General features: G+C 64.2%; 52 protein-coding genes (1 of these 52 running past the window's edge). 20 read left to right on the forward strand and 32 right to left on the reverse strand.

The window, feature by feature from the left end; translation table 11 throughout:
• Nucleotides 1–1024 precede the first annotated feature (1024 nt).
• On the forward strand, nt 1025–2698 hold the full coding sequence (locus IVB28_RS22520) for a thiamine pyrophosphate-requiring protein (protein WP_346730767.1): 1674 nt from the start codon (nt 1025–1027) through the stop codon (nt 2696–2698).
• A 341-nt stretch (nt 2699–3039) separates the two neighbouring features.
• Nucleotides 3040–5547, forward strand: a complete 2508-nt coding sequence (locus tag IVB28_RS22525; RefSeq protein WP_247529132.1) for a GAF domain-containing protein — start codon at nt 3040–3042, stop codon at nt 5545–5547.
• A 2-nt stretch (nt 5548–5549) separates the two neighbouring features.
• On the opposite strand, the gene IVB28_RS22530 is transcribed toward IVB28_RS22525, so the two are convergent.
• Both IVB28_RS22530 and IVB28_RS22535 read right to left on the reverse strand, forming a co-directional pair.
• The gene (locus tag IVB28_RS22530; protein ID WP_247529134.1) at nt 5550–7133 is read right to left on the reverse strand and encodes an MDR family MFS transporter; all 1584 of its coding nucleotides are present in this window, start codon (nt 7131–7133) and stop codon (nt 5550–5552) included.
• Nucleotides 7134–7288: 155 nt separating this feature from the next.
• Nucleotides 7289–7804, reverse strand: coding sequence for a YcgN family cysteine cluster protein (locus IVB28_RS22535; RefSeq protein WP_247529135.1), 516 nt, complete (start codon nt 7802–7804; stop codon nt 7289–7291).
• A 280-nt stretch (nt 7805–8084) separates the two neighbouring features.
• Between IVB28_RS22535 and IVB28_RS22540 the strand changes: the two genes are divergently transcribed.
• From IVB28_RS22540 to IVB28_RS22550, 3 genes are read left to right on the forward strand one after another with little or no spacing between them, the layout of a single operon-like run.
• Nucleotides 8085–10373, forward strand: a complete 2289-nt coding sequence (locus IVB28_RS22540; RefSeq protein ID WP_247529136.1) for a PBP1A family penicillin-binding protein — start codon at nt 8085–8087, stop codon at nt 10371–10373.
• A 9-nt stretch (nt 10374–10382) separates the two neighbouring features.
• A complete protein-coding gene (locus tag IVB28_RS22545) occupies nt 10383–10961 on the forward strand; it encodes a DUF1214 domain-containing protein (protein ID WP_247529137.1) in 579 nt (192 codons plus the stop codon).
• The gene (locus IVB28_RS22550) at nt 10958–11542 is read left to right on the forward strand and encodes a DUF1254 domain-containing protein (protein WP_247529138.1); all 585 of its coding nucleotides are present in this window, start codon (nt 10958–10960) and stop codon (nt 11540–11542) included. The genes IVB28_RS22545 and IVB28_RS22550 overlap by 4 nt, the downstream gene beginning before the upstream one ends.
• 499 nt (nt 11543–12041) lie before the next feature.
• On the opposite strand, the gene IVB28_RS22555 is transcribed toward IVB28_RS22550, so the two are convergent.
• Nucleotides 12042–12812, reverse strand: coding sequence for an outer membrane beta-barrel protein (locus IVB28_RS22555; RefSeq protein WP_247529139.1), 771 nt, complete (start codon nt 12810–12812; stop codon nt 12042–12044).
• A 751-nt stretch (nt 12813–13563) separates the two neighbouring features.
• Between IVB28_RS22555 and IVB28_RS22560 the strand changes: the two genes are divergently transcribed.
• The gene (locus tag IVB28_RS22560; protein ID WP_247529140.1) at nt 13564–13749 is read left to right on the forward strand and encodes a hypothetical protein; all 186 of its coding nucleotides are present in this window, start codon (nt 13564–13566) and stop codon (nt 13747–13749) included.
• 614 nt (nt 13750–14363) lie between these two features.
• Here the strand turns inward: IVB28_RS22560 and IVB28_RS22565 are convergent.
• From IVB28_RS22565 to IVB28_RS22575, 3 genes are all read right to left on the reverse strand, one after another.
• Nucleotides 14364–14603 (reverse strand): hypothetical protein, encoded by a 240-nt coding sequence (locus IVB28_RS22565; protein WP_247529141.1) that lies wholly within the window; start codon nt 14601–14603, stop codon nt 14364–14366.
• A gap of 472 nt (nt 14604–15075) precedes the next feature.
• A complete protein-coding gene (locus IVB28_RS22570) occupies nt 15076–15285 on the reverse strand; it encodes a cold-shock protein (protein ID WP_247529142.1) in 210 nt (69 codons plus the stop codon).
• Nucleotides 15286–15952: 667 nt separating this feature from the next.
• Entirely contained in the window at nt 15953–16909 is a 957-nt protein-coding gene (locus IVB28_RS22575; RefSeq protein WP_247529143.1) for a LysR family transcriptional regulator, read from the reverse strand.
• A gap of 88 nt (nt 16910–16997) precedes the next feature.
• Here IVB28_RS22575 and IVB28_RS22580 point away from each other — a divergent pair, with 88 nt between their 5' ends.
• The gene (locus tag IVB28_RS22580) at nt 16998–17561 is read left to right on the forward strand and encodes a nuclear transport factor 2 family protein (protein WP_247529144.1); all 564 of its coding nucleotides are present in this window, start codon (nt 16998–17000) and stop codon (nt 17559–17561) included.
• A gap of 318 nt (nt 17562–17879) precedes the next feature.
• Here the strand turns inward: IVB28_RS22580 and IVB28_RS22585 are convergent, their stop codons facing one another.
• Nucleotides 17880–18380 carry a heme-binding protein gene (locus tag IVB28_RS22585; protein ID WP_247529145.1) on the reverse strand — a complete coding sequence of 167 codons (501 nt, stop codon included), beginning with the start codon at nt 18378–18380 and terminating at the stop codon, nt 17880–17882.
• Nucleotides 18381–18767: 387 nt separating this feature from the next.
• Between IVB28_RS22585 and IVB28_RS22590 the strand changes: the two genes are divergently transcribed.
• Nucleotides 18768–19832: a Cj0069 family protein gene (locus tag IVB28_RS22590; RefSeq protein ID WP_247529146.1), complete on the forward strand. Its 1065-nt coding sequence runs from the start codon at nt 18768–18770 to the stop codon at nt 19830–19832.
• 54 nt (nt 19833–19886) lie between these two features.
• Here the strand turns inward: IVB28_RS22590 and IVB28_RS22595 are convergent, their stop codons facing one another.
• Entirely contained in the window at nt 19887–20312 is a 426-nt protein-coding gene (locus IVB28_RS22595; RefSeq protein WP_247529148.1) for a hypothetical protein, read from the reverse strand.
• A 309-nt stretch (nt 20313–20621) separates the two neighbouring features.
• Here IVB28_RS22595 and IVB28_RS22600 point away from each other — a divergent pair, with 309 nt between their 5' ends.
• Complete coding sequence (locus IVB28_RS22600) at nt 20622–21026, forward strand: GFA family protein (RefSeq protein WP_247529150.1); 405 nt, start codon at nt 20622–20624, stop codon at nt 21024–21026.
• A gap of 66 nt (nt 21027–21092) precedes the next feature.
• Here the strand turns inward: IVB28_RS22600 and IVB28_RS22605 are convergent, their stop codons facing one another.
• Together IVB28_RS22605 and IVB28_RS22610 are read right to left on the reverse strand one after the other, a co-directional pair.
• A complete protein-coding gene (locus IVB28_RS22605) occupies nt 21093–22457 on the reverse strand; it encodes an NAD(P)-binding domain-containing protein (protein WP_247529153.1) in 1365 nt (454 codons plus the stop codon).
• Between the two features lie 48 nt (nt 22458–22505).
• Nucleotides 22506–22823: a metalloregulator ArsR/SmtB family transcription factor gene (locus IVB28_RS22610; protein WP_212081320.1), complete on the reverse strand. Its 318-nt coding sequence runs from the start codon at nt 22821–22823 to the stop codon at nt 22506–22508.
• Between the two features lie 210 nt (nt 22824–23033).
• Here IVB28_RS22610 and arsC point away from each other — a divergent pair, with 210 nt between their 5' ends.
• Both arsC and IVB28_RS22620 read left to right on the forward strand, forming a co-directional pair.
• On the forward strand, nt 23034–23435 hold the full coding sequence (arsC, locus tag IVB28_RS22615; RefSeq protein WP_247529155.1) for an arsenate reductase (glutaredoxin): 402 nt from the start codon (nt 23034–23036) through the stop codon (nt 23433–23435).
• A gap of 129 nt (nt 23436–23564) precedes the next feature.
• On the forward strand, nt 23565–24524 hold the full coding sequence (locus IVB28_RS22620; RefSeq protein WP_247529157.1) for an ABC transporter substrate-binding protein: 960 nt from the start codon (nt 23565–23567) through the stop codon (nt 24522–24524).
• A 28-nt stretch (nt 24525–24552) separates the two neighbouring features.
• Here the strand turns inward: IVB28_RS22620 and IVB28_RS22625 are convergent, their stop codons facing one another.
• The 3 genes from IVB28_RS22625 to IVB28_RS22635 all read right to left on the reverse strand — a co-directional run bounded on the left by IVB28_RS22625 (nt 24553) and on the right by IVB28_RS22635 (nt 27515).
• Nucleotides 24553–25527 carry a tripartite tricarboxylate transporter substrate binding protein gene (locus IVB28_RS22625; protein WP_247529158.1) on the reverse strand — a complete coding sequence of 325 codons (975 nt, stop codon included), beginning with the start codon at nt 25525–25527 and terminating at the stop codon, nt 24553–24555.
• 73 nt (nt 25528–25600) lie between these two features.
• A complete protein-coding gene (locus tag IVB28_RS22630; protein WP_247529159.1) occupies nt 25601–26506 on the reverse strand; it encodes a VOC family protein in 906 nt (301 codons plus the stop codon).
• A 16-nt stretch (nt 26507–26522) separates the two neighbouring features.
• Nucleotides 26523–27515 carry a zinc-dependent alcohol dehydrogenase family protein gene (locus IVB28_RS22635; RefSeq protein WP_247529160.1) on the reverse strand — a complete coding sequence of 331 codons (993 nt, stop codon included), beginning with the start codon at nt 27513–27515 and terminating at the stop codon, nt 26523–26525.
• A 110-nt stretch (nt 27516–27625) separates the two neighbouring features.
• Here IVB28_RS22635 and IVB28_RS22640 point away from each other — a divergent pair, with 110 nt between their 5' ends.
• The 3 genes from IVB28_RS22640 (at nt 27626) to IVB28_RS22650 (ending at nt 29875) form a co-directional block, all read left to right on the forward strand.
• Nucleotides 27626–28327: an FCD domain-containing protein gene (locus IVB28_RS22640; RefSeq protein ID WP_247529161.1), complete on the forward strand. Its 702-nt coding sequence runs from the start codon at nt 27626–27628 to the stop codon at nt 28325–28327.
• A gap of 95 nt (nt 28328–28422) precedes the next feature.
• Nucleotides 28423–29286, forward strand: coding sequence for a fumarylacetoacetate hydrolase family protein (locus tag IVB28_RS22645; RefSeq protein ID WP_247529162.1), 864 nt, complete (start codon nt 28423–28425; stop codon nt 29284–29286).
• Between the two features lie 7 nt (nt 29287–29293).
• The gene (locus tag IVB28_RS22650) at nt 29294–29875 is read left to right on the forward strand and encodes an amino acid synthesis family protein (protein WP_247529163.1); all 582 of its coding nucleotides are present in this window, start codon (nt 29294–29296) and stop codon (nt 29873–29875) included.
• Between the two features lie 11 nt (nt 29876–29886).
• Here the strand turns inward: IVB28_RS22650 and IVB28_RS22655 are convergent, their stop codons facing one another.
• On the reverse strand, nt 29887–30714 hold the full coding sequence (locus tag IVB28_RS22655; protein ID WP_247529164.1) for an MBL fold metallo-hydrolase: 828 nt from the start codon (nt 30712–30714) through the stop codon (nt 29887–29889).
• 93 nt (nt 30715–30807) lie between these two features.
• Here IVB28_RS22655 and IVB28_RS22660 point away from each other — a divergent pair, with 93 nt between their 5' ends.
• On the forward strand, nt 30808–31647 hold the full coding sequence (locus tag IVB28_RS22660) for a LysR family transcriptional regulator (protein ID WP_247529165.1): 840 nt from the start codon (nt 30808–30810) through the stop codon (nt 31645–31647).
• Nucleotides 31648–31653: 6 nt separating this feature from the next.
• Here IVB28_RS22660 and IVB28_RS22665 read toward each other — a convergent pair whose 3' ends face one another.
• The 10 genes from IVB28_RS22665 to IVB28_RS22710 all read right to left on the reverse strand — a co-directional run bounded on the left by IVB28_RS22665 (nt 31654) and on the right by IVB28_RS22710 (nt 43317).
• Nucleotides 31654–32418, reverse strand: coding sequence for a hypothetical protein (locus IVB28_RS22665; protein WP_247529166.1), 765 nt, complete (start codon nt 32416–32418; stop codon nt 31654–31656).
• Nucleotides 32419–32420: 2 nt separating this feature from the next.
• Nucleotides 32421–32618 carry a hypothetical protein gene (locus IVB28_RS22670; RefSeq protein WP_247529167.1) on the reverse strand — a complete coding sequence of 66 codons (198 nt, stop codon included), beginning with the start codon at nt 32616–32618 and terminating at the stop codon, nt 32421–32423.
• A complete protein-coding gene (locus tag IVB28_RS22675) occupies nt 32615–33058 on the reverse strand; it encodes an Ig domain-containing protein (RefSeq protein ID WP_247529168.1) in 444 nt (147 codons plus the stop codon). The genes IVB28_RS22670 and IVB28_RS22675 overlap by 4 nt, the downstream gene beginning before the upstream one ends.
• 26 nt (nt 33059–33084) lie before the next feature.
• Nucleotides 33085–36501, reverse strand: coding sequence for a CHAT domain-containing protein (locus tag IVB28_RS22680; RefSeq protein ID WP_247529169.1), 3417 nt, complete (start codon nt 36499–36501; stop codon nt 33085–33087).
• Between the two features lie 184 nt (nt 36502–36685).
• The gene (locus IVB28_RS22685; RefSeq protein WP_247529170.1) at nt 36686–39874 is read right to left on the reverse strand and encodes an efflux RND transporter permease subunit; all 3189 of its coding nucleotides are present in this window, start codon (nt 39872–39874) and stop codon (nt 36686–36688) included.
• Nucleotides 39871–41292 carry an efflux RND transporter periplasmic adaptor subunit gene (locus IVB28_RS22690; protein WP_247529171.1) on the reverse strand — a complete coding sequence of 474 codons (1422 nt, stop codon included), beginning with the start codon at nt 41290–41292 and terminating at the stop codon, nt 39871–39873. The genes IVB28_RS22685 and IVB28_RS22690 overlap by 4 nt, the downstream gene beginning before the upstream one ends.
• A gap of 79 nt (nt 41293–41371) precedes the next feature.
• Entirely contained in the window at nt 41372–41761 is a 390-nt protein-coding gene (locus tag IVB28_RS22695; RefSeq protein WP_247529172.1) for a FixH family protein, read from the reverse strand.
• A 101-nt stretch (nt 41762–41862) separates the two neighbouring features.
• Nucleotides 41863–42225: a hypothetical protein gene (locus tag IVB28_RS22700; protein ID WP_247530138.1), complete on the reverse strand. Its 363-nt coding sequence runs from the start codon at nt 42223–42225 to the stop codon at nt 41863–41865.
• 134 nt (nt 42226–42359) lie between these two features.
• Nucleotides 42360–43112 carry a hypothetical protein gene (locus IVB28_RS22705; protein WP_247529173.1) on the reverse strand — a complete coding sequence of 251 codons (753 nt, stop codon included), beginning with the start codon at nt 43110–43112 and terminating at the stop codon, nt 42360–42362.
• 16 nt (nt 43113–43128) lie between these two features.
• Nucleotides 43129–43317: a hypothetical protein gene (locus IVB28_RS22710; protein WP_247529174.1), complete on the reverse strand. Its 189-nt coding sequence runs from the start codon at nt 43315–43317 to the stop codon at nt 43129–43131.
• 255 nt (nt 43318–43572) lie between these two features.
• Here IVB28_RS22710 and IVB28_RS22715 point away from each other — a divergent pair, with 255 nt between their 5' ends.
• Complete coding sequence (locus IVB28_RS22715) at nt 43573–44550, forward strand: DUF2336 domain-containing protein (RefSeq protein ID WP_247529176.1); 978 nt, start codon at nt 43573–43575, stop codon at nt 44548–44550.
• Nucleotides 44551–44699: 149 nt separating this feature from the next.
• Here the strand turns inward: IVB28_RS22715 and IVB28_RS22720 are convergent, their stop codons facing one another.
• Genes IVB28_RS22720 through IVB28_RS22730 form a run of 3 tightly spaced genes read right to left on the reverse strand, consistent with a single transcriptional unit; the run spans nt 44700 to nt 47652 of the window.
• On the reverse strand, nt 44700–45044 hold the full coding sequence (locus IVB28_RS22720; RefSeq protein ID WP_247529178.1) for a DUF1491 family protein: 345 nt from the start codon (nt 45042–45044) through the stop codon (nt 44700–44702).
• A gap of 57 nt (nt 45045–45101) precedes the next feature.
• Nucleotides 45102–45806 (reverse strand): peptidoglycan-binding domain-containing protein, encoded by a 705-nt coding sequence (locus tag IVB28_RS22725; protein WP_247529179.1) that lies wholly within the window; start codon nt 45804–45806, stop codon nt 45102–45104.
• Nucleotides 45799–47652 carry an ATP-binding protein gene (locus tag IVB28_RS22730; protein WP_247529180.1) on the reverse strand — a complete coding sequence of 618 codons (1854 nt, stop codon included), beginning with the start codon at nt 47650–47652 and terminating at the stop codon, nt 45799–45801. Before IVB28_RS22730 ends, IVB28_RS22725 begins: the two co-directional genes overlap by 8 nt.
• A gap of 411 nt (nt 47653–48063) precedes the next feature.
• Here IVB28_RS22730 and IVB28_RS22735 point away from each other — a divergent pair, with 411 nt between their 5' ends.
• Nucleotides 48064–48498, forward strand: a complete 435-nt coding sequence (locus IVB28_RS22735; protein ID WP_247529181.1) for a DUF5330 domain-containing protein — start codon at nt 48064–48066, stop codon at nt 48496–48498.
• A 67-nt stretch (nt 48499–48565) separates the two neighbouring features.
• Entirely contained in the window at nt 48566–48994 is a 429-nt protein-coding gene (locus tag IVB28_RS22740) for a SufE family protein (protein WP_247529182.1), read from the forward strand.
• Nucleotides 48995–49113: 119 nt separating this feature from the next.
• Here IVB28_RS22740 and IVB28_RS22745 read toward each other — a convergent pair whose 3' ends face one another.
• Both IVB28_RS22745 and IVB28_RS22750 read right to left on the reverse strand, forming a co-directional pair.
• Entirely contained in the window at nt 49114–49533 is a 420-nt protein-coding gene (locus tag IVB28_RS22745; RefSeq protein WP_247529183.1) for a MucR family transcriptional regulator, read from the reverse strand.
• Between the two features lie 137 nt (nt 49534–49670).
• Entirely contained in the window at nt 49671–50546 is an 876-nt protein-coding gene (locus tag IVB28_RS22750; protein WP_247529184.1) for a DUF308 domain-containing protein, read from the reverse strand.
• A gap of 309 nt (nt 50547–50855) precedes the next feature.
• Here IVB28_RS22750 and IVB28_RS22755 point away from each other — a divergent pair, with 309 nt between their 5' ends.
• The gene (locus IVB28_RS22755; RefSeq protein WP_247529185.1) at nt 50856–52505 is read left to right on the forward strand and encodes a glycosyltransferase family 39 protein; all 1650 of its coding nucleotides are present in this window, start codon (nt 50856–50858) and stop codon (nt 52503–52505) included.
• A gap of 178 nt (nt 52506–52683) precedes the next feature.
• Complete coding sequence (locus IVB28_RS22760; protein WP_247529186.1) at nt 52684–53463, forward strand: class II aldolase/adducin family protein; 780 nt, start codon at nt 52684–52686, stop codon at nt 53461–53463.
• A 203-nt stretch (nt 53464–53666) separates the two neighbouring features.
• Here the strand turns inward: IVB28_RS22760 and IVB28_RS22765 are convergent, their stop codons facing one another.
• The 3 genes from IVB28_RS22765 to IVB28_RS22775 form a co-directional block, all read right to left on the reverse strand.
• Nucleotides 53667–55061, reverse strand: coding sequence for a M20/M25/M40 family metallo-hydrolase (locus tag IVB28_RS22765; protein ID WP_247529188.1), 1395 nt, complete (start codon nt 55059–55061; stop codon nt 53667–53669).
• Between the two features lie 69 nt (nt 55062–55130).
• Entirely contained in the window at nt 55131–56426 is a 1296-nt protein-coding gene (locus IVB28_RS22770; RefSeq protein ID WP_247529189.1) for a glycosyltransferase family 87 protein, read from the reverse strand.
• Between the two features lie 184 nt (nt 56427–56610).
• A protein-coding gene (locus IVB28_RS22775) for a helicase HerA-like domain-containing protein (protein ID WP_247529190.1) crosses the window boundary here: on the reverse strand, nt 56611–56702 show its final stretch. 1531 nt of this gene lie beyond the right edge of the window; 92 of the gene's 1623 nt are visible here — the last part of the coding sequence; its start codon lies beyond the right edge, outside the window — the gene reads right to left on this strand; it ends in the stop codon at nt 56611–56613.

A 56702-nucleotide genomic window follows, 5' to 3' on the forward strand; every position in this document is an offset into this window, starting at 1 on the left:
CGCGCGCCGACGCCGTCGCGGCCACCGCATCCCGGCCCGCGTCCCGTGACGATCGCGAAACGCCCCTTGCGGCGGGCGGGATGTCAGGCTTGTACGGCACAACCGAACTTCTGTAAAATCGAATATTTTTGTGCGCGGCGATCGACCCAGCACTGGCGTGTTTTGCCCGTCGGGCACCACAACAGATTGTGGCTGGGATGGGTCGAACTGCTGCGAACCCCAGCTCCGCCGAATGGCCGTTTCGCCGCCGGCGTGACTCGTGATCCAGTCGTTGCTGGCCCATGCGAACCTTCACGCAGGCACGCTGGTCTGAGCCGGCTTTCCGCAACTGCCTGAAGCGCGACGAGATTGCGTCGCGCTACGGCGCTCCCCATTTGTCGCCCACTTTGACGTCGATGCGAGTCCTGATATCCTTTGGCACAGCGCCGCTCGACGAGCGATGCCGTCAATCGATGGACAAGAGCGGCTAAGGATGCGGATGAGAAGCGTGACGCTGTTGGCTCTCGGCCTCCTGTTGATCGGCGTCTGGTCGCAGGATAACGCCAGCGGACAGACTTCGGTCACACCGCCCGTTTCGCTGGTTCCACCAACTGCCACGCCGCCGCGCGCGAACACCAGGAATTCCAGGATTCCGCCGCCGGCCTCGGGCAGAGAGGCTTCACCATCCGTCGTCGGTGGGCCTGCGCCGAATTCGGCGGCCGATTACGATGGCTTCAGCGCCGCTGACGACACTGACGCCCCAAGTCAGGTGACACCGCCCGTGAGGTCCCGCGCCACAAGGGGCCCCAGCTCCGATCCAGATGCAAGCAGCATCGACGGGGAAGACGAGGCGTTGAAACGCAAACTGACGATCTGCAAAAATTGCAAATAGCAGGCGCATAACCCGGAGAATAGCGAGCAAATCCGCGGATGCAGGTATCCCGGATTACGCCGCGCTCCATCCGAGCTATGGCAGTTCGCCGCATAGCTGACTGTCGCCTGCTCACGCTTTACCGCCTCCTCATTTCCTGATCCTCTCTCCCCAATTGCCGGATCAACCGGCCTTGCCAGGGAGAGAGACGCCATGAAGCTCGGCACCGCCATTGCGGAAATCATGCGGCGCGAGGGAATCGAGATCCTCTGCGGCTATCCGGTCAACCATCTGATCGAGCATGCGGCCAAAGCCGAAATCCGCCCCGTGATGGTGCGGCAGGAGCGCGTCGGCATCCACATGGCGGATGCGATCTCGCGGGTGACGTCCGGCCGCAGCATCGGCGCGTTCTGCATGCAGCATGGACCCGGCGCCGAGAACGCGATGGGCGGCGTCGCGCAGTGCTTTGGCGAATCCGTGCCGGTGCTGGTGCTGCCGATGGGCTACCAGCGCAGGCTTGCGCATATCGAGCCGAACTTCAATTCCAGCGAGGCGATGAAGCCGTTCGCGAAATCGTCGGAGCCGATCATTCTCGCTGCTGAAGTCGCCAATATCTTCCGCCGCGCCTTCACCAAGCTGAAGAACGGCCGCGGCGGGCCCGTGATCGTCGAAATTCCCTCCGACATGTGGAACGAAGAGGTGCCGGAGCCGCTCGATTACACGCCGGTGCTGCGCACCCGTTACGGCGCCGACCCTGTTCACGTGAAGGAAGCAGCCGGCCTGCTCGTGAATGCAAAACGAGCTGTGATCTATGCCGGCCAGGGCGTGCACTACGCGCAAGCCTGGCCGCAGCTAAAGCAGCTCGCGGAGCGGCTGGCGATCCCCGTCACCACCAGCTTAGGTGGCAAATCATCGTTCCCCGAAACGCATCCGCTCTCGCTCGGCTCCGGCGGTCTTGCGGTGCCGCGCGCGGTGCCGAAGTTTCTGAGCGAGGCCGACGTCATCTTCGGCATCGGCTGCTCGTTCACCGAAACGAATTTCGGCATCGCGATGCCGAAAGGGAAGACCATCATCCATTCCACGCTCGATCCCAATCATCTCAACAAGGATGTGGAAGCCAGGATCGGTCTCGTCGGTGACGCCGGCCTCGTGCTCGATGCGCTGCTGGAGGAGATCGGCAAGACCGTCACCAGGAATCGCGATGCCTCCGCGGTCGCGGCCGAGATAGCGGCCTCGCACAAGGAGTGGCTGGCGAAATGGATGCCGAAGCTCACCAGCAACGATGCACCGCTCAGCCCCTATCGCGTGCTGTGGGATTTGCAGCACACCGTCGACATCGAGAACACCATCATCACGCATGATGCCGGCAGTCCGCGCGACCAGCTCTCGCCGTTCTGGAAAGCGGTCAAACCCCTCACCTATCTCGGCTGGGGCAAGACGACGCAGCTCGGCTACGGCCTTGGCCTTGCCATGGGCGCCAAGCTCGCAAAGCCCGACAAGCTCTGCATCAATGTCTGGGGCGATGCTGCCATTGGTTTTACGGGCATGGATTTCGAGACCGCGGTGCGCGAGCGCATCCCGATCATGTCGATCCTGCTCAACAACTTCTCGATGGCGATCGAACTGAAGGTGATGCCGGTCTCGACCGAAAAATATCGCTCGACCGACATTTCCGGCGACTATGCCGCAATGGCGCGCGCCTTCGGCGGCTACGGCGAGCGGGTGTTGAGGCCGGAGGACATCGTGCCCGCAATCAAGCGCGGCATCCAGAAGACGCAGGAAGGTGTGCCGGTGCTGCTGGAGTTCATCACAGCCAAGGAGACCGAGGTGTCGCGGCCGGGCACGTGAGACGGGCGCGCTTGACGACGCCCAACGGCTTGCGCCGCGCGCCACCTCTCCCCGGCGGGGAGAGGTCGGATTGCGTCCGGCGATGCGAAGCATCGTCCGGTGTAATCCGGGTGAGGGGCCGCAGCATCCAGTGAGACCGTAACCCCTCACCCGGATTGCATCTTGCGATGCCATCCGACCTCTCCCTAAGGGAGAGGTAGGCGCCCGCCGCTATCTTTCGTGGATTCGACCCGAGCCTGCTTCAGATGGGTGCCGCAGTTGCGGACGGCTGGCTCCCGCCGCAGAAGATGTGATAATCCGGCCCGGTGCCGCGCCTGTCGCGGCATCAAGCCGGATCAGGAATGACGACCCCTTTCAACAAAATCGAGGAACTCGAGCGCCGATTGCAGTCGGCTGCAGCCGAGACTGCGGAGCTGCGCGGCGAGCTTGCGATTGCGCGGGATCGCCAGAGCGCCAGCGCCGAGATCCTGCGCAACATCGCGGCCTCGCCTTCCGATGCCCGGCCCGTCTTCGAGGCGATCGCGTCGAGCTCCAAGCGCTTGCTCGACGGCTTCTCCGCAACCGTGCTTCAATTCAGCGGCGACGAGCTGCATCTCGTGGCGTTCACGCCGATCGACCCGGAGACGGATGAAGGGCTCAAGGCCTCGTTCCCACGCAAGATCGCGGACTTCCCGACCTTTGCCCTGGTGCGCGGCGGCGAGACCATCCAGTTTCCGGACAGCGAAGCCGATGACGTCCCACAGCTGAACCGCGAGCTGGCGCGGCTGCGCGGCTTCCGCAGCGTCCTGTTCATGCCGCTGATGAATCGGGGCGCGCCGGTTGGCATGATCAGCGTTACGCGGGCTGAGCCAGGCGCATTCGCGCCCGACCTCGTGCAGCTGCTCCAGACCTTTGCCGACCAGGCCTTGATCGCGATCGAGAATGCGCGGCTGTTCAACGAGACCCGCGGAGCGCTCGAGCGCCAGACCGCGACCGCCGATATCCTGAAGGTGATGGCGGCCTCGCCCTCGGACGTGCAGCCGGTGTTCGAGGCCATCGCCGCCAATGCCAACCGGCTGATCGGCGGCTTTTCCACGGCGGTGCTGCGCTATGTCGACGGCGCCGCGCACCTTGCCGCGTTCACGCCGACCGATCCGGCTGGCGATCGCGTGCTCCAGGCCTCGTTCCCGGTGCTCTTCGCCCAGTTCCCGCCCTACCAGCTGGTGGCCCATGGTGCCGCCGCGCAGCTGCCCGACACCGAGCTCGAGCCGGCCGCGCGCGACATCGCGCGCGCCCGCGGTTATCGCAGCATGTTGTTTGCGCCCTTGATGAGTGAAGGCGAGGCCATCGGCATCATCATCACGACGCGCCGCGCGACCGGCAACTTCGCCGAGCATCATGTGCGGCTGCTGCAGACTTTCGCGGATCAGGCCGTGATCGCAATCAAGAATGTCAGCCTGTTCAATGAAGCCCGAGCGAGAACCCGCGATCTCGAAGAATCGCTCCAGCAGCAGACCGCGACCGCAGACGTACTCAAGGTCATCAGCCGCTCGACCTTCGATCTGCAGACGGTTCTCGAGACACTGATAAAATCCGCCGTCCAATTGAGCGGCACCAATCGGGGGTCGATTTTCCTTCGTGAAGGAGACGTGTTTCCGCTCAAGGCTGCCTCCAGCACCACCCCCGAGTTCTTGCAATATTGGGCGGCCAATCCGGCCAAGGCCGGCCGCGGATCGGCGACCTCGCGCGTCATCTCATCGGGAAAGATCGAACTCATTCCAGATGTTCTCGATGATCCGGAAATGCAAATGACCGCGAGCTCACTGGTCAGCATCCGCGCGGCACTGGGCGTGCCGCTGCTCCGCGACGACAAGGTCGAAGGGGTGCTGGTGCTGACGAGACCGGAGCCTGGTCCGTTCACCAAAAGCCAGATCGATCTGGTGCAAACCTTCGCGGACCAGGCCGTCATTGCAGTCGAGAACGTCCGTTTGTTCGAGGAAGCCCAGGACCGCACGCGCGAGCTTGCCCGATCTCTCGACGATCTGCGCGCCGCTCAAGACCGGCTGGTCCAGACCGAGAAGCTCGCATCGCTCGGCCAGCTCACCGCCGGCATCGCGCATGAGATCAAGAACCCGCTCAACTTCGTCAACAATTTTGCATCGCTCTCCGCCGAATTGACCGAGGAGCTGAACGAGGTGCTCGCACCGGCGGCCCTCGCGGGCGAAATCCGCAGCCAAGTCGATGAGCTCACGGGACTCCTGAAGGACAATCTCGAAAAGATCGTGCAGCACGGACGGCGCGCCGATTCTATCGTCAAGAACATGCTGCTGCATTCGCGCGAGGGCGGCGGCGAGCATCGCCTGAGCGACATCAACGCGGTGGTCGAAGAAAGCCTCAACCTCGCCTATCACGGCGCGCGGGCCGAGAAGCCGCAGTTCAACGTGACGCTCGAGCGCGAGCTCGATCCGGTGGCAGGCTCAGCCGATGTGTTCCCGCAGGAGATCACCCGGGTGCTGCTGAACCTGATCTCGAACGGATTCCATGCCGTCGCCAAGCGCAAGGCGGAGAACGCTGAGGCCGGTTACGCGCCGGTCGTGACCGCCGCGACCCGCGACCGCGGCGATCACATCGAGATCCGCATTCGCGACAACGGCACGGGCATCCCGGACGAGGTGAAGGAGAAGATGTTCAATCCGTTCTTCACCACCAAGCCGGCCGGCGAAGGCACTGGGCTCGGGTTGTCGATGAGCCACGACATCGTGGTGAAGCAACATGGCGGCACGATCGACGTCGCGACCGAGCCGGGCAAGTTCACCGAATTCACGATCGTGCTGCCGCGCAAGAGTGGCTTCCCGGATCGAGGCGGATAAGCCTACTCCGCCATCTCGACGTGCTTGGTGACGGTGGGACCGGCGAGGGGCCGCTCCTCCATCATGATCAGGCAGAGCGCAGCACCGGTCATCAGCGCGGTGGCGGCGCCGAACACGTAACGGAACGCGTGCCGCATGTCGTCGGCGGGAATTGCGACGGCGCCCGCGGCGTGATGCTCGCCGGCGAGCGGAACGTCGATGCCGAGCGCGATGAGCAGGATGGCTGCGAAAGCGGCGACCGTGAAGGACGACATCAGCGAACGGAAGAAGTTCAAGGCGCCGGTGATGGTGCCGACCTGCGGCCGCGCCACCGAATTCTGTACCGAGACCACGCAGACCGGAAAGGTGGTGCCGAGGCCGAGCGCAAACGCCGCCATCAGCGTCAGCAGGCCCCATAGCGGGAGCGTTGCCAGCGTGAGGCCAAGGCCACACAGCGCGGCCCAGGACGTGCCGATGATGGCGACGCGCTTGTAGTGCTTGGCCCGCGCCATGGTGCGGCCGGCGATGGCCGCACCGCAGGTCGAGACCGCGGCGAGCGGAATGAGCGCAAGACCCGCCTCGCTGGCACTGAGGTGATAGACGGATTCGTAATAAAGCGGGAGCTGGACCGTGAGGCCCGTGATGGCGCCGAGAGCGCAACCGCCGGCCGTCAGCCCGAACGGCACGACACGACCGCCGAGCAGCGGCAGCGGCAGGAACGGCTCGTCGGCGCGACGCGCGTGCCAGACGAAGGTGACGACTAGCGCGACCGCGCCGCCAACCATCGCGAGCACCGTCGGCGAGAGCCAGGGAAAGCGCGTACCACCCCAGGTCAGCACCAGCATGAAGACGACGGCAGAGGCCATCAGCAGAACGCCGCCGAGCCAGTCGACCTTGCGCTTGCGGTGGAATACCGGGATCTTCTTCATCTTCGGCAGCAGCAGCGCCAGCGCCGCGGCCGTCAGCGGCAGATTGATCCAGAAGATCATCGACCAGTGCAGATGCTCGGCGAACACGCCGCCGATGACCGGGCCGAGGATGCCGCCGACCATCCACACGCTGGAGAAATAGGCCTGATATTGACCGCGCTCGCGCGGTGAGACGACGTCGGAGATCACCGTCTGCACCACGGGCATGATGCCGCCGCCGCCGAGCCCCTGAAGGCCGCGCGCCAGGATCAGCATCGGCATGTTCGGCGCGATCGCGCAAAGCACCGAGCCCGCCACGAACAGGCTGAGCGAAATGATGATCATGGCGCGCCGGCCGTAAATGTCGCTCAAGGTGCCGAACACCGGCGCGACCGCGGTCGAGGCGAGCAGATAGGCGGTGATGACCCAGGAGAGATTGGAGACGTCCTGGAACTGGCGTCCGATGGTCGGCAGCGCGGTCGCCACGATGGTCTGGTCGAGGGCGGCCAGGAACATCGTCAGCATCAGGCTGACGACGATGGTGCGGACCTCGTCCCGCGACAGCGGCGCCGGCGGCGCGATGGACGGGGCATCATCGACGCTGATGACCTCGCTCGGAAGCCGGGACAGCTCTTCGGCGATTTCGTCGGGCAAAGTCTGGATATCGGCAGAACTGCTCTGCCGTTCGAACTTGTTCATCTCGCTCGGACGTGGTGGGGCGGCGCAACGCCGCGAAGGATTCGTTCTATGCAGCCAATGTAGACAGCAAAGTTCTTCCCAGGCAGGCACCGCCGCGCATGGGAGCATCCCACCCGCGCGTCATCCCGAACAATTGAACGGCGGCGTGCGTCGGATCAGTCCTTCGGGCGTCGTTTCAAGCGGGCCCGTTTCGGCAGCAAGGCCGGCCATTGCACGATGTGGTCCTCGAGCTCCTCGTCCGGGATCTCCTCCTCGCTGCCCTCGACCCGGCCGCGCACGGAGACGCCGGCGTCATGCACGGAGTTGGGATCGCCTGACACCAGAGGATGCCACCAATAGAGATCGCGGCCCTCGGCGACGAGCTTGTAGCCGCAGCTCGGCGGCAGCCAGTTCAGGGTGCGGACATTGGCCGGCGTCAGGCGGACGCAATCCGGAACCTTGTCGGACCGATTCGGATAGTCCTTGCAGCCGCAGCTGGCACCATCGAGCAGCTTGCAGCCGATATGGGTGAAATAGATCTCGCCGGTGTCCTCGTCCTCGAGCTTGTTCAGGCAGCAGCGCCCGCAGCCGTCGCACAGGCTTTCCCATTCGGGCCCCGACATCTCTTCCAACGTCTTGGTTTTCCAGAAGAATCCTTCCTGGCCTGAAGGTCGTTTGGGAACTGCGGTCATGCGCCTCAATAAAACTTCAAAAGGGCTACGGCAACGCCATCTAGGGCGTGCGGCCGGGGTGGTGCAAGCAACGCGCCTTTGGGCCCGGGGTCAATTAGGCCTGTTGTTCAAAACCGCGAGCGTGACCATTGGTTTATGGGCTCCGCTCGGCTAGAAGGAACACCAAGTCCCTCGGATGCTGGCCGGGCGCCTTGGGTTTGCCGCAACGTTCCCCCAAGACGTCTCGATGCCGCCCGGCCGGGTGCTTGGACGCTTTTGAAGCGAGCCTCAAGGGTTCTAGGTGCGCCAGATCATACCACCGCATTGGAAGCAGAAGGTCCGGAACTTCTTCCTGGACCTCGATGCGCGCATTGACTCCTCGCTGTTCTCCTCGGCCAAGGGCATCCGCGAACTCTACGAGCGCTACTCGACCTTCATGGACCGCTTCTATGTCGGGCGGTGGAAGCGCTGGGTGTTCATCGAGCCGCTGTCGGAGGCCGCGACCCTCGGCCTCGGCGGCCTGGTCGTGATGCTCACCCTCGCCATCCCCGCCTTCCGCGAGACCGCGGACGAGGACTGGCTGAAGAAGTCCGACCTCGCGGTGACCTTCCTCGATCGCTACGGCAACCCGATCGGCAGCCGCGGCATCAAGCACAACGATTCGATCCCGCTGGAAGATTTTCCGGACGTGCTGATCAAGGCGACGCTGGCGACCGAAGACCGCCGCTTCTACGAGCATTTCGGCATCGACATCGCCGGCACCGCGCGGGCGCTCGTCACCAACGCCCAGGCCGGCGGCGTCCGCCAGGGCGGCTCGTCAATCACGCAGCAGCTCGCCAAGAATCTGTTCCTGAGCAACGAGCGCACCATCGAGCGCAAGGTCAACGAGGCCTTCCTCGCGGTCTGGCTGGAATGGCGCCTGACCAAAAATGAGATCCTCAAGCTGTATCTGGACCGCGCCTATATGGGCGGCGGCACCTTCGGCGTCGACGGCGCGGCGCATTTCTACTTCAACAAATCCGCCCGCGACGTGACGCTGGCGGAAGCTGCGATGCTTGCCGGCCTGTTCAAGGCGCCGACCAAATACGCTCCCCACATCAACCTGCCCGCCGCCCGCGCCCGCGCCAACGTCGTGCTCGACAACCTCGTCGATGCCGGCTTCATGACCGAGGGCCAGGTGTTCGGCGCCCGCCGCAACCCGGCCTTCGCGGTCGACCGCCGTGATGAGGCCTCGCCGAACTATTATCTCGACTACGCCTTCGACGAGATGCGCAAGCTGGTCGACACCTTCCCGAAGTCGTACACTGAACGCGTCTTCGTGGTCCGCCTCGCCCTGGACGCCAACGTGCAGAAGGCCGCCGAAGACGCGGTCGAGAACCAGCTGCGCCAGTTCGGCCGCGACTATCACGCGACGCAAGCCGCGACCGTGGTGTCCGATCTCGACGGCGGCATCCGCGCCATGGTCGGCGGCCGCGACTACGGCGCCAGCCAGTTCAACCGCGCTACCGACGCCTATCGCCAGCCCGGCTCCTCCTTCAAGCCTTATGTCTACACCACCGCGTTGCTGAACGGCTTCACGCCGAACTCGATCGTGGTCGACGGCCCGGTCTGCATCGGCAATTGGTGTCCGCAGAACTATGGCCATTCCTATTCCGGCTCGGTGACGCTGACGCAGGCGATCACCCGCTCGATCAACGTCGTGCCGGTGAAGCTGTCGATCGCCATCGGCCAGAAGAATGAGCCCAAAGCGCAGAACCCGGCCAAGGTTGGCCGCGCCAAGATCGTCGAGGTCGCGCGCCGCTTCGGCCTCAAGGCGCCGCTGCCCGACACGCCCTCGCTGCCGATCGGTTCGGACGAAGTCACCGTGCTCGAGCACGCGGTCGCCTACGCGACCTTCCCCAACCGCGGCAAGGCGGTGACACCGCATTCCGTGCTGGAGGTGCGCACCGGCGCGGGCGATCCGGTCTGGCGCTGGGACCGCGACGGCCCCAAGCCGCGGCAGGCGATCCCCGCCTCCGTTGCCGCCGACATGGCGGGCATGATGAGCCACGTCGTCAGCGAAGGCACCGCGCGCCGCGCAGCCCTCGACGGCATTCCAACGGCGGGCAAGACCGGCACGACCAACGCGTACCGCGATGCCTGGTTCGTCGGCTACACCGGCAATTTCACCTGCGCGGTGTGGTACGGCAATGACGACTATTCACCGACCAATCGCATGACCGGCGGCTCGCTGCCGGCGCAGACCTGGCACGACATCATGCTCGCGGCGCATCAGGGCGTCGAGGTCCGGGAGATCCCCGGCATCGGCATGGGCCAGAAGCTGCCGCCACAGCATGTCAGCAACGCGCAGGCCAATGCGGCGCCGAAGATCCTGGAGACCAAGCCCGGTCCGCCGCCGGTGCTGACCAAGCGCGGCGCCGACATCCTGGTACGTGTCGAGAAGCTGCTGGACGACGCGGCCAAGACGGCAAAGAAATCGGCCGATGCCGGCACCAAGCCGGCCGGGCCCTCCGCGGCGACGAGCGCGCTCGCCTTCCCGCAGAACTATGCGGAAGAGAATGCCAACGCCTCCGTCCCGCGCAAGAACTGATCGAAACAAGTGCGGCTGATCCTGATCACATTGACGGCGCTCCTTCTCGCAGGCGTGGTCGGCGTCGGCGCGACCTGGATGACGACGACGCGCGGCACCGAGATCGGCGCGCTGACCATCGGCGCCTGGACCGCGCGGCCGCGCACCGGCACCGCCGACGTCGATCCCTATTCGCGCGCCACGATCGTCCGTAACGGCGAGCTGCCGATCGGCACCGGGGACGGCGTCGCCTTCACCGCCACCACTGACGACAAGAAAAAAGCGCTCGACGGCCGCTGCGAGGTCGTCGTCTCCGGCGTGACGCCGCCGGCGCGGTTCTGGACGCTGACGCTCTATGACCGCAAGGGCCACCTCGTCGCCAATTCACTCCAGCGCTACGGCTTTACCAGCCAGGAGATCGTGCGGTCGTCCGACGGCTCCTTCGAGATCCGCATCGCCTCGCGCTCGCGCGCCGGCAACTGGCTGCCGACTGGCGGCATCGAGCGCTACGCCTTGATGCTGCGGCTCTACGACACGCCGGTTGGCGTGGCCACCCGCACCCAGCGCGATGCACCGATGCCTTCCATCTCGACGGTGGGCTGCTCATGATCCGGCTGCTGTTCACCATCGTCGCCGGCGTGGTGCTGGGCCTCGTGGTCCATCTCGTCAGCGTGCTGGCGCTGCCGCGGATCGCAACGCAGGATGCCTATTCGCGGCTGACGCCGATGACGAAGCTCAACGGCGTCAGCCAGCTTCCCCTCGCCGATCCGCAGACCTCACCAATGCCGTTCATGGACCCGGCCTTTGCGCTGGCGATCTGCCGCTACGACCTCACAAGCGGGCCGATCAAGCTCACGGTGCCGGTGAGCCAGGCCTACACCTCGGTGTCGTTCTACACCCGCAACGAGATCGCCTATTACGCCATCAACGACCGCTCTGCGGGCCGCAAGGTAATCGAGCTCGATTTGATGACGGAAGCGCAGCACAACGAGCTGCCCGAGGACGAAGAGGTCACCGCCGCCGACCGCCTGATCATCGATTCCCCCAGCGCCACCGGCCTGATCGTGATGAAGGCACTCGCTCCCGAGCCCGGCCTGATGCCGCAGGCGCAGGCAACGCTTGCAGCCGCAAGCTGCGGACCGCAGACCGATCAGCCCGCCAAGGCCGAGGCGCCGCGCGGCCGGCGCTGACGCGGGGGTTTCGGCAACCTCAAGACAAAACGTGAAAAACAACCCCATGCACAGTAGCGGGGGCATTGAACTATTGGCTCCTTTGGTCGGCGTGAACAGGGGCTCGGCGGTTTGAGCCTCCATGCCCGTCTTACTGTTCAGCTTTGCCTCGTCGGGCAAAACACCGGCAGAATGGTAGCATCGAAAATTTCGTAACGCCCGCGCGGAGCAGTCCGTCGCGGCTTTCTCGTGTTGGAGAAGGATCGCCGCGATCGAAGGAACCCTATCGTTCCCCACAGCAAGCGCGGACACGGATCCCAGCAAGACCGCACTGGAACGGGCCGGTGGCCTGGATTCGCGATGTGTCTGTTCAGACAATCAGAGAGGGCGAGTGCGCCTGCGCCTGCTCTCACGATCCGGGAATAAAACGGTCGTCAGTGAACAGTGCGGACACGCAAAAAGGCAAGAAGCCGGCGCAAGGCCGGCTTCTGCGAGTTTTGAATGCTGAAGACAGCGAAGCTCAATACCGCGCGACGACAGGACCGCCGAACCGATAGTTGATGCGCGCCGTGACCACATCGACGTCCTGGCCGATACGATCGACCCGGATGATGCCCCCCACCGGAGCGATCGCACCAGTCGACGACATCGCTACGTCACGGTGACCCATGAACATGTGGTTGTACTCGACGCCAACCGACCAGTTGGGTGTGAAGCCGTATTCCAAGCCGACGCCCACCGTGCCGCCCCACCGGGTTTCGGTGCCCGAATCGAACACCACGTCGCCGGGAATGGTCCGGCCGGCGTACTTGTCGTGGGTGACGGCTGCGCCGCCTTTCACGTACAGGAGGACATTGTTCCAGGTGTAGCCGATCTGTCCCGTGAAAAGACCGAAAGCGTCGACCTTGGATTGATTTCGGGCGATGATGAAGGTGCTGGAGTTGGATCCGTTGAAATCCGCCCAGTTGCCCTGTGCTTCGAGTCCGAACACATAGGCTCCCGTCTGCCAGCGGTAGCCGATTTGGCCACCGACCGTACCGCCCGATGCATCGTGGCAGCCTTCAGCACCAGCAGGAACCACCGGAAAACCGACGAACTGGGTCATATCCCAGCACTTGCGGCTCGTACCCCAGCCGCCGTTAGCGCCGATGTAGAAGCCGCTCCAGTCGTACATCGCAACGGCCATCGGCGGCGCCTTGGTGTACGGACGGGCCGCCAGATCAGCTGCGCTGGCCGGAGCCGCCAAACCCAGAGCCAGTGTTCCGGCCGCAGCCATCAAAAGCTTCTTCATACGAGTGCCTCCCCGGGAGAAACGAGATCAATGAATTAGTGCGTTCGCCCACTTGCCGATCCAACCTACGGTATCAACCTGCCGATTGCTGTAGTTGGCCTGCAACACCACGGCGCAAAAAGAACCAGAAAGTCTCATGCATTTAAGCATTTGGCGGCCCCAAACGCGCTTGGCCGCATCCGGCTATGCCGATGCGGCGCTTGCGGCCCCCGCCTCGCCACAGGTCACCGGCGGAACTAGGGGCGCCATCGAGGGAAACGAGCTGGCGACGCTTAGCTTCTTTCACCCCGCGCTGAACCTGGCCATCAATCTAGACGGCTCCTCGTAGGCAAACGAAAGGATAACCGCCGGCCTCTGGCCAGGCGGCAAGTTACCAAAAATGTTCCCGGGAGGTTTCCTTTTTGCCCACCTTCCTCCATAGTTCGGCTATGGCAAAAGTAAAAGTGAGCTTCAAACCGGTTCGTAAGTCCGAGGGCGAATGGATCATCATCGCCGAGTACCCGGGCGCAGAACCCCGAGAGATAACGGGCTTCACGAGCAAGGCCGATATTGACGATTGGATGAATGGAGAGCGTCGGATCTCTTGGCTCCGGTCACAGGGTTACGCGAAGTGACGCGGTAACTTCTTCCTCCGCCTATCGCGTGCGTTTGGCGCGACGCGCGGCGAGGTCTGGCAAATTTGCGGCCAGCTGTTATGGCCACCAGCGCAAAAGGACGATGCGGCCATGATCAATGGTGCAAGGATCCCGTAATGAGCAAACCGAAACGCTCCGCCGAGCAGCAGATCGCCGATGAGGCGGACCGAAGGGCGCAAAACCCGAACGGAGCGCGGCAGACCATCGCAGATAGCCAAGCCGACCCAGAGTTTCACGAAAACCACAAGCGTCTCAGGGCGGAGCGGTTGGCGCGAGATGCGGCGCACAAGTCATCCAAATGAGTCACCTGGCCGGGTGCGCAACGTTTTGTTCCGCTTTCCCGGGACATTGGATCCTCCGCAAACCGGCTCGCGTCCGACGAACCCACGCGTCGCCTTTTGGGCTGCGATTGAGCTCCCGCGGCCTGACCTTTTTCGCCTAGCTACCTTCCGGCTCCGTGCAGGGCAATCGGATGGCATTTTTCACGAGCTGGGCGCATTGGGGCTCGTTAAAATTGTTGCCCCGCGCTCAGCCCTCGTCCTGAGGGCCCGCCAGCGGCGGGCGTCTCGAAGGATGGCCAGAAGGCGTTCCCAAATGCAATTGCCTCCGACGCTGTGGGAGGCCAATGGAGGCTTCGGGAACGATCCGGGATTCACTGAAAATACGAAAGCTGATCTTCCGTAACGACGCGCTCGATCTTCTCGGACTTGCACTTGATGCGGTACCTAACTCGTCCATCGGACTCGATGGGCATGTGCTGGACGATCGTGTAAATCATCGGCGGCTCAGTTGCGGCGCGCCCTTGTGGGCCTTGAGCCTGGTGGCGAACGTCTTCATTCAGCTTATAGGCATATGGCATGTTTTTACCTCAACGTTTGCGGGTTCTAACCAGCCCCATGTGTCCCAGGCGGATCCTCTAATCCTCGAGAATGGATTTCGTTGCCTCGAATATTTGTTCCGCCGTACCCTTGATCGTACCCTTCGCCCAAGCCTGAAACACGGTGACGTATGCGCTCTTGTAAGCCGCGTCGTCTGCAGAAAAGTAGACTTCATCTGTGGCGATATCCAAGACAAGCGCTCCCTTATCGATGCAAATTTCCTCGACGAGGGCCAGGCGCTCTTCGTGCTCGGCCAGATGACGTTTTACAATGCTCATTGAATCTCCTGCTTGGTACAGACCATATCACGTTCCGGATCTACCCACGCCAGGTGAATATGCCGACGTGGTCGGCAGAAGGTTGAACCATCTTACCGGAGCAGCCTGTGAACATCGACGAGGGGCCATTGCCTCGGTTCGGCCATGGGCCGCGCCGCACCGACAGGAGCGGCAATGAGAGCGCGCATGCCGGTTTATGCGCCTGAAAGACAAGACAAGCCACTGCGGAATTCGATCTGCGCGATGAACTCCGCGACAGCGGCCCGCTCGTTTCAGCAGTTCAGTCTGAGCCGTTATCGTAGCTCAGCAAGTGCAGGCGCCAATTGTTGAAGCGAAGCACGGACCAGCCTGCTTTTGGATCTCGTTTGCCGGACTGAATCAAAACCCCGCTCCCGATGGCTCGGGGCGGGGCAGGACCACAAGCTCTGCCAGTACATCCGTGGCTAGAGCGACAGGTCTGTCGTGCTCTTAACTAAGCAGCACGAAGATTTTCGGCAGCAGACTTGCCGGTACGACGGTCTGCGACGACCTCGTAAGACAACGTCTGACCTTCGTTCAGAGTTCCCATACCGGCGCGTTCGACCGCACTGATGTGAACAAAAACGTCGTTGCTGCCGTTTGATGGCTGGATGAAGCCGAAGCCCTTTTGGCTGTTAAACCACTTCACTGTACCTGTGTTCATCAGGTTTCCTTTCGTACGCGCAGGACCCGGCGCGCAGAGTTGCGGCCAGTGGTCCGGTTAGTCGATGTGGAGAATGTCTGAAACGTGCGCGCCGTCAGGATATGAGGCGAAAGCGGAACAGTTGTTCGGCCAGTATCGATGGAACAGACAATACACCAGCAATTGAGAGACTTCAAGGAGGAAGCCAACGGTGCATCACGCGGGCGCTCATTGCTGCTCGAACACATTGCAACGATGCTGATGAGGTAGGCCTTCCGAGAACCGGCCCATCGCCTAACGCGCGTCGGACGATGGGCCGTTCCGGGTGGATGACGCAGACCTGGAGGGGTCCAGGGATCGCGCCACAGACCGGTATCTCAATCGACCGACGAGCGAGTCGTTCCTGTCAGAAGCCCAAACAGAAGCCACTCCACCGCCGGCCCCGTCGAGCGCTCTCAGCCTTGTTGGCCGCGAGAGCTTGTCTTGGATGTAGCTGCGACCTTCCCCGATCTCGAGCGGGCGGTTCACGCAAGGGGTGGGGGTGGGATGCAACGATCTCGCGGAAAGATTCTGGATTGCGTCGCTGCGCTTCAATGACGAGGAGAGTTGCCGTAGCCGAACTGCTATTCTCTCCGCCGTACCAGGTCCCCATCGATGTCGGATCCGGATTGCCACCTTCGCTCACAAATCAAGAATTCCGCTCCGAACCGCTCTCCTCGACGACCAGTTCCGTCAGCCATGCGACGCCCGCATCCATCACGGCCGCCTTAGTTGCGACGGCCTGGATCACATCCGATTTGCGCTCGATCGGAAGTTCGACGGCGGCGAGCCCGAAGCGGGCTGCATAGCTGTCGAGCAGACGGCGCGGCAATGCCGCAATCATATCGGAATTCGAAAGCTGGCTGAGGGCCATCATGAAGGTCGGCACGGTCATGGCAACGCGGCGCTGCAGGCCGCGCTTTCCCAACAAGTCATCGACAAAACTGCGGGGGTCGCCGTCGAGGGACACGAGGAGGTGCTGAGCCTTGCAAAACGCGGAGAGAGTCCGAGTGCGCGCGAACGAGTGCCCTTTGCGCATCGCGACGACGAAGTCTTCATTGTAAAGCCGTCGCGCTTCGAAGCGCTTCGGCAGCGTACGCAGGGGCAGGATGGCCAGATCGATGTCGCGCTTTTCCAGCTTCTGCAGGCTGTCCTGCCAAGGGTGCTCCCGCGCGCCTGTGTGCCGTCCGGGCATAAGATGAATTAGGGCCAGATCGACCCGGGGCGCCTTCTTCCTGAGCCGCTCTGCAAGCGGGATCATCAGCGAGGCCATGATCCCATCGGGCGCGCCGATCACGAAACGGCGGCTGCTGGTCGACGCATCGAAGGGGGCTGCCGAGGCCATCACACGTCCCACGCGGGCCAGAATGTCCGCCACGGGATCGCCAAGCTCCAGTGCCCGCACCGTTGGCACGACACCCTTCGGAGTGCGCAGGAAAAGAGGGTCATTGAATAAATGCCGCAGTCGCCCGAGCGAGTGGCTTACGGCGGATGGCGTAATGTTCAGACGGCTGGCTGCACGCGCCACATGGCCCTCCTCCAATACGGTGTGGAAGAGGACGAGCAAGTTGAGATCTACTTTCGATAGATGAATCTGGTTCAGCATAATGCTGAAGACATATCACTGGATTCACGTATCACAAAGCCCTACCGGTTTCCTCGCACCAAGTAGCGCCCAGCCCGAAAGAGGTCATATGCCCCAGCAGAACCAGGACAAGTGCGCACCAGCCAAGGTATCGCGAAGGGGGGCGTTGACGGCCGTCGCGGCCTCCTTCCTATCCGTCCAACTTCCGGCCGGCCTGGCTGCCGCTGACGATGAGGTCGCTCGCCTTGCAAAGCGCGCCGCCGAAAAGAACGCCGCTTTCATGCGCGGCGACATCCATCACTGGCTCGGTCTCGCCCATATTGCATCGGACTTCACGCTAATGCAGCCGTTCGGCGGACCCGCCAGTCACGGATTCAATGGCAGCCCAGAGCGGCTCGCGGAGTTGGCCCGGATGTTCAGGAACGGTGAAACCAGCCTTGAGGTCGCGCAGACCTATGCGTCGGATACCCTCATCGTTCTCGTCATGATCGAGCGGCAGACAGCCGAGATCGGCGGCTTGCCCGGGCAAGACTGGTCGCTCCGCGTGACCGAAGTCTACCGCAAGGACCTGGACGAATGGCGGCTGGTGCATCGCCATGCTGACCCGCTCGTTCATCGTATTACGCTGCAGCAGGCGGCGATACTTGCTCGCGGCGGACGTGAGGGCGAATGATCATGACGGAGCCGAAGCCAATTGTCCCGCACGAGCATGCCACTTGTTCGCAGATCCGACCGCTCCTCGGTCCAAGCACCCATTTGCAGGTGTGATGCTTCACGCCTCTGCCATCTTGATCATCTGGACAGGCGGCGGGGCCGTCCCTTTTGGCATGACCTGAGGCTCGAAAGTCTTCACCGCCCGGCGTGACACCGGCTTCATTTCCGTCGCCGAAGGCGCACTAGCGCCTCGCCGAGGGGAGCGAGGTGCGTCTGCTTTCTGTACGGATCAGGCGGCCGGCCTTTGAGGATTCCAGCAGCGGTCTGATGTCTGGCCTCAAAACTCCAGCTTGTCGCGTATGGCCTCGACCCCGGCTTTGGCGCAAGCTTCGTCCGCGTCACCGCCCGGAGCGCCGGATACGCCGACCGCTCCGACCAGAGAACCGCCTGCCTCCACGATCAGCCCTCCTCCGATGATGACCGTTCCGGGAAGATGACGAATGCCTGCCTGCATCATGCCGGGCTGACTGATCGCAATCAGCTCAGTCGTGCTGGTTTTGAATGACGCAGCTGTCCACGCTTTGCCGGATGCGGTCGATGGCGTGTGGGGGCCCGCAAAGCGATCGCGCAGCATCACTTGCGTGACGCCGAAGCGATCGACGACAGCGACGGCAACCTGATATCCCCGGGTGCGGCAGTTATCCAGCGCGGCGCGCGCAAGATCGAACGCCAGTTCCGGGCTAAGCGACTTGTAAGCAACGAGGGCTTCTTCCGCCCGCATCGGGCTGACAGACGCAATCAGCAGGGCGGTCGCAACCGACAGACATCGAACGTTCACGGCTAGTTTCGGCAAAGGTCGATAGCTCCCTATTTGATCTCACCATACGCCAAATCATCGAACAGGTCACGCTATCCGCGTCGGCCCACAGGCCAATCACGCCGGCGTCCGCAATCGTGACCGCTACGACCTTTCAGCCTTTCACACTGGCGGTCTTGCGCCGCCTGCGGGCTCAGCAAGCTTGATGGCATCGCCGTTGGCCCAGAATGTGCGGCCGCCGCGCACGATGAACCGACAATTCTTCGGATGAGACATCCGGGAATTGCTCCGACTGGCTCTTGAAACGTGGCAGCGATGTCACGTAGATTGCCGGCGTGGGGACGAAGCAGACTCCCCGTGAGACCCCGGTCCAAGCTCTGCGCAGCACGCTATTCGTGGAGCTTGCGCATGGACACCGAGCGACATCCCTCACCGCGCAATACCGTAGCTATCCTCTCCCGTGGTGACGCTGTCGCGCGACAGGGCGCGACAGCACAGAACAGCCGTTTCGTCAGGGTCTTCGAAGCTCTCGCCGCGGCCGGCATCGATGCCCGACCGGTCATCTACGACGAAACGTTCGCCGATGCGGTCCGCGATCAATTGCTCGCGGCCGACGGCGTGCTTGTCTGGGTCGATCCGATCCATCAGGGCAAGACACGCGCCGACCTCGATGCGCTGCTTCGCGAGGTTGCGGCACAAGGTCCGTGGGTGAGCGCACATCCTGACGTCATCCTGAAGATGGGCGTCAAGGAGGTGCTCTATCGAACGAGTCACCTGGGCTGGGGAGCGGACACGCATCGCTATGACAGCGCTGCGGCCTTCCGTGCCGAATTTCCATCGCGCCTTCGGACCAATGGTCCGCGCGTGCTCAAGCAAAATCGCGGCAATGGCGGTCAGGGGGTCTGGAAGGTCGAGGCCCTGCCCAACACAGAGTCGGCAGTCCGCGTACTCCATGCTCAACGCGGCAGCCTGCCGCAGGAGATGCCGCTCGGTGACTTCATCGCACGATGCGAATCCTATTTCGGTTGGGGCGGCTGCATCATCGATCAGGGATTTCAGGCTCGCCTGCCCGATGGGATGATCCGCTGCTACATGAGCGGGTCCAAGGTCGCCGGCTTCGGCCATCAGCTGATCAAGGCCTTGATCCCGCCGCCTCCGGAAGGCCCAGATGCACTGGAGGCGCAACCGGGGCCGCGGATAATGCATGGCCCCGATGCCCCGCCGTTCCAGGCGCTGCGCAGGTCGATGGAGGTCGAATGGACGCCGCAGATGATGGAGACGCTCAAGATCGACGAAGCCTCGCTCCCCGTCATCTGGGACGCAGATTTCCTGTACGGCCCACGAGATGCGTCGGGTGCCGACACTTATGTTCTGTGCGAGATCAACGCGAGCTCCTGTTTCGCTATCCCCGAGGAGGCCCCGGCGGCGATCGCGCGAACGGTGCAGCGACGCCTGCGAATGATGGCGACGTAGCTGATCGTCGATTGCCCCGGACATGCCTGCACTTCCGGATTCTGTTCCTCGATCCTACCGCTCCTCGGTCGGGTGCACCCATTTGTAGGGCGTGATGCTTTGCGCCTCCGTCAGCTTGATCATGTGGACAGGCGGTGCGGACCGTCCCTTTCGGCATGATCGGCACTTGAGGGACGCTTCCAATTTCCAGATCGGCGTATCGCGCGGGCGGCGGATCGCATCGAGGGGCAGGCTCGCACGCGTCTTGCACCTGTTGCACTCGACCTCGAGCCAGCCCATGCCGCCGTTGAGGCATTGCGCGATCGTCGGCGACGGCTGCGAGGGACCGCCGTAACCTTCCATTCGGACCGACCAGGCTTCGGCTTCCGCCCGATCAGCCTCGCGGATCGCCCCCCTCGCCTGTTCGCGGGCGTGCCTGGCGGAAATCTCCGCGCCCATGATCCGGCCGCCCCAGATGACCTCTCGTGATTTGATGCCCATGCCGCCATCAAGGCGAGGCCGACGGCATTGGCAAATTATCGATAGCTAGTAGGTCGGACGTGCCGCTCGATACTGCGTGTCGTGGGTGTGGACAACTGACGTTGCAGACTCCAGGCCAGGGCGCGCTGCCCGAGCTAGCGCGCCACGCGCGAGCTTGCGGCCGACCGCTCGGCTGAGCGATGGGGCGGCGAACGATGGCGGCAGCTGTCAGGCGACAGTAGGCCGCAATCGCAAGTCGATTGCGCTGTTGAAGCAACAATTTTCGAGAGCTATCGATCTGCGAAACTTGCTCTCAAACGGGAGGAACGCATGAGCACCATCACCGGCGGCTGTCACTGCGGGGCAATCCGTTATCAAATCGAAGGCGAGCTGATCGTGCACGCGCTGTGCCACTGCAGGGATTGCCGGCTGAACGCCGGCGCCCCGGTGGTCGGCTGGACGATGTACGCGGAGGATGCCGTCAGGGTGACCAAGGGCGAGCCCAAGATGTACCGGTCTTCGGAACGGGTGCGGCGGCACTTCTGCGCCGACTGCGGAACCGGCCTGTTCTATGCCAACGCCAGCATGCCTGGGATCATCGACGTGCAGAGCGCCACCAATGACGATCCCGATGCGATCCCGGCGACGATGCACATCCAGGTCGCCGAGCGCTTGCGCTGGATGGCGCACGCGCACGAACTGCCGACGTTCGATCGTTTTCCTCCGCAGCCGTAGCGGCGATATCCGTCGGCGGAACGATCACAACCCAAATTGCCGCTCGGACTACGCATCGCAACTGCGTCATGAGCAGCCGCAGCCGGACGCGCCCGCCTTCTTCGCCGTCTCGTCGGCGGCGCAGCACGCCGAGGCATCTTCCTTGGCCGGACCGCCGCAACAGCCGGAAGCAGCGCCTTGTTCCACGCCACCGCGCGTGCACACACCGGTCTCCGGCAACACCAGCTCGACCCGCGCTGCGGCCTTCTTGTCCCCGGCGATGTCGGCCGCGATCGAGCGGACCTGCTCGTAGCCGGTCACCATCAGGAAGGTCGGCGCCCGGCCGTAGGATTTCATGCCGGCGATGTAGAAGTCCGGCTCGTCATGCGCGAGCTCGCGCGCGCCATGGGGGCGAACGGTGCCGCAGCTATGCTCGTTGGGATCAATCAGCGGCGCCAACGCGACCGGTGCCTCGATGGCCGGGTCGAGCCGAAGCCGCAGCTCGGACAGAAATGAAAGGTCCGGACGAAAGCCCGTCGCGACGATCAGCTCATCTGCAATCACGCTGCGCGCGCCGCAGCAGGCGCCGGCCGAAATCCTGAGGCGACCTTCGGCGTCGGACAAATGCGTGACGCCGAATCCGGTCTCGACCCCGATCTTGCCGGCGGCGACGAGCGCGGCGAAGGTCGAGCCAAGCTCGCCGCGTGCGGCAAGCTGGTCGTTGCTGCCACCACCGAAGGCCTTTGCGGGCTCGGTGCCGCGCAAGAGCCAGACCGGCTTGGTACCGGGCGCTTCTTCGGCGAGTTGCACGAGATCGATCAGCGTGCCCACGGCGGAGTGACCCGCACCGAGCACGGCGACGGTCTTCCCGGCATATCTGGCGCGATGTGTGCCCCGCAGGTCCGGCATGCCGTGGGCGATGCGGTCCGCGCGCTTGCGTTCGCCGATCGCCGGCAAGCCGTTGCTTCCGGCAGGATTGGGCGAGAACCACGTGCCCGACACGTCGATGACGGCGTCGGCGCGCAGCACCTCCGGGCCTTTGCCGTTCTGATAGCGGATTTCGAATGGCGCCTGCTCCCTGCCCTTCGTCTTCGTCTTGTCGAAGCCGGCGCGGCTGATCGCCGTGACACGGCTCGAGGTCCGGATCGCCTCACGCAGCGGCGTTCGCGTTGCGAGCGGCTCGAGGTAGCGCTCGATCAGCTCGCCGCCGGTTGGATAGGATTGCGGGTCTGGCGAATTCCACCCCGTGGGCGCGAGCAGGCGCGCCGCCGCCTTGTCGATGTTGTATTCCCAGGGCGAGAACAGCTGCACGTGCTGCCACTGACGGATCGCGTGGGCGGCCTCACCTCCGGCCTCGAGCAAGATGGGAGACATGCCGCGTTCGAGCACGTGCGCTGCCGCCGCCAGACCAACCGGCCCTGCCCCGATGATCGCAACCGTCTTCCCGTTCATTTTACTTCTCCCATTTTTCTAGAATCATGGAATAAATCGGCAAAAAAATCAGGCCGCCGTTTGCGTGCCCTTGCATTCGGCCTCGTCGGCGCAACACTCTGCCGCCATGAAATCAAGCAGGCCCCGCATCGTGTCATAGTTCGCATGACAGACCAGGCTGGTGGACTCACGCACTTGGCTGACGAGCCCGACCGAAACCAGGCTCTTGATGTGGTGGGACAGCGTCGAGGCTGGGATCTTCAGTTTGTCCTGCAAGCGGCCGACCGGCATGCCTGCGTGCCCGGCCCGAACGAGGGCCCGATAGATCTGAAGCCGGGTCCGGTTACCCAGAGCTTCCAGCCGTGCTGCTGCGTCGTCGATCTTCATGCCGGGGATGATGCTCCACATCGTGCCGACCGTCAACTATTTTTCTAGAATATTCGAAATAAGACGTCCACGTTGCCGGCGTTCACCCCTTGACCTGCGCAGGTTCATCCTTGCAGAGCTCTGCGGTGCGTTCATCGGCATGCTGCTGATGAATTGGCTGCTCGGCGCCTCGCAAGCACGCGGCCCTGTTCCAGTTGGGGAGACATCTCGTTGACCATCACGATCTATCACAATCCCGCCTGTGGCACCTCGCGCAACACGCTCGCGATGATCCGGCAGAGCGGCACCGAACCCGTCGTGGTCGAATATCTGAAGACGCCGCCATCCCGGGAGACTCTCAAGGAGCTGAGCGCGGAAATGGGCGTTCCGATCCGCGCACTGCTGCGTGAAAAGGGAACACCGTATAAGGAGCTCGGCCTGGACGATCCCAAATGGACCGATGACGAGTTGATCGATCAGATGCTCGCTCATCCGATTCTGATCAACCGTCCTATCGTCGTCACGCCAAAGGGTACTCGGTTGTGCCGGCCCTCGGAAGCGGTCATCGATCTCCTGGAGCATCCGGTCGGCCGGTTCGTCAAGGAAGATGGCGAGGTGGTCGAAGCGCGATAGACCGGGAGGAAGACGGCTGCGGGCGCCGTTGGCTTATCGGACGCGGACTTCGTGGAGGCTCTAAAAGCCGCTGGCGGGATTCCAGCGGCATGTTAGCATCACGTTCCTGCAGGTTCGTGAGCAAACGTCATGCATCGCACAATCTCTCGTCGCGTGGTGCTTACCGGCTGCTTGGGTTTGGCAACGCAGAAGGCGGTTGCGCAACGATCCAGGATTTGGCGCGTGGCCTACCTGGTGTCCGGGAGAAGCTCGGCCACGGCTCCCGTCATAAGGGATACACTCCGATCGCTCGGGTACGAGGAGGGCAGGAATCTCGTTTTCGATGTTCGCGACGCGAATGGCCGTTATTCCGAGCTTCCGGAACTGATGCAGCAGCTTCTCCAGTTGAAGCCCGACGTCATCGTCGCCGAGGCCACTCCGGCGGTCGCGGTCGCGCAGAAGGCCACATCGACCATCCCAATCGTCATGTCGCCATCGACCGATCCGATCGGCTCCGGCTTCATAAGGAGCTTCGCCAAACCCGGCGGCAACATCACGGGCGTCGCCAACATGTTCGGCGACCTCACCGCCAAGACGCTCGACATCGTTCGGCTCGTCTTCCCACGCGTGGGCAAACTTGGAGTCCTGACGTCCAATAACCCGACCCACCCCGCGCTCTTCGAGGTTGCCCGCAATGCTGCGGCGAAAATCGGGATCTCGGCGGATCGTTATATCGCACCAGACCCGGAGGACGTGAAGAAGGCCTATCAGGACATGAAGGCCGCCGGCTGCGACGTGGTCTATGTGCTTGCCGATCCGATCAGACCTTTGCTTCCTTCGATCGCACTGGAGCACCACCTGCCTTCAGTTTTTCAGGTCAACAGCTACACGGAATTGGGCGGGCTCATGAGCTACGGTCCTGACATCCTGCCGTTGTTCGTCAAGGCCGCGCACTATGTCGATCGCATATTGAAGGGTGGAAATCCTGCTGAGATCCCCGTCGAACAGCCAACCCAATTCGTGTTCACGATCAATCTGCGAACCGCAAAGGCGCTCGGCCTTTCAATTCCGGAAAACGTCTTGATCATGGCCGACAAGGTCATCGAGTAGCTGGCGCCGCCGACATTGCGAGCCCGGTTCAGATCCTCGGGATCTTCGCCTGCTCGACCACGCCGATCCATTTCGCGATCTCGGTCTCGATCAGCTTCTTCATTTCCGCCGGCGAGCTGCCGCGGACCTCGCCGCCGACGGCCGTCTCCAGGCGCTGCTTGATGTCAGGGTTTCCGAGTGCGTCCAGCGTCGCTGCATTGAGCGCGGCGATGATGGCGGGAGACGTTCCCTTCGGGGCCAACAGGCCTGCCCAGGTGCGCACGTCGTATCCCTTCAGGCCGGCTTCCTGAACCGTCGGGACATCCGGGAGCAACGCGGTGCGCGTCGGCGACGTTACGGCCAGACCACGGACCGCGCCGCTCTGGATCTGTGGGGCCAGCAAAACGGGCGTGCCGACGATGACGGGCACGTCTCCACCGAGCAGCGCGGTGACGGATTGAGAATCGCCGCGATACGGCACATGCACGATCTCGACGCCGGCGGTTGCGTTGAGCAATTCTCCCGCGAGATGATGGGTGCTGCCGAAACCGACCGATCCGAAACTGAGCGAGCCGGGCTTTGCCTTGGCGATGGTGATGAGTTCGCCCAGTGATTTTGCCGGATAGTCGTTACGCACCGCAATGACCAGCGCGTAGTACACCAGCGTCGAGATCATCTCGAAGCTGTCTGCCGGCTGGTAGGCGAGGCTCTTGTAGGTCGCCGCGGAAATCGCATGCGCGCCGGTGACGAGGCCGAGCGTGTAACCGTCGGGCGCTGCCTTGGCGACCGCGTCCGCGGCGATGTTGCCGCCGGCGCCCGGCTTGGCCTCGACGATGACCGGCTGCCCGAGCTTCTTCGAGAGCCCGTCGGCGATGATGCGCGACAGCGCGTCGGCCGCACCGCCGGCGGCAAAGCCGTGCAGCAGGCGGATCGGGTGCGACGGATAATTGTCCGCCGACGCCCGCCCGGTCGCGAGAACTCCGCCAAGCAAAAAAATGGCCGCAGCAAGCCGCTTCATCCGCATGGATGCATCCTCCCTTTGATTGTTATGTCTTTGGCCGCAACGCGCACGGCGCTATTCAGATCGAATTAATTCGCTAACGAGCGAACTCCGTGCATTCAGGCGATGGTGCCATGCCCCAGACGTCGCGCGGCAGCCCGACCCAGACCTTCGGTCGTTGCGGACGATCGCGATGCCATGGACGCGGCTCGAAGTAGCCGAGCTCCTCGTCCGCCATCCGGTCAAGGTCATGGAATAGCTCGACCAGGTGTCCATCGGGATTGCGGTGGTAGATCGCAGTGTTGTGGCCCGGGCCGTGACGCACCGGGCCCCAGAGTACCGGGAGCTTGTGCCGCGCGAGATGATCGCAGGCCTCATGCATATGGGTGGGGCCGCGCAGCTCGAAAGCAAAATGATGCAGGCCGCGACCGGATGCCTGCGCGAAATTCAGCGTGTGGTGCTCGAAGCCGCTGCGCATGAAGACGAAGCGGTCCTCGATCCAGTCGGAGACCCGCAGGCCCATGAATTTGGCATAGAACTCCGAGGCGGCGCGCGGATCGGGCGTACGAAGGGCGACATGGCCAAGCTTGCCGATGGCGAGCGCACCGATCCGCTCCTGCGCGGGCGTCGGCGTCCAGCCCTGGATCAGCTCGAAGCGTGTCCCATCGGGATCGACAAACGACAGCAGCCTGGAGACACCCGGCAGACAATCGCTCCGAAGCTCGGGCCGCAGATCGGCCTGCTTCAGTGCGGCGCCCAGTGCTTCGAACTGGACGTCGGGCGATATCTCGAAGGCGATGCTCTTCAGCGCGGCGTCACCGGGCTCGATCACGAGGGAGAGCTGCTCGGAATCGCTGGCGAGGAAAATGCGGCTCCCGTCGCGGCCGACCAGGCCGAGTCCAATCACGCCGCGATAATAGTCGAGCAGCCGCTCCGGATCGGGCGAGGCGAAGGTGGCGTGCCGCAGTCGGGTGAAGCGTGCAATGGGTGCTTGTGTGCTCATCGTGCGGTCCATCCCCTCATGGAATCATGATGATCTTGCCGAGCGCGGAGCCCTGCTCCAGCAGCGTGTGAGCCTTCCTGACCTCGTCGAGCCTCAGCACCGCCGAGATCGCCGGCTTGATCGCGTTGCGGCTCAGCGCCTCGATCACGTTGCGCATCAGGGCGCGGCGGCCGTCGCGGTCGTGGTCGTAGATGTGGAAGGAAAAGCAGCGTATCGCCGGGCAGATGTCGAGATGGTTGCGCATCGCAGCCATTAAATTCTCTTCCGGCAATCCGGCGAATGCGTTGTAGGACAGCAACGTGCCCCATTTGCCGAGCGCCCCGAGATAGGAGGTGAATTCGGGGCCGCAGACGTGATCGAGCACGACGCCGACGCCCTCGCCCCTGGTCAGCTCGCTGGTTCGCGCCACCACATCCTCGCGCCGGTAGAAGATGATGTGATCGGCGCCGTTGCTTCGCGCGAACGCGGCCTTCTCCTCCGTCGAGACCGTGCCGATGACGGTCATCTCAGCCAGTTTTGCCAGTTGCACCAGCGCGGTGCCGACGCCGCCGGCTGCGCCGATCACCAGCACGCTTCCCGGCGCGCGCGGATGGCCGCACTCATGCAGCAGTGCGTAGGCGACCTGATAGTTCGACAGGCACACGGCGGCTTGCAGGTCGACATTATCCGGCAGCGCGTGAACCGCGTCGGCCGGCGCCACCACGTAGTCGGCATAGCAGCCGCCGCGCTGGGACAGATCGCGGGCGCTGAGCAGCACCTTCTGGCCGATGGCAAAACCCTCGACTCCAGGCCCCAGCAAAGAAATACGCCCTGCGACGTCATTGCCGGGATTGGCCGGCAGCGGCGGCATCCACTTGTAGACGCCGCGCCGGATCAGGGCGTCGGGCTGACCGACCCCGAACGCCTCGGCCCGGATTTGCACTTGGCCGGGTCCGGGCACAGGCACCGGAAGCTCGACCAGTTCGAGTGCATCCGGCCCACCCGGCTGACGCACCAGCACCGCCCTCATGATCTCCGACCTCCCAAACGCGCATTTTCGAAAATCATACCGTTTACGAAAATTATTGCAAGATGGTCGTTGGCGCGGCATGTTGAGGCATCGATTCAGCGACAGGCCCCATGCCCGAAAGCGCCATCCGCCCCCGCAAGGAATTCGGCAAGACCATCGCCGCCGACATCACGCACCGGCTGCGGGAGGAGATCATCGCCTGCGGCCTGCCGCCCGGCGAGCCGTTGCGCTTCGACGTGCTGCGCGAGCGGTTCGGCGCGAGTTTCACGACGCTGCGCGAGGCGCTGACCGCACTCGCCGCCGAAGGCCTGGTCGACGCGCAGGAGCAGCGCGGATTTCGCGTGGCGTCGGTCAGCCGCCAGGATCTGGTGGAAGTTACGGACGCGCGGGTGCTGATCGAGGTGGAGTTGATCCGCCGCTCGATCGCGCGGGGCGACGACGATTGGGAAATTGCCGTGATCTCGACACTGCATAGATTGAAGCGGATCGAGCAGCGTGACCCCGAACATCCCTTGCGCGATCCCGAATGGAAGATCGCGCATCGCCAGTTCCACCAGGCATTGGTGTCCGCCTGTGGCTCGGCGACGCTGCTCGCCATTCGCGCCGAGTTGTTCGATCGCGCCGAGCGCTACCGGCACCTATCGGCCAACTTCCGGCCGCGCCCGCGCGACAAGGCCGGCGAGCACCAGGCAATCATGCAGGCCGCCATCTCGCGCAATGCCGATCTCGCCGTGCAACTGATCGAGACCCATATCCGCTCGACCGCCGACAACGTCGCGACGTACGCCGCCCACCTGCTGGATACCGAATAGGCCTCACCAGCATTTTCGCGCGGCGGGCTTGCGTTGTGCCTGATTTTCGAAAATAATGCAGAAGATCGAAAATCGAGAAACCTTGGGGCGAAACCATGAAGCTGCTGTCGTTCTTGGATGGAAATCGGGAAAGCTGGGGGGCCGTCGTCAAAAGCGCGGTCGTCGATCTCGGCCGCGCCCTGCCCCAGTACCCGACGCTCGCCGACTTTCTCGGCAGCGATGACTACGCAAAGCGCGACGCGATCGTCGCCGGGCACAAGCCCACGATCGCGCTGAGCGACGTCAAATATCTGCCGGTGATCCCGCGCCCCGAGAAGATCGTCTGCGCCGTGCGCAACTATCTCGACCACCACAACGAAGCCGTCGCGTTCGGCATGAAGCGCGAGATCACCGAGTTTCCGCCAATCTTCCTGCGGGTCTGGCGCTCGCAGGTTGCGCACAACGCGCCGGTGATCCGGCCAAAAGTCTCCGACAATTTCGACTGGGAGGGCGAGCTCGCCGTCGTCATCGGCAAGGGAGGCCGTCACATCAGCCAGGCCGACGCCTGGAGCCACGTTGCGGGCTACTCGATCTATAACGACGTCAGCGTGCGCGACTGGCAGCGCCATGCCCAGCAGATCGCCTCCGGCAAGAACTTCGTCGGCACCGGCCCGTTCGGTCCGTGGCTGGTCACGCCGGACGAGATCGGCGATCCGACCAAGCTCAAGTTGGAAACGCGCGTGAACGGCAAGGTGGAGCAGTCCTCCGACACCTCGATGCTGATCTTCTCGATCCCGCGGCTGATCGAATATTGCTCGACCATTTTCGACCTCGTCCCCGGCGACGTCATCGCCACCGGCACGCCGGCCGGCGTCGGCTTCACCCGCAAGCCGCCGGTCTTCCTCAAGCCCGGCGATTTGGTTGAAGTCGAGATCGAGAATATCGGCGTGCTCAGCAATCCCGTTGTGGACGAGGCCTAGCTTTCGCATGCCGTCCTATGACATTCGCAAGACCGCGCTCGGTGTCGAGACCATCTGGCACGAGCGCGGCCCGCGGCTGGAGAAGCCGCTGCTGGTCGGAACGGCCGTTGCGGTGATCCGCAATCCCTTCGCCGGCCGGTTTGAGCCTGACCTGATGCCGTTTCAGGCATCCTTGCGTGAGCTCGGGCGCGAGCTCGCAACACAGCTGATCGCGCAGCTCGGCGGTGCACCGCGCATCGAAGCCTATGGCAAGGGCATCATCGTCGGCGAGGACGGCGAGCTCGAGCATGGCGCCGTCTGGCACGAAGCCGGCGGCCAGGGCATGCGCGAGGTCCTTGGCCAACCCAACGCCATCGTCCCGGCCGCGAAGACTATCGGCGGCCCCGGCACGCGCCTGATGGTGCCGCTCGGCCACATCCACGCCGCCTATGTCCGCAGCCATTTCGGCACGGCGGAGATGACGCTGTGGGATACGCCACGGCGTGACGAGATCGCCCTCGGACTCGTGATGGCGACCGGCGGCCGGCCTCACGCGCGCATCGGCGGCCTTAAGGCATCCGAGATCTCCGTGCATGACGGACAGCGTTGACGGGCGCGCGATCAGTGCGTGCCGCAGCGGCAGCGTTCGTAATCGACCGGATCGTGGCTGTTGACGATTGTGACGCGATCGCCGTGCTCGCGCTTCAACGCGCGCAGCCGCGCCTGATTGGCGATCCGCATGCTCCGGTCCATGTCGCCCCGGCGCTGGAAATAGCCTAGCATCAACGGCACGCGGGGCGACGGGTCGAGCTGGCCGTGGTGGAAATAGCTGTCGCCGGCGTGCAGCAGCCATTTATCACCCGATCGCACCGCGATGCCGCAATGGCCGAGGGTGTGGCCGGCGAGCGGGATCATCAGGATGCCGGCCTCCTTGTCGCCCAGTGCGCGCACGCCCTTGAAGCCGAACCAGTCCTCGCCGGCGTCCTCGTAGAAGGTCCAGCTTGGTCCGTGGCTCCACTGCCCGGTGACATAGCGCGCCTCCGGCGGCGCCGGCTTGTGCAGCACCGCCATGTCGTATTCGGCGCGATGGACGTGGATCGCGGCATGGGGAAAGTCCGGCACCCCGCCGGCGTGATCGCGGTCGAGATGCGTCAGCAGCACGTGGCGCACGTCTTTGGGTGAATGGCCGAGCGCCTTCACCTGCTGCACCGCCGTCTCCGCCGGATCGAGCCTCGGCGCGGTCTGCCGCAGCCATCGCCGTCCCAGCCGCTCGGGTGTTGCGATATCGCCAAGGCCGATGCCGGTATCGACGAGAGCGAGCCCGTCATTGGTCTCCACCAGAAGACAATGGCAGACCAGGCGGGCGCGCTGGAACAGGCTGCCGCCGCCGTTGATGAGGCGCCGCCCCATCGGACACATCGTACCGGTATTGAGATGGTGAATTTTCATCGCGCGTCCCCGCCTGTCTGAGCAGGGCATTCTTGTCATTCTCTGGTCTATAGGTAAAATATCGAATATCGATATTATCTCTAGGCATAACCTATGGACATCCGTGAGCTTCGCTACTTCGCCGCCGTCTACCGCGAACGCAATCTGACTGCCGCGGCACGCGCCTGCTTCGTGTCGCAACCGTCGATCTCCACCGCAATCACCAGTCTTGAGGCCGAGCTCGGCACCACGCTGTTCATCCGGCACAAAAAGGGCGTCGCGCCGACGGCGTCGGCGGAGCAGTTTCACGCGCTCGCCCGCCGCATCATCGACGAAGCCGACGCCGCGCGAAACCTGTTCAGGAAGCCGGCGACCAGAACTACTGTCACGCTCGGCCTGATGCGCACGCTCGACGTACCCAGAACGATCGCACTGCTCAAGCCACTCACCGCGCGCGCCGACATCGCGCTCCGCCTCGTCGCCAGCGACGAGCGCGCCGATGCGCGGATCATCTCGAAGACCATGCTGCGCAGCGATGAGCATTTCGTCGCGCTGTGGAGCGAGCGCTATGTCGCGGCCCTGCCGCCGTCGCATCCGCTGACGCTGAAGGAGAAGCTGCGCACCGCCGATCTCGCTGACGCTGCGCTGATCGACCGCTGCCATTGCGAGCAAAGCGAATTCTTCGGCCGCAGGTCGCACCGAAGGCAGACCGCGGCGATCGCGCAATCGGAAGACTGGGCAATGGCGCTGGTCGCCGCGGGCGTCGGCATCGCCATCGTCCCGGAAGGCGTGGCGCGCGGCAATCCCGACGTCGCCGTGCGTGAGATCGAGGTCAAGGTCGAGCGCGAGGTCGGGCTCGCCTACCTCGAATCAGCGCCGCTGGCGGATGCACTGAAGGAGTTTGTCCGGAAGCTGCAGAAGCAGCGGTTGGCCCGGACTGCGCTCCGGGGTTAGGCCAAGCTACCCCAGCAGACCCTTCAATCCCGCGTAGATCGAGCCGACGGCGGTCGCGGCAACGCCGGCCAGCGGCCCAATGGTCTGCATGAGATCCTGGATCAAGCGGGCGCGGCGGCGCAGTTGTTCTTCGCCGACATGTTGTCCCAGCAGGTGCGCCACGCGGAAGGCGAACGCATTCGGCTTGCCGCCCTGTGTCAGCACGCGCGGCAGGACCTGGAAGATCACGACGCTCAAAATGTTTCCGGAGACGAAGGCGAGCAGGATGCTGGCGCCGTATTCGAACACTTCTCGCCATTCGATCCAGGCTTGTGGCAGGATCGGAACACGATCGTGAATCCCCGTGACCACCAACATCGACAGGACACTGACGGAAGCGGTCAAAAACGCCAGCACCAGGGCCGCCAAGGCCGAAACCCGGTGCAGCGGGTAGGCCACGAATCCGAACAGCAGCGGTATGGCGATGGACGCAATCCGAAGCGGGATCGGAGACATGTTGAAGGTGATGGTCACGAGCACGTGCGCGACCACCAGAAGAAGGGATGGTATCGCGACGTAGAGCACCGCATGCGTCGTGAAATAGCGCAGCGGATTCTTGTATCGTTCGAGCCGGACATTGACCCGGTCGAGATCACGCCTGAGCCTGTCCAGATCGGCGACGATCTCTTCGATCTCGAGCAAGGCCGGCCGCACCGCGCGCAGGTCGCGCGAGCAGTGCTTGCACGCAATGGCTTCGTCCTTGATCGTCTCGGCGCAGAACGGACACTCCATCGCTAGCGCGAACGCCCCCGCCTCATGATGGCCTCGGCCTCGTCCCTGGCCCGTTTCAGCTCGTCGCGCAGCTCCTGGCGCTTGCGCAGGAGGTCGTCACGCTCTGCGATCAGCGTCGCGGGAGCGGCGATGTCGCGCCCGCAGGACGCGCAGACGAGCGCGCCCTCCCCGGTCCCTGCCCGGCAGAAGGGGCACGTCACTTGGGTGCGACCTTGAGCGTGAAGATGGTCGTGCCGGAACGGCCATCACTGTCCTTGACGTCGACACGCACCGCGTATTCGCCGGGTGGCAGCTCCGCATCCTGCATGTTGATGCCGTCGGCCTTCACGAACGGCTTGACCCGCGGGGTCAAGTCGACGTTCGGCGTCCGGAGGAAGATCATCTTGACCGACTCCGGATCGATCTTTGCCCCGCCATAGGACTGAAACTTCAATATCAGCGGTAGCGGTGAGCTCGCCGAGTCGCCCGGCGAGACGAACTCGACCTTGGGGCCGCGCATAATGCCGCGCTGATCGACGGCAACCGCGCCTTTCGGCGGCGGCAGCTTGGCTTCCTCCTCCGTGATCAATGGCGTGGCAAGCGATGGTCCCGAGAACAACAAACCTGCAGCCACGAGGCCGAGCAAGACATTCCGCTTCATTTTCCGTGCACCCCTTCCCCGGTTCGTCAACGCAAGCCGCCATCGCCGATAATGGTGTAAGGCGCCCAGAACAGCGGATGCGCGTAGGCAAACTCGGACTTGCCCTCGCTGTTGAGATAGCCGGGACCATCGACGAGGGCCATCGTCGCCTGCCGCAGCGCCTCGCTGCGCGACAGCCTGGGATCATCGGCCTGCCGTTTGAACAGGTCTGTCACCAATTGCCGCGCCGACTGTGAATGCACCGACCAGTTCGTCACCAGTAGCGCACGCGTGCCGGCGTAGAAGAACGCACGGCCGAGCCCGGATGCCGCCTCGGCGCCTGCGCCTGCGCCGGCACCGGTGTTACAGGCCGACAGGACGACCCAGTCCGCGTCAAGCTTGAGACCGAGGATCTCCTCCATGGTCAGCAGCCCGTCGCCGCCCTCGCCCGTCACCACCGGCGACGACAAAGCGAGTGCCGGTTGCGTCAGCCCGTTCAGCTCACCCGGGACCAGACCGTGGGTGGCAAAAGCGAGGATCTTGAAGCCGGAGAGGTTCATGGTCTTCACCGCGCTCTCGGTCGCGCTCTTGCCGAGGAACAACACCTTCGAGGGATCTGCCTGCAGCGCCAGCGCGATCGATTTCAACTCGTCGGCCGTGTCGGGCAGCCGAGGCAAGAGACCGAGCTCGGCGCTGTCGACGCCGTCGAGCTTCGGACTATTGCGCCGCTTCAGCGGCCCGCCGCGCGTGACGTTGCCGCTGGCGTCGGCGACTTGCACCTTCTGCCCGCCGCCTTCCGCCTCGGCCTGCTGATCGCTGTTGAAATAGGGATCGCCGAAGGCGACGAGCTCGCCGCGGCCGGGCTTGCCGGGCGGCAATTGCCGCAGTGTCCGCAAAGCCGCCCCCGACGGCACTGTCGACACCGCATGGGTTCGTGCCAGCCACGGCACGCTCCGATAACCGATGAAGAGCGGATCCTCGTCCGCGGCCACCTCCGCCGGTGCCGTCGGCAACAGGGACAGCGGCAGCAGTCCCAGCGCGCCGTTGGTTACGACGATCAGGTTCTTGGCCGGCTTCCAGCCGCTCTCGACCGGCTTGAGCAACAGCTCGTAGAGCTCATGGCCGAGCTTGAGGTCGAAGGGCGGAATGTCCGAGATCATCGCAGCCTGCGGCTCGAGCGCTTCGCGCAGCTTTCGGATCTTGCCTTCGATGTCGCCGATCTTGGCCTGGATGGCGGCGAACGCCACCGGCCCCGACTTCGGCACGGCCCAGACGAAGCTGCCGTTCTGGCCGAAATAGAACGACAGCATGGCCTCGTCGTCGGCAAGCGTCGCGCGGATCTCGGCGACGCTCGGCGGCTTGGGCGAGACGAGATCGGCGTAGATCGGAAACCTCTGCTTGATCTCCTGACGCGCCTTGTCGCGCTGGCCGCGCAAGGCCCCGATCGAGGCCTGAATTTGTGCAACGCCCTTCTCGTCGCGCTCCGCCGCGGGAAGCGCGAGCACGTTGTTGAGGGTGCCGAGCTGTGCGTTGACCTGCTTGGTGAGGTCCTGCTCCTTGCGCACGAGCTCGGCGAGCGCAGGATCCTTTGCCGCCGCACGCGCGCTCGAGGCAGCGAGCGCCTGCTGCACCGAGCGGCCGCGGACGGCATCGGCGAGGCTGAACGTCTCGTCGCCGACGTCCTTGCCGGCTCCTTCCGCCCTGCCGAGCAACAGCAGATAGCTCTCGACGATGGTCTGCAGCCGCTGGCTACGCGCGGCCACCACGGTCGTGTTCTCGTCATCGGCGTTTTCGTTGGCGCTCGCCACCATGACCGGAATGGCGGCCTTGAATTCCCTGATGGCATCGGCATCGCGCCGGGCGCGCATCAACCCGACCGCCAGCGTGCCCCGCGCCGAAGCGGCATCGAAATGTTTCTCTCCGACCCGGGCGACCTGCTTCTTCACGAGCTGCTCGGCCGCGGCAATGCCTGCATCCAACTGACCGGAATTATAGAGCGACAGGATCCGGGACGGATTGAGCTCGAACACCTGGCGACGCTGCGGCTCCCAGCCGGAAACTGCATGGTCGATCCGCGCAAACATCGCGCTCGCTTCGGCGTTCTGACGCCGCAGCGACAGGATGCCGGCGAGCTGCGACAGCAGCTGCACCGTCGCCTGTGAATCCTCCGGCACACCTACGGTCTTGTTGATCTCGAGGGCGACGCGGCCGAGCTTCTCGGCCTCTTCGTAACGGCCCTGATCGACCAGAATGCCCGCCAGCCCCATCACGAATCGCGGCGTGACGGAGTTGTACTTGCCGGTATCCTTCAGGCGCGAGAGCAGCGCGCGGCGCGCGTCGATCTCGGCCTCGGCGAGCCTGCCCTGCCTCGCCTTCATGCGCGCCTGGTTCAAAACGGTGCCGTCGATCGCCTGCAGCAGAATGGTCTCGGCCGGCGGATTGTCCGATTCCATGATGGCCTTCGTGCTTGAGCGCTTGCGCAGCTCGGCGTTGCGATAGGCAGCCTCGGCGTCGGCGAACTGTCCGCGTGCCTCGAAGATCAAGGCGCGAGCGAGCTCCAGCTCGCCTTCCCAGCTCTGTCCGAACTTGGCATAAGACGCTCGCCAATTGGGATGGCCGCTGGTGCGGGCCTCCTGGATCGCGGTCTGGCTGCGACGGAGATAGGCTTCCGCCTGTGCGACGTCGCCCATCTGGACGAGGGCGGACGCGATCCCGCGGTTCGTGCTGAACTGCAATCCCTTGGCGCCCGGCATGCTGGCCGACTCGCGCAAGAGCCTTTGCATGATCTCGAGTGACCGCTTCGGATCGCCCGCGAGAGCGTGCTGCAGGGACTGAAGCTGCAATATCCGCCCCAGCATATTCGGACTGACGGCGCCGCGCCCGGCTTCTGCAGCCTTGTCGGCGTCAGTCATTGCTTCGGCAAGCCTGCCGAGCTGCGCGCGCGCATTGGCGCGATCGAAATAGAACTGTGCGAGATCCTGGCGAGACTCCTTCCCGGTCGGCGCGGCGCCGGCGTCCGACTTCAATTCTGTGATCATCTTCTCGTCGGGCTTGTCGCCATCGAGGATCGCCGTGATGTCCGCGATGCTGCGCGGCGGCGCAACGAAGTCCTTGGGAAGCGCCGCACCAGCCTCGATCTTGGGTGCCGTTTCCTTGGGAATCTCGACCGCGACATTGGCGCGGCCATTGGCGGCATTCAGCGCCGCCATCATACAGGCCCTGACCTGGGGCGAGGCTTTGGCGCGGCAACCCTCGATATCGGCACCGGCTTTGCGACCTCCCTGGGCCTGCATGCACGCCTGCACGATCGGCCGGCCGACGGTCATCCTGCAATTCTCGAGCGCCGCTTCCTTTGTCAGCGCGGCTGCGGAGACGGTGGACCCGAGCAGAACTGCAAGTGCCAGCAGATGGCGGGGGGAAACGTCCAGACGGCTCTTGAAAGGACGCGGGGCGTCTAAGCTCATCGAAGGACCTTTGGGTAAAATGACTTTGAAGAAACGGGACAATCCTATCCCGTCGGCCCGGGAGGACAAGAGCAATCAATGGGTTCCCGAATGCATTCACCAGGGCCGGACCGACCGGCCGGCGCGAGATCCCGGGCGTTGTAGGGGGATAGGCGGGTCCAGCTGGTCGCGTCCGCCACTGATCCTATTCGGCCGCTTGCGGAGGGTGCATTGCGTCCGCCAAATCCGCGGCCGGTTCGTCGGTGAGCGCCGGTTGCTCGCCGCCCGGCAGTCCCCGCGCCTTGACCAGGCCGAAGATCGCCGGAATCACAATCAGCGTCAGCAGCGTCGATGAGATCATCCCGCCGATCATCGGCACGGCGATGCGCTGCATGATCTCCGATCCGGCACCGGTGCTCCACATGATCGGCAGCAGGCCCGCCATGATGGCGACCACGGTCATCATCTTGGGTCGGACGCGCTCGACGGCGCCCACCATGATGGCGTCGTGGAGATCCCCCCGGGTGAAGACCCTGCTCTCGGCGCCGCGCCTCGCCTTCATCTCGGCCAGTGCGTGATCGAGATAGATCAGCATCACGACACCGGTCTCGGCGGCGACCCCTGCAAGCGCGATGAAGCCGACGGCGACCGCGACCGACAGGTTGAAGCCGAGCCACCACATCATCCAGATGCCGCCGACCAGCGCGAACGGCAGCGACAGCATGACGATGAGGGTTTCGGTCAGGGCCCTGAAGTTCAGGTACAGCAGCAGGAAGATGATCGTGAGCGTTACAGGCACCACGATCTTCAGGCGGGCGGCGGCCCGCTGCAAATATTCATACTGGCCGCTCCAGAGGATGTAGGTGCCGGCGGGAAACTGGATGCTTTCCGTCACGGCGCGTTGCGCATCAGTGACGTAACTGCCGATGTCGCGATCGCGGATGTCGACGTAGATGTAGGTCGCCAGTTGACCGTTTTCCGTCCGGATCGACGTCGGTCCCCGGGCCGGCTCGACCTTCGCGACCTCGCCGAGCGGCACGGCGCCGCCCGACGGCATCGGTACCAGGATATCGCTGGCGATCGCCTTTGGATTGTCGCGCAGGTCGCGCGGATAGCGCATATTTACCGTGAACCGCTGCCGGCCTTCCACCGTCGTCGTCACCGTCTGACCACCGAGAGCGGCCGCGATCGTATCCTGAACGTCCTGGATCAGGATGCCATAGCGGGCGAGCGCCTCGCGGTCCGGGACGATTTCGAGATAGTAGCCGCCGATGCCGCGCTCAGCGTAAGCCGACGACGTTCCCGGGACGGTCTTGATCACCCGTTCGACCTGTCGCGCCAGCCGGTCAATCTCGACGAGATCGGTGCCCATGACCTTGACGCCAACAGGCGTACGGATGCCCGTCGACAGCATGTCAATGCGCGCCTTGATCGGCATCGTCCAGGCGTTCGTGACGCCGGGAAACTGCAGCGCCTTGTCCATCTCCGCAACGAGACTGTCGATGGTGACGCCGGGGCGCCACGACTCTTTCGGCTTCAAATTGACCACCGTCTCGAACATTTCGGTCGGAGCCGGGTCGGTCGCGGTTGCCGCCCGTCCCGCCTTGCCATAGACGGACGCGACCTCCGGGAACGACTTGATGATGCGATTCTGGGTCTGCATCAGCTCGGCCGCCTTGGTCACCGAGATGCCGGGCAGCGTCGTCGGCATGTAGAGCAGCGTTCCCTCGTTCAGCGCCGGCATGAACTCGGTGCCAAGCTGGCGGGCCGGCCATGCCGTGACGGCAATGACTGCGAGGCAAGCCAGGATCACCAGCGTCTTGGCGCGAAGCACGCCCTTGATCACGGGCCGGTAGATCCAGATCAGAAAACGATTGATGACATTCCTGCCCTCCGGCACGATCCGGCCGCGGACGAAGATCACCATCAGCGCCGGAACCAGGGTGACCGACAGCAGGGCCGCAGCGGCCATCGAGAACGTCTTGGTGAACGCCAGCGGGCTGAACAGCCGCCCCTCCTGCGATTCCAGCGTGAAGATCGGCATGAACGACACGGTGATGATCAGCAGGCTGAAGAACAGCGCCGGGCCGACTTCGGACGCTGCATCGATCAGGATCTGAACGCGGGACCGATCTGGCCCGGCGCGTTCGAGGTGCTTGTGGGCGTTCTCGATCATGACGATCGCGGCATCCACCATGGCGCCGATCGCAATCGCGATGCCTCCCAGGCTCATGATGTTCGACCCGAGGCCCAGCAGCTTCATGGCACCAAACGCCATCAGCACGCCGACCGGCAGCATCAGGATCGCGACCAGCGCGCTGCGGACGTGCAGCAGGAACACGATGCAGACCAGCGCCACGACGATGCTCTCCTCCAACAGCGTGTGCTTGAGCGTGTCGATGGCCGCGTAGATCAAGTTGGAGCGGTCGTAGACCGGAACGATCTCCACCGACGCCGGCAGGCTGCTCGCGATCTCCTTGAAGCGCTTCTTGACGTTTTCGATCACGTCGAGGGCATTGACCCCGAAGCGCTGCAGCACGATGCCGCTTGCGACCTCACCCTCGCCGTTCAGCTCGGTGATGCCCCTGCGCTCGTCCGGTCCGAGCTCGACATTGGCGACGTCGCGGAGCAGCACCGGCGTGCCATTGCTGGTCTTCAGGACGATGTTGCCGAGATCGTTGATGCCTTTGATGTAGCCCTTGCCGCGGATAACGTATTCGAACTCGGCGAGCTCGACGGTGCGCCCGCCGACGTCGGCATTGCTGGCGCGGATCGCCTCCCGGATCTTCTGCATGGTGATGCCGCGATCCCGCATCCGCTGCGGATCGAGCACCACGTTGTACTGCTTGACGAAGCCGCCGATGCTGGCGACCTCGGCGACGCCTTCGGCCTTGGCCAGCGCAAACTTCAAATTCCAGTCCTGAATCGTGCGGGTATCCGCCAGGTTCAATTCCTTTGACAGGACGGCGTACTGGTAGACCCAGCCGACGCCGGTCGCATCTGGCCCGATGGTCGGGCTGACGCCGGCGGGAAGTCTGGATGACGCGCCGTTCAGGAATTCAAGGACGCGCGAGCGCGCCCAATAGATGTCGGTGCCGTCCTCGAAAATCACGTAGACGAACGACACTCCGAAGAACGAGAAGCCGCGCACGACCTTCGATTTCGGCACGGTCAGCATCGCCGTCGTCAAGGGATAGGTGACCTGGTCCTCGATCACCTGCGGCGCCTGGCCGGGATATTCGGTATAGACGATGACCTGCGTGTCCGAGAGGTCCGGAATCGCATCCAGCGGAAGATGGATCAGCGCATAGAGACCGGCCGCGGCCGCAAAGCCGGTACCGAACAGCACCAGCAGCAGGTTGCGCGCGGACCAGGCGATAATGCGGGCGATCACTTGTGGTCTCCCGTCGCATGGCTGGGTTCGGAAGCGCGAGGCGCCGCCTCAGCGAAGCCTTTGAGCGCGGCCTTAAGATTGCTTTCCGCGTCGATCAGGAAGTTGGCGGATGTGACCACCGCCTCGCCGTCCGCAAGTCCGTCCCTCACTTCGATGTAGCCGCCGCCGCGCCGGCCGAGCTTCACCTCACGCGGCTCGAAGCGCCCCTCCCCCTTGTCGACGAGGACGGCCTGGCGCGTGCCGGTATCGAGCACGGAGCTATCCTGTATCGCCAGCACGGGCGCGCCATCCGCCGTGTCGATGTCGGCATCGACGTACATGTCCGGCAGCAGCACCGCATCGGGGTTGGCGAGCTCGATCCGGACACGAACCGTCCGGGTATCGCGGTTCACCTGCGGATAGATGACGGCGATCTTGCCGCCGAAGAGACGGCCAGGAAAGCTCCGCGCGCGCACCGCCACGGACTGCCCCACCGCGATATTGCCGAGATCGCGCTCGGCGACGTCGGCCAGCGCCCAGACCAGCGACGTGTCCGCAATTCGGAACAACACGTCGCCGGGATTGGCGCGCATGCCTTCGATCGCGTTACGCTCGAGCACGACGCCGTCGCGCGGCGCCGACCAATGCACGGTGACGGGTGCGACGCGCGCCCGCTCCATCTCGGCGATGGCCTGCTCGGGGACGTCGAGATTGGCCAGCCGCTGCCGCGAGCCGCGGCCGTACATCTCGACGCCGCCCACCGTCCTGGAAGTGATCGTCGCAAGATATTCCGCCGCCGCCGACGCGACCGCCGAACTGTAGATCTCCATCAAGGGCTGACCCGCCTTCACGCGCGTGCCGGTGGTCACGTCGGCGACCTTCTGCACAAAACTTTCGGCGCGCATCGCGATCACCGAAACGCGGCGCTCGTCGAGTTGGATCGTGCCGGGCGCCTTGACCGAGACGCGGATCGCACGCCGCTCGACGGGTTCGGATTTCACGCCGGTGCGCTGGATCTTGCCCGGCGAAAGCTTCACCATGCCGTCGTCCATCTCCTCGCCTTCGTAGACGGGGACATAGTTCATCCCCATCGGATCCTTCTTCGGAACCGGCGAGGTATCGGGCAGGCCCATGGGATTGCGATAGTAGAGGATTTTTCGCGATGAAGCCGCTTGCGGCGGCTTCGGTCCCGCCGCGACCGCCTTATCGTCCTCGTAGACCGGCAGATAATCCCGCCCGCGGTCGTCCTTCTTCGGACCGGCGGACCAGAGCGGCGCGCCGCTGGGATCGCGGTAGTAGAGCGGAGTTCGGTCCGCTGGTGCCGCAGCCGGGGTCACCTCCGCATGAACGGACCAGCGCCCGCCGTTCGAGGACCAGTACGCGCCCAAGGCCAGGCCACCGCCCAGAGCGAGAGTCGTCAGGAGACGCAGCGTCTTCATCGTGTATCTTCTCGCGCTCGGCGCGCGTCCATGTGAATGGGAAAGAGAAGTTCGGACGCCGCGAGCGGCGTCCGAACGCTCACTTGGTCGCCGTGACGATCACCTTGCCGGTAACGGTCTCCGACTCGCCCTGCACCTTTGCCGACAGCGTGACCTGGTAGCGGCCGGCCATCGGCAGATCTGTCCTGAAGGCGTAGACGCCCGGCTCCTTCGAGGGCAGCGGCGCCACCGCCGATTCCATCTCGGCCATCCCGTCCGGGGCCATGTCGACGCGGGTCTTGAAGATGACGGCGTCCGCCACCGGCTTGCCGGTCTGCTTGTTGGTCAGGCGAACGGACAGCGTGACGTCGTCGCCCTTCTTCATTTGTGCATTGACGGGCTCGAAGGCGTAGTCGGCGCCGCCCGCGATCGCCGCGGAAGCGGCAAGCGAAAGGGTGGCGGCGAGCGCCGCGCTGAATTTGGAGAGCATTGTCCTGTCCTCATGAATTGATCTCTCGCCGTGGCGCATGGCGCGCACGTCAGTCGTCGTCGCGAGCAAGCGTGCAGCTCGCGTCTCAGGGCTGAGCGAGATCAGATTCGAGGAGGTCGGAAGGGAGGACTGCCGCCGCGGAAGGACACGACCTGGTCCGCGGGAATGGCGATCTTGCTCGCCGTTACGGCGAAATGCCCGAAGGCGACGGGCCTGATGTCATCCAGCACAATGGTGCCGCCGACGCAGCAAAAGCCCATCCCGCATTTGTGGCCGCCAGACTCGGAGGGCGTCCCCTTCATGTCGGGGCAACAATCGTCCATCGCCATCTCGGCGGCGCTCATGTGCATCGCCGCCTGCATATCGTCCGACGACATTGCGAGGCGAGAAGCGGACACGCCGACCGGCAGCATCGCCAGGGATATGGCGATCGCGAATGCCAGGATGGTACGGACGAACCGCATCGATATCGACTTACCTTTCGGGTCGGGTCTAGATAACATATTCCGGCGTCCGAGGCATTCTTTGATCCCGGTCAAGCATTCGTGATGGGGGTGCTGGCCGGTCGCCGGGCTGCGGAGGCCGCGGCGCAAAACCGTCAGCCCTTCGAGACGACCGCGCGGCCGTAAGGCGGTTGCCCCTGGACCGGCGGGTTGGCAGTCTGGGCGGCGAGTTCGCCAATCAGGCGGTCGGCGTCGGCAGCCATGACGTCGGGGGCCTGGATCACCAGGCGTTCCAGCGCCCAGCGGTAGGACGAGACGCGCTGCTCCAGGCACTGCTGCACCCACTGCACGATCAGTGAGTTCTCCTGCATGCGCGCGACCGCGTCGTCCCTCTCCTTGGGCGAAAGCGCGGAAACGCGCGCCATGCTGGCATCGCGCTTCCTGTCGAGATCGATGACGCGGATCGCGCTGCCGAAGAACGGCTCGAAACGGGTGACGTCGTTGCGCACGTCCTCGATCAGCTGCGCATAGCGCGAGGAATGCGAGCGGTGCGGCTCGTCGATCAGCGTGCGTCCGTACATGGTGCGGTCAAACACGATCTTCTGACGCCAGGGCGATGGCAGCGGCTTGTAGTCGCCGAACACGCTCTTCCAGGCGGGACGCGACAGCGGCGGCTCGATCATGGGATAGGCGAGGTCGCGCAGCTGACGCTCTTCGTCGGTGAGCTGGAACTGCGAAGGCTTCAGGCCGACGCTGGAGGTGACCTCCGCGCCCAGCCAGCGATGCATGTCGTCGCTGCGCATGCTCTCGCGGGTGCGGCCGAAATCACCGCCGCTGCACGCACCGAGCGTGGCTGCGAGCAGGACGGCCGATATGACGGGCCGGATCTGGCGGATGGTGTCCGGCATTGCACGAAGCCGGATGTCAGCGACGGCGACGACGGCGCCCCGGCGCTGTGCCCTGCTCAGGCCCGTGATCGCCGCTGGTTTCATCTGCCTCGCGCTCGATACGGATGACGGGAAGGATCAGGATCGTTCCCATGTCCGTGCGCGGAGCGACATCCCCCGACGAGCCCACCCGGCGACCGGCCGGAAATTCAATGATGGTCCCCATGTCAGCTCTCTTCAATTGCCGCGCGACCGAATGCGCCCCTGCAACATGCAATTCATTAAGATCAGTTCATGGTTAACGGGGTGTAAACGCTCCGATCGAACCGTATCCGCACGGGCGGGCCGCGGCGCCCCCGTTGAGTTCCGCGATCGCGACAAGTCGAGCGTTCGGCTTCACGCCTCGTTTTCCTTAACGAGCCTTTAAAGGAGCCTGCGATAGGCTGGCGACGAGTATCTCTTCCAGGTCGCGTATCTCTCCATGACCAAGTCGCTGTTTCCCGGATTCGACGGGCTGATGTCCCTCTCCCGTCGCGAAGGCGTCGATGTTCGGCCGACGCTGCTGCGCGTGCTGACCGACCTTTACGTCCAGAAGAGCACCCACACCGAGGACGAACGGCGTCAGTTTACCGAGCTTGCAACCCGGCTGATCGACCAGGTCGACGATGCGACGCGCGCGGCCATCAAGGCCAAGCTCGCGATCTATCCGAAGACGCCCGTCGCAGTGCTGCAGAAACTCGGGCTGGTCGCCGCGCAGGAAGGCCGCAGGGTTCCGCTCGCCCGCGAGATCCCAACTCCCGCACCCGCCCCTGCGCCGGTCCGCACGCCCTCGGACGCTGAGCTGCGCATGGCCTCGAACATGGCGATGCAGCCGAAGGACGCCGCCGAGATCCACGACATGTTCTTCCGCGCCGGCGCATCCGAGCGCGCGCTGATCCTGCACAATCTGGCGCAGACCCCGCTGAAGGCCGCGCCCCGGATTCCGACCCTGCGTGCCAAGCGCGCGATCCAGATCCTGGAGATGGCGGCGATTGCGGGCGATGCCGACAACTTCACCCTGGAGCTCGGCGACAGCCTGATCTTGCCCTCGCGCGTCGCAACCCAGATCGTCGACGACGCCGGCGGCGAAGCGCTCGCGGTTGCCGCGCGGGCGCTCGACATGCCGAGCCCAAACTTCCAGCGCATATTGCTGTTCTTCAAGCCGGAGATCGGCACGTCCGTGAACGAGGTGTACCGGCTGTCGCGGCTCTACGACCGCCTCGGCGACCGCTCGGCGCTGGTGATGCTGGCGGCCTGGCGCGGCTCGACGCTCGCCGTCACCCGCGCAAAGTACCAGTCGTCATTGCACGACGGCGAACGCCAGCGCGCCCGCGCCGGCGCGAGCCAGACGCGGCCGGGCGTGCAGCCCGGTGCGATGCCGCCGCGCCGCACCGGTACCGACGGATCGTCGGAACGCTGATTTGCTCGTGCCCTGACACCGAGCGTCAGGCGCGCAGCATCTCTCCCGGTTCGTCATTGCGAGCAGCTCTTGCGACGAAGCAATCCAGAGTCCCTCCGCGGAAGGATTCTGGATTGCTTCGCTGCGCTCGCAACGACCGCGAGCAGCAGTTACGCCTTCGCCAGTTCCAGAAAATGCCGCCCGGCGCGGTCTTCGGTCTCGACGATCCAGGCGTCCGGATCGAAGCGGATTTCCCTGGTCAGCCGTTCCTCGATGGTATGCTCCGGCAAGGACTGCGGCGCGACCGGCACGAAGAAGCGATCGACGGGGCGCTCATCGTCATAAACGGTCTGAGGCGCCGGCACGTAGAGCATCGCATTGCCGTCGAGCAGCGACACCTTCACGAACACCGCGCCCGCTTCCTCGGCACCGCGACGGCGCACCGCGCCGAACACGCCCTCGGTCTGGCACCGGCGCAGGTAAGCCGCGACCCATATGTTGGATTTCAAACGCATGAGTCGAACGATAGGCCAGCCGCGCAGCCAGCGCCAGCCGTCGCACGCGCGTGGATATTATTCGACGGGATGGCCGATCGCGGCCCCGAGCTCGCGCAGCAGGCGGTCGGACACCTGGCCGGTGACCTGCATCTTGTGCTCGCGTTCGAACTTCTGGATCGCGGACTGAGTCTCTCCGCTCATCGTGCCCGTGATCCTCAAATTGCCGTAGCCAAATTCGGACAGCGCGCGCTGCACGCCGGCGATACGCCGTGCGGCTGGGCTCTGCGGCACGGGAATGGGGGCCGGCGGACGCATAGCGGACGGCGGCGGCGAGGTCGTTTGCTTGACCAGATTGGCCATCGGATCGTTCGAGCGCATCGAGGCGGTCGCCTCCACGGGCTTTTCGGACGCCTTCTCGGCGGCGCGCTCGGCGGGTCTGGGCTCGGCGCGGAATTCCGTCGCACGCGGCTCGAGCGGCGATGTGTCGGCGCCGACGGGGCGCGGACGCGGCAACGGATTTGACAGCGACGCGGAGGACGGCGCGGGAAGATTGATCACCGTGCCGAACATCGGCGCGGGATGCCGGCCGGTCTGGAGGAACAGCGCATTGGCAACGATCGCACCGATCGCGGCGACGGCGACGAGGCCGGCCAGCGTGTCCTTGGGGCTGTGCAGCAGCACGCGCATGACTAAATTGCGCTCGGTCTCGACATCCACAACCGCGGCTTTGGCGCCACGGCGGCGGGGAGCGGCTTCGTCCTTTGCAGACTTCCTAGGCACTTTTCTTCACCAGAGCGGGTTGATCCTGAGTTTGTTCCTGAGTTTCCTGGCGCAGCACCGGCGTCAGCGTGGCGATCTTGCTCTCGACCGGCTTGACTTGCGGCGGCGTGTAGACGAGCGGCAGCTTGACGGTGACGGCGGTGCCCTCCCCGAGCTTGCTTTGTACCGTCAATTCGCCGAGATGCAACGCCACGAGGCTCTTTACGATCGAAAGTCCGAGGCCGGTGCCTTCGTGACGGCGCTGATAGGTCTTGCCCGCCTGGAAGAACGGCGCGCCGATACGCTTGAGATCGTCGGGCGCGATGCCGACGCCGGTGTCGCTGACGCGCAGCGTCAGCTGCGATCCCGTCACGGCAGCGGAAACGGAAACCTGGCCGCCGCGCTCGGTGAACTTGATGGCGTTGGCGACAAGATTGAGCACGATCTGTTTGAAAGCCCTGGGATCGCCGGTCATGACGGGCAGATCCTGCGGCGCGTCGGTGACGAGGTCGATGCCGTTCTCCCGCGCCTTCAGCGCCAGCAGGTTGCAGCAATGCATCAGCGAGGCGCGCGGCGCGAACGGCTCGGACGCGATCTCGAAATGACCCGACTCCATCTTCGACATGTCCAGGATGCCGTTGACGAGCGATAGCAGATGCTGGCCGGAATCGTTGATGAGCTGGGCATATTCCTTGCGCTGGGCTGCACCCAGCATCAGGGTTTGCTCCTGCGTCATCATCTCGGAGAAGCCGATGATGGCGTTGAGCGGCGTCCGCAGCTCGTGGCTCATGGTGGCGAGGAAGCGCGTCTTGGCGGCATCGGCTGCTTCAGCGGCGCTGCGCGCCTGATCCAGCGCCTGCTCGGAAAGCTTGTGGCCGGTGACGTCGCGCATCACGGCGACGACTTCGGCCTCGCGCGTGACGTCGCTATGAGGATTCTGGCCCATATCGTGGCCGAAGGGGCGGCAGCGCATCTCCACCCAGAGAAAATCGATCTGACCGCGCTCCGACCCATCCGGCTCACGGCGCAGCCGGAACTCGACGCTGCGCACATCGCCGCGCGCAGCATCGGACAGCGCGGTGAGATAGGCCGGGCGATCGGCGACATGGACGCGGTCGAACAGGCCATGACCGAGCAGTTGCGCCACCGGCATGCCGAGCATAGCCTCCGCCGCCGGCGAGATGAACTGGACCGCGCCGTTGCGCTGATGCCGCGAAATCACGTCGCTCATGTTGCGCGCGAGCAGACGATAGCGTTCCTCTTCGCGCGACAGCAGCGCAACGCCGGTGCGCGCGAGCGATTCCGCGCCGAAGGCGAGGCCCGCGGCATAGAGCGTCGCCGAGGCGACGCCGCACGCCATCAGCACGCCGCGCTCTGCGACGCTGGTGTCTGCCGACGGCAGCCAGCCGAGCTGACTGAGGAGGATCAGGATTCCCGCGCAGGACAGCGCGAGCAATGACGCGAAGGCGGTGACCCGGCGCGAGGCCGACAGCGCGGCTTCGAGGGGAACCACGACCAGCCAGACCGCGGCGAATGATCCGATGCCGCCCGTCGTGCCCGCCACCGCCATGATCAGGCCGGCGAGCGCCAACGACGACAGCACATGCGCACCTTCATAGCGGCCGGTGCGCGACAGGAACCAGGATAGCAGGATCGGCGCGATCAGCCATGCGAAAGCGGCGACCTCGATCGCGCTCGGCGCGCCGCGCATGGCGAGATAGACCGGGAAAGCGGCAAAGGCCGCCAGGCTGCCGAGCAGACGCGGCGCCATGAAGGCACGATGGCGCGCTCGCATCAGCGCATCGTAACGCGCGGAGGGATGCAGCAGCGCATCGAGACAATCGCGGATGATACTCAAAACTGTCACGGGTCTCGCGCTTCAGCTCAATCGTCTTTAGAAGACGCGCCGGAACGCCTCCTTATCGTTGAGCCACCGTGTCAGAGCGACCTTAAACGAGTGCTAAAGCGGCGCGGAGTGCGGCCGGACGCCGGGACATCGCGGGGCTTTTTAGATGATTTGCCGACGTCTTCAGTGAGGATGGTGAACACAGGGTTTCACCTTCCCGCTCATGGTTTCGAATTGGTGGATGCGGCCTGGCAGCAGAATCACCGGCCTCGGCGTCAATCGAAAATTTACGACACCTTCGATCCCCGGGAATTTTGCGTAAATTTTCCGCGAATTAAGCTCAAGGCAATCACTTGCGATTTATCGAGAGTTGCTAGGTCCGACTTCCGCGGAGATCGCCGCGGGCGGGATCTAACATACAGGTCGACAAAGATGCGCTTTCTGCTTCGCATCACATTCTGGCTCGGGCTGGTGCTGGTGCTCCTGCCCAGGGACAAGACATCTGAATCGGAGAAGCTGCCGCAGATCGGCGCCGCCGACGCGGTGCAGGCTGCGACCGCGGCCGTCTCCGACATGACCCAATTCTGCAAACGCCAGCCGGCGGCCTGCGAGGTCGGCGGACAGGCCGCGACCATCATCGGCCAACGCGCCCAGGACGGCGCACGCAAGATCTACCAGATCATCAACGACAAGAACGAGCAGACCACCAAGGACAAGAACGAGAAGAACGACAAGAAGGCGCCCGACCATACCGGCTCGATCGCGGTGGCCGGCGAAGGCGATGGCGCCTCGAGCGAAGCGCCGCATGACACGCTGAACCAGGACGACCTCGCACTGGAATGGCGCGGCCCACAGCCGGCGAATTAGCGCCGAACCCTATCGATTTCGGCTCCTCGCATCCCTATATTGGCGGGAAGCGGGAACACGGGTCAGCATGACGACGATCGACGAAATCAGGGACAATTTCGAGCTTCTGGACGAGTGGGACGACCGCTACCGGTACGTCATCGAGCTTGGCCGCACTCTGGAACCGATGCCGGAGGCGGAACACTCCGCTGCCAACAAGGTGAATGGCTGTGTCAGCCAGGTCTGGCTGCAGAAGCTGGTGGACCGCAGCAATGGCGCACCGATCCTGAAATATCGCGGCGACAGCGACGCGCATATCGTACGCGGGCTGGTCGCGATCGTGCTATCGCTCTATTCGGGCCGCACGCCGCGGGAGATCCTCGATACCGACGCGATCGCGGTATTCAACGAGTTCGGCTTTCGCGATCATCTGACGCCGCAGCGCTCCAACGGCCTGCGCTCGATGGTCGAGCGGATCAAGACCGACGCGAAAGAGGCGCTCGCGGAAGCGTCGTAAGAATCTTCGCAGTCTTGTAAGGTAGGCAAAGTGGCGTGCCCACCTTCTGAGTGTGATCGAGAAAACTCGTGGGCACGGCCCAAGAGCGCCTTCGCCCATCCTGCGAAATCTCGCTGGCTCTACTTCCCCTTGTTCCGCTGCTGCTGTCCGAGGCCCATCTGCTTGGCCAGTTGCGAGCGCGCCACTGCGTAGTTCGGCGCGACCATGGGATAGTCGGCCGGCAGGCCCCACTTCTCGCGGTATTGCTCCGGCGTCATGTTGTATTGCGTGCGCAGATGGCGCTTGAGCGATTTGAACCGTTTGCCGTCTTCCAGACAGACCAGATAATCGGGCGCGATCGACTTTTTCAGCGAAACCGCCGGCTTGGCCGGCTCGAGCGGCGCCGTCTCGGTGCGGCCCGACGACACCCGCACCAGGGCGCCATGCACCTGGCTGATCAGGTTTGGAATCTCCGCAGCCGGCGTCGGATTGTTGCTGAGATAGGCCGACACGATGCTCGCGGTCAGCTCAATGAAATTCTTAGCCCCGGCATCCGACATGGGCCCGCCCTCTCTCCACCTTGCGCCTCACGGGATAGACGACGCCGAGCTATTGCGTGTCAACAATACGTTCGGCGGAAATACGACAACTGCCGAGGATGGGCTTATGACTGATGAGGTAGTTGGTCGCCGCCGTCTCAGCCCCGCTGGTCGAGATGGGAGCGCAGCTCGTCGATCGAGGCGAAGCGCATCATGCCCTCCGGCATCTGCGCTTCGATCGACCCGTCGGAATAGAGCGAATAGGCCATGCCGTCGACGATTCCGGATTTGAGCACGGTCACGGCCGGCTGCTCGAGAACTGGCGGCGGCTCAGGTGCGGGCGGCGGAGCGGCCTCCGCAAAGGTCGACGGCGAGCGCGACGGCGGGCGGCGCAAGGCGGCCGGCGGCTCCGGCGGACGCATGCGGTCCGGCTTCGGCCAGGCATCGTCGAAGGTTGCTGGCGGACTGTTCAGGGCCTCACTGGGCTCCAGAGGAAGCTGCGGCGGCGCCCCCTCGATGGCCTTCGCGTCTGCGCGCTCGCGCTCCTTGCGCGAGGTTGAAGCAAACATCAGGTTGCGCCGTCGCGGCGCTTCCGGAGGTGCCGGAGCTTCCGGCTCCGGCGACACCTCGACAGGCGGACGCTCGCGCGCGGCAGCTTCGCTCTGCCATGGCGGCGGGCCTGCCGCGGGTGGTGGCGCGGGCGGCTCGGTCCTTGCGGCCGAAGCGGGCATCGGCTCGGGCGCAGCTGCGCCCGGCCCGGCAAGACCCGGCCCGGATGCGGCAAGGCCCGGCAGCACGGGCCTGACCCGAAGCTCCGACGAGGCAGCTGCACCGGCCAGCCGGCGCGCGATCCCCTTCAGTTCCGCGACCACGACATAGAGGCCGGCCAGTAGCATTCCGGAGCAGACGGCGATCGTGCCCGAGATTATGAGAGGGCTGCCGAGGCTGAACTCCCTGACGGAGAAGCCAAACAGGATCGAAAGGAGGCCCGCCACGACGGCGAAAATCCCCGCGATCAACAATGCCAAGGTCATCGAACTCACCCCCGGCCGCACATCCGCACGCGACCCGTCACGCCACGATACCGTCATACGATGTTCCGCGCCAACGGCGAATTGCAGGCAGCGTTCCTAACGGGAAGGAAATCAGGGACTTATTCACATTCCCTTCAGTTAAGGCTCGCTACTGCTAGACTACTGTCATTATCCGGAATTGCTGCGTCGCATCAGGAATTTAGCCATAATGCCCAATTACTTGGTAATGGAACTGCGCTATAGGGAGTCCGGGGTTGAGGCCCGCGCGCGCCAGCAGGCCCAAGAGGGGATTCCGGGGCACCGATAGCCATGACATCCATCACGACTTCGGCGATCGACACGCCTCAGCGGCGCTCGGTCGAACGGACTTGCGACGATCTGGCCATGCTGGTGCTGGCGGCGGTCGCCGTCATTGCCGGCTTGACCTTCCGCGACTACGGCCTCGGCTGGGACGATTATACACACGCCGAATATGCCGATTTGTTGCTGCGCATGTTTGGTTCCGGCTTCAAGGACACCGCGGCGCTCTCCTTCGCCAACCTTTATATGTATGGCGGCGGCTTCGACATGGTCGCGGCCCTCCTGCACAAGATCATTCCGCTCGAATTGTTCGAGACGCGGCGTCTGGTCGGAGCCATCGTCGGCGTGATCGGACTTGCGGTGACGTGGCGGCTCGGCCGCCGCATCGGCGGACCGCTTGCCGGTCTTGCCTCACTCCTGCTGCTGGCGCTGTGCCCGATCTTCTACGGCCACATGTTCATGAACCCGAAGGACGCGCCCTTCGCGGTGGCCATGATCATCCTGATGCTCGGCCTCATCCGGCTTGCCGAGGAATATCCGCAACCGTCGCCGCGCACGATCCTGATCGTCGGGCTCGGCGCGGGCCTCTCGCTCGGCTGCCGCATTCTCGGCGGGCTCGCGCTGGTCTACGCGGTGTTCGGCTTCATGCCGCTGTTCCTGGAGGAACTGCGCAGCGAGGGCCTGCGCGAATCGGTCCGCCGCTTCGCCCATGTCGCCTTTGTGCTGCTGCCCGGCCTCGCATTCGGCTATCTCGTGATGGGGCTGATCTGGCCGTGGTCGATCATGGAGCCCGGCAATCCCTTCGAGGCGCTGACCTACTTCTCGCATTTCTTCGAGAAGCCGTGGAAGGAGATGTTCGACGGCGCGATCGTGTCGGTGCCGGACATGCCCTGGTCCTATCTGCCGACGCTGTTCGCGCTGCAGCTGCCCGAGGTGATGCTGGTGCTGATGGCCGGCGCCGTGGTCAGCACCTTCGCCATGCTGCCGCGACGCGAGGTTCCGGCGCGGCGCAAGACCATCCTCCTGATGCTGACGTTGGCTGCGACCCTGCCGCTGGCGATCGCGATGGTAAAGCGGCCGGCGCTGTACAACGGCATCCGGCATTTCGTGTTCGTGATTCCGCCGATGGCGGTGCTCGGCGGCGTCGCTTTCGGCTGGGCCATGGAGCGCCTGCGCGCCAATCACCGCACCTGGCAGCCGGTCGTGCTCGCCACCTTCTGCTTTGGCCTCGCGCTGTCGCTTGCCGAGATGATCCGGCTGCATCCTTATCAATACACCCACTTCAACCACATCGCCGGCACCGTGCGCGGCGCCGACGACCGCTTCATGCTGGACTATTGGGGCCTCGCGCTGAAGCAGGCTTCCGACGAATTGCGCGAGCAGATCGTCGAGCGCCAGGAAGTGCCGTCGACCAATCGCAAATGGAAGGTTGCGGTCTGCGGTCCGCAGCGCCCGGCCCAGGTCGCGCTCGGGCCCGACTTCACCATCGGCTGGGATTCCAACGCGGCCGATTTCGCGATGACGCTCGGCGAGTTCTACTGCAAGGGCCTCACCGCGCCCGTGATGGTCGAGATCAAGCGCGACGACGTGGTGTTCGCTCGCGTCTACGACATCCGCGGCCGCAGCATTTCCAGCCTGCTATCGATCCCGGCGCCGTAATTTTTTTCTTCTTGGCGTAGCCCGGATGAAGCGCAAGCCAAATCCGGGACCTCACCCGCATTCCGCAAGCGCTCCATGCAGGCTACGCTGAACTGCCGCGCGCTTGTCGCGCCTTGCAGCCAGCCGGTACCAAGACTAGCCTCCCTCCCCGCAACAACGATGTTCGGAGAGACCAGCCATGTCGCCAGCGGAAGCGCGCCTGAAAGAAGTGCCGTCTGATATGACGGAGGCCGAGTGGCAGCAACGGGTCAATCTCGCCGCCTGCTATCGCCTGGTCGCGCTGTACGGCTGGGACGACCTGGTCGACACTCACATCTCCGCGCGCGTGCCCGGCCCCGAGCACCACTTTCTCATCAATCCCTACGGACTGATGTTCGACGAGATCACCGCCTCCAGCCTCGTCAAGGTTGATTTGCACGGCAACCAGCTCTCCGAGAGCGAATACACCATCAACCCGGCCGGCTTCACCATCCATTCGGCGATCCACGAGGTGCGCGAGGACGCGATCTGCGTGCTGCATCTCCACACCCTCGACGGCACCGCGGTGTCAAGCAGCGCCGAAGGGCTGCTCCCGCTGAACCAGACCGCCCAGCTCGTCACCCACGACCTCGCCTATCACGACTATGAAGGTATCGCGCTCGACCACGAGGAGCGGCCGCGGCTGCAGAAGGATCTCGGCGACCACAATCACATGCTGCTGCGCAACCACGGCACGCTGACCGTCGGCCGCTCGGTCGCCTCGGCTTTCGAGCGCATGTATCATCTCGAGCGCGCCTGCTCGATGCAGGTGCGCACGCGCGCACTCGGCACGCCGGTCTATCCGGTCGAGGAGATTGCGATCGAGAAGAACACCGAGCTGCTCGCCAACCGCGACCGCGCCGAGCTGCGCGCCACGAACCTCGTATGGCCGCCGCTGCTGCGCAAGCTCGACCGCGAGCTGCCGGGCTACCGCTCTTGAAATTTTCGGGATTTGGTGTAGGGTAGCGTCCAACTAACCTCTACGCCTTTTGGAATGAAACGCCGCCCAATCCCGGGCGGCGTTTTTGTTTTGTGAGCTTCGTGGTCGGCAAAGCGAAGCGTGCCCACGTCTGCTATCGAGACCTCGCACGGATGGTGGGCGGCGCTATGCGCCTCTGCCCACCCCCCACGGCATCGCCGCCCTTACTTCACCTCCGCCAGCGCCGCGAGGATCCTTGCCCAGGAGCGGATGCCCTTCTGGAAGCTGCGCAGGTCGTACTTCTCGTTCGGCGAGTGAATGTTGTCGTCGTCGAGCCCGAAGCCGACCAGCAGCGAGTCGAGGCCGAGCGTGCGCTTGAAATCGGCGACGATCGGGATCGAGGCGCCGGAGCCCATCAGCACGGTCTCCTTGCCCCACTCCTCCGTCAGCGCCTTGCCGGCGGCGGCGAGCGGCTTCATGTTCCAGTCGAGTGCGACGGCAGGCGCGGCGGAATGGTCGCCGAACTCGACCTTGCAGTCGCCGGGAATGCGCGCCGTGACGTAATCGCGGAAGGCCTTGCGGATCTTTTGCGGGTCCTGCCCCTCGACCAGGCGGAACGAGACCTTTGCCGAGGCATGCGAGGGGATCACCGTCTTGGAGCCCTCGCCGATATAGCCGCCCCAGATGCCGTTGACGTCGCAAGTCGGGCGCGACGAGGCCTGCTCGATCAGGAGGCGCCCCTTCTCCCCGGCGGGGATCGACAGGCCAATCGGCTTCAAAAACATCTCCGGCGTCAGGTTGAGCTTCTTCCATTGCTCGAGGATGTCGGGCGGCAGGTCTTTCACGCCATCATAAAAGCCGGGGATGGTGATGCGATTGTCGTCGTCGAACAGACCGCCCAGAATTTTCGTGAGCAGGCGGATCGGGTTCATCGCGCTGCCGCCGAACACGCCGGAATGCAGGTCGCGATTGGCGGCGGTGATCTTCAGCTCTTCATAGAGCAGCCCGCGGAGCGAGGTGGTGATCGCCGGCGTGTTGCGGTCCCACATGCCGGTGTCGCAGACCAGCACGTAATCGGCTTTGAACTCGTCCTTGTTGGCCTCGATGAAGGGCACGAAGTTCTTCGAGCCGACCTCCTCCTCGCCTTCGATCAGGAAGGTGATGTCGATCGGCAGCGAGCCGGTCACCTTCTTCCACGCGCGACAGGCTTCGACGAAGGTCATCACCTGGCCCTTGTCGTCCTCGGCGCCGCGCGCGACGATGATCTTGCGGCCGTCGGCATGATCGGTGACCACCGGCTCGAACGGCGGCCGGTGCCAGAGATCGAGCGGATCGACCGGCTGCACGTCGTAGTGACCGTAGAAGATCACATGCGGCCGTCCGCCGGCGCCGGTCTTGCCGACGATGGCGGGATGGCCGGCGGTCGGCCTCACCTCAGTGGCGATGCCGAGAGTAGCGATGTCCTTGGCAAGATGCTCCGCCGCCGCCTTGCAATCCCCGGCAAAGGCCGGATCCGCGGAGATCGACTTGATCCGCAGCAGCGCGAACAGGCGCTCCAGGCTATTGTCGAAATCCTTGTCGATGTGGTCGAGCACGGATTGAAGCTGCGCATTGGCCATGGTCGGATTCCTGACTTTTGAGTCTTAAGACGGCGTTTCAAGATGCCAGGGTTTTAACTCCGTCGCAGGCTAGGAGCCAGCCGCAACCGACGGATGGCGGATGTGCCATGCGAGCGTACCCGCAAGAACGGCAGTCGCGAGAAGGTTATTGCCCCACGCCTGGAACGCAGTTGGAAACCACGGCAACGCCAGCAGGATGAGAATGCCGCCAGCTCCGAGGGCGAGCCAGGTTCCCAGGCGTACCTTTGGCCGCGTGTCGAAGGCAGCGCGATGCATCAAGACCGTCATCGGGAAGAACAGCCACATGAAATAGTATTGCCGCGCCAGGGGCGAGGCCACCGTGATCAGGCAGAACAGGATGCCGAGCTCCTCGGCATCCGAGCGCGCCGTTCGCCGCGCCTGCCGTGGCATGATCGCGACGAAGCCGAGCCCGAGCAATGCGGAGAACGCCAGCACGATCCAGTTTGCGGTCCTGTAGTCGACGTCGATGATGTTCATCGTGCGCGGCGGTTTATTGGGACTGTCCTGATTGTAGTTGATCGGGCGGACCAGGCGGTGCGTGACCGCGATCAGCGACTGGTTGACCCACGACCAGTTCTGCTCCTCGCGTTGGCCAAAGCCCTTTTCCGAGCTCGTTCCGACCATCCCCTGACACCAGAGCGCAAGCTCGGCCGCATTGCGCTCGAAGCCGCGGATCGGGGCCGGCACGACAAAGAGAAGAATGCCGGTGAAGGCGACCGTAGCGACGACAGCCTCCCATTTGCGCCGCCAGATCAGATAGGGCAGCACCACAATCGGAAACACCTTGATGGCGGCGGCGAGCGCGAACATGAAGCCGGCGAGCCATGACCGCTGATGCTGCAAGCTCCAGAAACCGTAGAGCATCATCGCGAGCAGAACGAGGTTGGGCTGGCCCAGGTCGAACATGTCGAACACGAAGGGCACGGTGACGACAGCAGGCAGCGCTTCCAGCCAGGGACCGGGCTTGCGGTCCGAGCCGGTCATGACGTGGGAGAACGTTCCGGCGTACCACCACGCCACCGCATTCAGGATCGACAGGACGACGTAGAGCGGGATCTTGCCGAACCAGCTCGGGATCGCCAGGAGGATCGCCGGGAGCGGTGGATAGATGAACTCGAAATATTCGATGGCCGTGGCGGGATAGAATGGCTCGCCCCGCAAGACCTGCTGCCCGGCCCAGTACCACAGCGGGTAATCCTTGGTCTTGCCGCTGCCGAACATCTCGGGGACGAGCACGTCCGCGGTCAGCAGGATGCAGCAGAGCAGAAAAAGCAGGTCCAGCGGCGCGCGCAGCGAGAGGCGTCTGGGCGCGTCAGGCTTGGCTAACCGGGCGGGCGATGTCACGGGAGTGGTCCTGTGCGGCGATGGACAGGACCTAGCAGACCGGCGCAGGGTTGGAGAGCCCCTCACCTGAAATTGTAGCGCTGGTGATCCGGCCCTCCCCGCGAGCGGAGCGAGGCCGGATCACAACAGGAAGCGGATTGCCTCAACGAGGTCTTGAAAGATGTCTTGAAATCAGCTGCCTGATCTAGCGCCGCAGCAATCCCCCGAGCGCGCCGCGGACCAGCGTGCGGCCGATCGAGCCGCCGAGCTGGCCGCCGACCGACTTGCCGATATTGG

Source organism: Bradyrhizobium sp. 199, assembly GCF_023073355.1.
GTDB lineage: Bacteria > Pseudomonadota > Alphaproteobacteria > Rhizobiales > Xanthobacteraceae > Bradyrhizobium.

What these genes read in the sequence shown, in the direction of transcription:
- IVB28_RS22635 (WP_247529160.1), bottom strand. Translation starts at nt 27,515, where the DNA reads ATGAGGGCGGTGCTGGTGCGTCAGCCGGGTGGGCCGGATGCACTCGAA.
- IVB28_RS22590 (WP_247529146.1), top strand. Translation starts at nt 18,768, where the DNA reads ATGGACACCGAGCGACATCCCTCACCGCGCAATACCGTAGCTATCCTC.
- IVB28_RS22680 (WP_247529169.1), bottom strand. Translation starts at nt 36,501, where the DNA reads ATGAGCTTAGACGCCCCGCGTCCTTTCAAGAGCCGTCTGGACGTTTCC.
- IVB28_RS22650 (WP_247529163.1), top strand. Translation starts at nt 29,294, where the DNA reads ATGCCGTCCTATGACATTCGCAAGACCGCGCTCGGTGTCGAGACCATC.
- IVB28_RS22600 (WP_247529150.1), top strand. Translation starts at nt 20,622, where the DNA reads ATGAGCACCATCACCGGCGGCTGTCACTGCGGGGCAATCCGTTATCAA.
- IVB28_RS22625 (WP_247529158.1), bottom strand. Translation starts at nt 25,527, where the DNA reads ATGCGGATGAAGCGGCTTGCTGCGGCCATTTTTTTGCTTGGCGGAGTT.
- IVB28_RS22640 (WP_247529161.1), top strand. Translation starts at nt 27,626, where the DNA reads ATGCCCGAAAGCGCCATCCGCCCCCGCAAGGAATTCGGCAAGACCATC.
- IVB28_RS22570 (WP_247529142.1), bottom strand. Translation starts at nt 15,285, where the DNA reads ATGAACACAGGTACAGTGAAGTGGTTTAACAGCCAAAAGGGCTTCGGC.
- IVB28_RS22740 (WP_247529182.1), top strand. Translation starts at nt 48,566, where the DNA reads ATGACGACGATCGACGAAATCAGGGACAATTTCGAGCTTCTGGACGAG.
- IVB28_RS22655 (WP_247529164.1), bottom strand. Translation starts at nt 30,714, where the DNA reads ATGAAAATTCACCATCTCAATACCGGTACGATGTGTCCGATGGGGCGG.
- IVB28_RS22705 (WP_247529173.1), bottom strand. Translation starts at nt 43,112, where the DNA reads ATGCCGGACACCATCCGCCAGATCCGGCCCGTCATATCGGCCGTCCTG.
- IVB28_RS22560 (WP_247529140.1), top strand. Translation starts at nt 13,564, where the DNA reads ATGAGCAAACCGAAACGCTCCGCCGAGCAGCAGATCGCCGATGAGGCG.
- IVB28_RS22550 (WP_247529138.1), top strand. Translation starts at nt 10,958, where the DNA reads ATGATCCGGCTGCTGTTCACCATCGTCGCCGGCGTGGTGCTGGGCCTC.
- IVB28_RS22595 (WP_247529148.1), bottom strand. Translation starts at nt 20,312, where the DNA reads ATGGGCATCAAATCACGAGAGGTCATCTGGGGCGGCCGGATCATGGGC.
- IVB28_RS22535 (WP_247529135.1), bottom strand. Translation starts at nt 7,804, where the DNA reads ATGACCGCAGTTCCCAAACGACCTTCAGGCCAGGAAGGATTCTTCTGG.
- IVB28_RS22700 (WP_247530138.1), bottom strand. Translation starts at nt 42,225, where the DNA reads ATGCGGTTCGTCCGTACCATCCTGGCATTCGCGATCGCCATATCCCTG.
- IVB28_RS22610 (WP_212081320.1), bottom strand. Translation starts at nt 22,823, where the DNA reads ATGAAGATCGACGACGCAGCAGCACGGCTGGAAGCTCTGGGTAACCGG.
- IVB28_RS22735 (WP_247529181.1), top strand. Translation starts at nt 48,064, where the DNA reads ATGCGCTTTCTGCTTCGCATCACATTCTGGCTCGGGCTGGTGCTGGTG.
- IVB28_RS22715 (WP_247529176.1), top strand. Translation starts at nt 43,573, where the DNA reads ATGACCAAGTCGCTGTTTCCCGGATTCGACGGGCTGATGTCCCTCTCC.
- IVB28_RS22605 (WP_247529153.1), bottom strand. Translation starts at nt 22,457, where the DNA reads ATGAACGGGAAGACGGTTGCGATCATCGGGGCAGGGCCGGTTGGTCTG.
- IVB28_RS22750 (WP_247529184.1), bottom strand. Translation starts at nt 50,546, where the DNA reads ATGACCTTGGCATTGTTGATCGCGGGGATTTTCGCCGTCGTGGCGGGC.
- IVB28_RS22630 (WP_247529159.1), bottom strand. Translation starts at nt 26,506, where the DNA reads ATGAGCACACAAGCACCCATTGCACGCTTCACCCGACTGCGGCACGCC.
- IVB28_RS22695 (WP_247529172.1), bottom strand. Translation starts at nt 41,761, where the DNA reads ATGCTCTCCAAATTCAGCGCGGCGCTCGCCGCCACCCTTTCGCTTGCC.
- IVB28_RS22575 (WP_247529143.1), bottom strand. Translation starts at nt 16,909, where the DNA reads ATGCTGAACCAGATTCATCTATCGAAAGTAGATCTCAACTTGCTCGTC.
- IVB28_RS22720 (WP_247529178.1), bottom strand. Translation starts at nt 45,044, where the DNA reads ATGCGTTTGAAATCCAACATATGGGTCGCGGCTTACCTGCGCCGGTGC.
- IVB28_RS22765 (WP_247529188.1), bottom strand. Translation starts at nt 55,061, where the DNA reads ATGGCCAATGCGCAGCTTCAATCCGTGCTCGACCACATCGACAAGGAT.
- IVB28_RS22645 (WP_247529162.1), top strand. Translation starts at nt 28,423, where the DNA reads ATGAAGCTGCTGTCGTTCTTGGATGGAAATCGGGAAAGCTGGGGGGCC.
- IVB28_RS22760 (WP_247529186.1), top strand. Translation starts at nt 52,684, where the DNA reads ATGTCGCCAGCGGAAGCGCGCCTGAAAGAAGTGCCGTCTGATATGACG.
- IVB28_RS22530 (WP_247529134.1), bottom strand. Translation starts at nt 7,133, where the DNA reads ATGAACAAGTTCGAACGGCAGAGCAGTTCTGCCGATATCCAGACTTTG.
- IVB28_RS22745 (WP_247529183.1), bottom strand. Translation starts at nt 49,533, where the DNA reads ATGTCGGATGCCGGGGCTAAGAATTTCATTGAGCTGACCGCGAGCATC.
- IVB28_RS22660 (WP_247529165.1), top strand. Translation starts at nt 30,808, where the DNA reads ATGGACATCCGTGAGCTTCGCTACTTCGCCGCCGTCTACCGCGAACGC.
- IVB28_RS22710 (WP_247529174.1), bottom strand. Translation starts at nt 43,317, where the DNA reads ATGGGGACCATCATTGAATTTCCGGCCGGTCGCCGGGTGGGCTCGTCG.
- IVB28_RS22565 (WP_247529141.1), bottom strand. Translation starts at nt 14,603, where the DNA reads ATGAGCATTGTAAAACGTCATCTGGCCGAGCACGAAGAGCGCCTGGCC.
- IVB28_RS22620 (WP_247529157.1), top strand. Translation starts at nt 23,565, where the DNA reads ATGCATCGCACAATCTCTCGTCGCGTGGTGCTTACCGGCTGCTTGGGT.
- IVB28_RS22675 (WP_247529168.1), bottom strand. Translation starts at nt 33,058, where the DNA reads ATGAAGCGGAATGTCTTGCTCGGCCTCGTGGCTGCAGGTTTGTTGTTC.
- IVB28_RS22525 (WP_247529132.1), top strand. Translation starts at nt 3,040, where the DNA reads ATGACGACCCCTTTCAACAAAATCGAGGAACTCGAGCGCCGATTGCAG.
- IVB28_RS22580 (WP_247529144.1), top strand. Translation starts at nt 16,998, where the DNA reads ATGCCCCAGCAGAACCAGGACAAGTGCGCACCAGCCAAGGTATCGCGA.
- IVB28_RS22665 (WP_247529166.1), bottom strand. Translation starts at nt 32,418, where the DNA reads ATGGAGTGTCCGTTCTGCGCCGAGACGATCAAGGACGAAGCCATTGCG.
- IVB28_RS22555 (WP_247529139.1), bottom strand. Translation starts at nt 12,812, where the DNA reads ATGAAGAAGCTTTTGATGGCTGCGGCCGGAACACTGGCTCTGGGTTTG.
- IVB28_RS22755 (WP_247529185.1), top strand. Translation starts at nt 50,856, where the DNA reads ATGACATCCATCACGACTTCGGCGATCGACACGCCTCAGCGGCGCTCG.
- IVB28_RS22690 (WP_247529171.1), bottom strand. Translation starts at nt 41,292, where the DNA reads ATGAAGACGCTGCGTCTCCTGACGACTCTCGCTCTGGGCGGTGGCCTG.